At 62.7% G+C, this 57671-nt stretch carries 49 protein-coding genes and 5 pseudogenes (1 of these 54 cut by a window edge); 20 read left to right on the top strand and 34 right to left on the bottom strand.

Translation table 11 applies throughout. The features are described from left to right. Together AC10V3_RS37905 and AC10V3_RS37900 are read right to left on the bottom strand one after the other, a co-directional pair. Window positions 1–63, bottom strand: a pseudogene (locus AC10V3_RS37905) (CHAD domain-containing protein) (its annotated part extends 600 nt beyond the left edge of the window); the annotation flags it as partial. Further along, window positions 64–588, bottom strand: a pseudogene (locus AC10V3_RS37900) (lyase family protein); the annotation flags it as partial. 722 nt (window positions 589–1310) lie between these two features. Here AC10V3_RS37900 and cax point away from each other — a divergent pair. Continuing rightward, window positions 1311–2381, top strand: coding sequence for a calcium/proton exchanger (cax, locus tag AC10V3_RS37895; RefSeq protein WP_022540145.1), 1071 nt, complete (start codon window positions 1311–1313; stop codon window positions 2379–2381). A gap of 14 nt (window positions 2382–2395) precedes the next feature. On the opposite strand, the gene AC10V3_RS37890 is transcribed toward cax, so the two are convergent. The 5 genes from AC10V3_RS37890 to AC10V3_RS37870 all read right to left on the bottom strand — a co-directional run bounded on the left by AC10V3_RS37890 (window position 2396) and on the right by AC10V3_RS37870 (window position 6997). Next, window positions 2396–2770 carry a hypothetical protein gene (locus tag AC10V3_RS37890; RefSeq protein WP_349607522.1) on the bottom strand — a complete coding sequence of 125 codons (375 nt, stop codon included), beginning with the start codon at window positions 2768–2770 and terminating at the stop codon, window positions 2396–2398. 110 nt (window positions 2771–2880) lie between these two features. After that, window positions 2881–3282: a hypothetical protein gene (locus AC10V3_RS37885; protein WP_041682373.1), complete on the bottom strand. Its 402-nt coding sequence runs from the start codon at window positions 3280–3282 to the stop codon at window positions 2881–2883. Window positions 3283–3429: 147 nt separating this feature from the next. After that, on the bottom strand, window positions 3430–4674 hold the full coding sequence (locus AC10V3_RS37880; protein ID WP_022540142.1) for a complex I 51 kDa subunit family protein: 1245 nt from the start codon (window positions 4672–4674) through the stop codon (window positions 3430–3432). A gap of 20 nt (window positions 4675–4694) precedes the next feature. Beyond that, the gene (locus AC10V3_RS37875) at window positions 4695–6344 is read right to left on the bottom strand and encodes an FAD-binding protein (RefSeq protein WP_022540141.1); all 1650 of its coding nucleotides are present in this window, start codon (window positions 6342–6344) and stop codon (window positions 4695–4697) included. A gap of 14 nt (window positions 6345–6358) precedes the next feature. After that, a complete protein-coding gene (locus AC10V3_RS37870; protein WP_041682372.1) occupies window positions 6359–6997 on the bottom strand; it encodes a 2Fe-2S iron-sulfur cluster-binding protein in 639 nt (212 codons plus the stop codon). A 111-nt stretch (window positions 6998–7108) separates the two neighbouring features. Between AC10V3_RS37870 and AC10V3_RS37865 the strand changes: the two genes are divergently transcribed. From AC10V3_RS37865 to AC10V3_RS37840, 6 genes are all read left to right on the top strand, one after another. Further along, the gene (locus AC10V3_RS37865; protein WP_041682294.1) at window positions 7109–8551 is read left to right on the top strand and encodes an anion permease; all 1443 of its coding nucleotides are present in this window, start codon (window positions 7109–7111) and stop codon (window positions 8549–8551) included. Window positions 8552–8566: 15 nt separating this feature from the next. Continuing rightward, a complete protein-coding gene (locus AC10V3_RS37860; protein WP_022540138.1) occupies window positions 8567–9505 on the top strand; it encodes a DUF2950 domain-containing protein in 939 nt (312 codons plus the stop codon). Further along, window positions 9502–10647, top strand: coding sequence for a DUF3300 domain-containing protein (locus tag AC10V3_RS37855; protein WP_490924332.1), 1146 nt, complete (start codon window positions 9502–9504; stop codon window positions 10645–10647). The genes AC10V3_RS37860 and AC10V3_RS37855 overlap by 4 nt, the downstream gene beginning before the upstream one ends. A gap of 132 nt (window positions 10648–10779) precedes the next feature. Then, window positions 10780–11019 carry a hypothetical protein gene (locus AC10V3_RS37850; RefSeq protein ID WP_349607528.1) on the top strand — a complete coding sequence of 80 codons (240 nt, stop codon included), beginning with the start codon at window positions 10780–10782 and terminating at the stop codon, window positions 11017–11019. A 13-nt stretch (window positions 11020–11032) separates the two neighbouring features. Beyond that, window positions 11033–12538: a DASS family sodium-coupled anion symporter gene (locus AC10V3_RS37845; RefSeq protein WP_022540135.1), complete on the top strand. Its 1506-nt coding sequence runs from the start codon at window positions 11033–11035 to the stop codon at window positions 12536–12538. Between the two features lie 906 nt (window positions 12539–13444). Next, window positions 13445–13774 carry a hypothetical protein gene (locus AC10V3_RS37840; protein ID WP_022540134.1) on the top strand — a complete coding sequence of 110 codons (330 nt, stop codon included), beginning with the start codon at window positions 13445–13447 and terminating at the stop codon, window positions 13772–13774. A 1064-nt stretch (window positions 13775–14838) separates the two neighbouring features. Here the strand turns inward: AC10V3_RS37840 and AC10V3_RS37835 are convergent. Beyond that, window positions 14839–15966, bottom strand: coding sequence for an IS630 family transposase (locus AC10V3_RS37835; protein ID WP_022540133.1), 1128 nt, complete (start codon window positions 15964–15966; stop codon window positions 14839–14841). 48 nt (window positions 15967–16014) lie between these two features. On the opposite strand from AC10V3_RS37835, the pseudogene AC10V3_RS37830 reads away from it, so the two are divergent. Continuing rightward, window positions 16015–16260: pseudogene (locus tag AC10V3_RS37830) on the top strand (LexA family protein); the annotation flags it as partial. An 871-nt stretch (window positions 16261–17131) separates the two neighbouring features. Here AC10V3_RS37830 and AC10V3_RS37825 read toward each other — a convergent pair. The 11 genes and pseudogenes from AC10V3_RS37825 to AC10V3_RS37775 form a co-directional block, all read right to left on the bottom strand. Continuing rightward, window positions 17132–18160, bottom strand: a complete 1029-nt coding sequence (locus tag AC10V3_RS37825) for a YeiH family protein (protein ID WP_022540130.1) — start codon at window positions 18158–18160, stop codon at window positions 17132–17134. A 301-nt stretch (window positions 18161–18461) separates the two neighbouring features. Then, the gene (locus AC10V3_RS37820) at window positions 18462–18812 is read right to left on the bottom strand and encodes a hypothetical protein (RefSeq protein WP_022540129.1); all 351 of its coding nucleotides are present in this window, start codon (window positions 18810–18812) and stop codon (window positions 18462–18464) included. Window positions 18813–18897: 85 nt separating this feature from the next. Then, window positions 18898–19155 (bottom strand): annotated as a pseudogene (locus tag AC10V3_RS37815) (GNAT family N-acetyltransferase); the annotation flags it as partial. 192 nt (window positions 19156–19347) lie between these two features. Continuing rightward, window positions 19348–19812, bottom strand: coding sequence for a PaaI family thioesterase (locus AC10V3_RS37810; RefSeq protein ID WP_490924331.1), 465 nt, complete (start codon window positions 19810–19812; stop codon window positions 19348–19350). 101 nt (window positions 19813–19913) lie between these two features. Next, a complete protein-coding gene (locus AC10V3_RS37805; protein ID WP_022540127.1) occupies window positions 19914–20891 on the bottom strand; it encodes a Bug family tripartite tricarboxylate transporter substrate binding protein in 978 nt (325 codons plus the stop codon). A 103-nt stretch (window positions 20892–20994) separates the two neighbouring features. Continuing rightward, a complete protein-coding gene (locus AC10V3_RS37800) occupies window positions 20995–21759 on the bottom strand; it encodes an SDR family NAD(P)-dependent oxidoreductase (protein ID WP_022540126.1) in 765 nt (254 codons plus the stop codon). 152 nt (window positions 21760–21911) lie between these two features. Then, window positions 21912–23078, bottom strand: a complete 1167-nt coding sequence (locus tag AC10V3_RS37795) for an acyl-CoA dehydrogenase family protein (protein WP_022540125.1) — start codon at window positions 23076–23078, stop codon at window positions 21912–21914. 173 nt (window positions 23079–23251) lie between these two features. Beyond that, on the bottom strand, window positions 23252–24364 hold the full coding sequence (locus AC10V3_RS37790; RefSeq protein ID WP_022540124.1) for a CaiB/BaiF CoA transferase family protein: 1113 nt from the start codon (window positions 24362–24364) through the stop codon (window positions 23252–23254). A gap of 100 nt (window positions 24365–24464) precedes the next feature. Beyond that, entirely contained in the window at window positions 24465–25595 is a 1131-nt protein-coding gene (locus AC10V3_RS37785; protein WP_022540123.1) for an acyl-CoA dehydrogenase family protein, read from the bottom strand. 49 nt (window positions 25596–25644) lie between these two features. Further along, entirely contained in the window at window positions 25645–27222 is a 1578-nt protein-coding gene (locus tag AC10V3_RS37780; RefSeq protein ID WP_022540122.1) for an AMP-binding protein, read from the bottom strand. Between the two features lie 79 nt (window positions 27223–27301). Continuing rightward, window positions 27302–28132: an IclR family transcriptional regulator gene (locus AC10V3_RS37775; RefSeq protein WP_490924330.1), complete on the bottom strand. Its 831-nt coding sequence runs from the start codon at window positions 28130–28132 to the stop codon at window positions 27302–27304. Between the two features lie 89 nt (window positions 28133–28221). Here AC10V3_RS37775 and AC10V3_RS37770 point away from each other — a divergent pair, with 89 nt between their 5' ends. From AC10V3_RS37770 to AC10V3_RS37740, 7 genes are all read left to right on the top strand, one after another. Then, on the top strand, window positions 28222–29433 hold the full coding sequence (locus AC10V3_RS37770) for an acetyl-CoA C-acetyltransferase (RefSeq protein WP_490924681.1): 1212 nt from the start codon (window positions 28222–28224) through the stop codon (window positions 29431–29433). 65 nt (window positions 29434–29498) lie between these two features. Further along, a complete protein-coding gene (locus AC10V3_RS37765) occupies window positions 29499–31643 on the top strand; it encodes a 3-hydroxyacyl-CoA dehydrogenase NAD-binding domain-containing protein (RefSeq protein WP_349608291.1) in 2145 nt (714 codons plus the stop codon). Window positions 31644–31672: 29 nt separating this feature from the next. Continuing rightward, the gene (locus tag AC10V3_RS37760) at window positions 31673–32650 is read left to right on the top strand and encodes a Bug family tripartite tricarboxylate transporter substrate binding protein (RefSeq protein ID WP_022540118.1); all 978 of its coding nucleotides are present in this window, start codon (window positions 31673–31675) and stop codon (window positions 32648–32650) included. 253 nt (window positions 32651–32903) lie between these two features. Beyond that, complete coding sequence (locus AC10V3_RS37755) at window positions 32904–33695, top strand: enoyl-CoA hydratase/isomerase family protein (protein ID WP_022540117.1); 792 nt, start codon at window positions 32904–32906, stop codon at window positions 33693–33695. A gap of 67 nt (window positions 33696–33762) precedes the next feature. After that, a complete protein-coding gene (locus tag AC10V3_RS37750) occupies window positions 33763–34719 on the top strand; it encodes a hydroxymethylglutaryl-CoA lyase (protein ID WP_022540116.1) in 957 nt (318 codons plus the stop codon). Between the two features lie 142 nt (window positions 34720–34861). Then, window positions 34862–35509 (top strand): hypothetical protein, encoded by a 648-nt coding sequence (locus tag AC10V3_RS37745; protein ID WP_349608288.1) that lies wholly within the window; start codon window positions 34862–34864, stop codon window positions 35507–35509. Window positions 35510–35536: 27 nt separating this feature from the next. Further along, window positions 35537–36169, top strand: coding sequence for a UPF0149 family protein (locus AC10V3_RS37740; protein ID WP_349608286.1), 633 nt, complete (start codon window positions 35537–35539; stop codon window positions 36167–36169). On the opposite strand, the gene AC10V3_RS37735 is transcribed toward AC10V3_RS37740, so the two are convergent. Further along, a complete protein-coding gene (locus AC10V3_RS37735) occupies window positions 36125–36406 on the bottom strand; it encodes a hypothetical protein (protein WP_349608284.1) in 282 nt (93 codons plus the stop codon). The genes AC10V3_RS37740 and AC10V3_RS37735 overlap by 45 nt on opposite strands. Before the next feature lie 289 nt (window positions 36407–36695). On the opposite strand from AC10V3_RS37735, the gene AC10V3_RS37730 reads away from it, so the two are divergent. After that, complete coding sequence (locus AC10V3_RS37730) at window positions 36696–38021, top strand: TAXI family TRAP transporter solute-binding subunit (protein WP_041682290.1); 1326 nt, start codon at window positions 36696–36698, stop codon at window positions 38019–38021. 66 nt (window positions 38022–38087) lie between these two features. Here AC10V3_RS37730 and AC10V3_RS37725 read toward each other — a convergent pair whose 3' ends face one another. From AC10V3_RS37725 to AC10V3_RS37700, 6 genes are all read right to left on the bottom strand, one after another. Continuing rightward, window positions 38088–39485, bottom strand: a complete 1398-nt coding sequence (locus tag AC10V3_RS37725) for an efflux transporter outer membrane subunit (protein WP_022540112.1) — start codon at window positions 39483–39485, stop codon at window positions 38088–38090. A gap of 10 nt (window positions 39486–39495) precedes the next feature. Beyond that, window positions 39496–40674, bottom strand: a complete 1179-nt coding sequence (locus tag AC10V3_RS37720) for an HlyD family secretion protein (protein ID WP_022540111.1) — start codon at window positions 40672–40674, stop codon at window positions 39496–39498. Further along, the gene (locus AC10V3_RS37715) at window positions 40675–41130 is read right to left on the bottom strand and encodes a DUF3302 domain-containing protein (protein WP_022540110.1); all 456 of its coding nucleotides are present in this window, start codon (window positions 41128–41130) and stop codon (window positions 40675–40677) included. It abuts the gene before it with no gap. Window positions 41131–41199: 69 nt separating this feature from the next. Continuing rightward, on the bottom strand, window positions 41200–41625 hold the full coding sequence (locus tag AC10V3_RS37710; protein ID WP_022540109.1) for a hypothetical protein: 426 nt from the start codon (window positions 41623–41625) through the stop codon (window positions 41200–41202). Between the two features lie 814 nt (window positions 41626–42439). Then, on the bottom strand, window positions 42440–42931 hold the full coding sequence (locus AC10V3_RS37705; RefSeq protein WP_022540108.1) for a glycine zipper family protein: 492 nt from the start codon (window positions 42929–42931) through the stop codon (window positions 42440–42442). 255 nt (window positions 42932–43186) lie between these two features. Continuing rightward, window positions 43187–43927 (bottom strand): Hpt domain-containing response regulator, encoded by a 741-nt coding sequence (locus AC10V3_RS37700; protein WP_490924329.1) that lies wholly within the window; start codon window positions 43925–43927, stop codon window positions 43187–43189. Window positions 43928–44105: 178 nt separating this feature from the next. On the opposite strand from AC10V3_RS37700, the gene AC10V3_RS37695 reads away from it, so the two are divergent. Then, the gene (locus AC10V3_RS37695; protein WP_022540107.1) at window positions 44106–45371 is read left to right on the top strand and encodes an IS256 family transposase; all 1266 of its coding nucleotides are present in this window, start codon (window positions 44106–44108) and stop codon (window positions 45369–45371) included. Window positions 45372–45421: 50 nt separating this feature from the next. Here the strand turns inward: AC10V3_RS37695 and AC10V3_RS37690 are convergent. The 3 genes and pseudogenes from AC10V3_RS37690 to AC10V3_RS37680 form a co-directional block, all read right to left on the bottom strand. Further along, window positions 45422–47620 (bottom strand): annotated as a pseudogene (locus AC10V3_RS37690) (sensor histidine kinase); the annotation flags it as partial. Continuing rightward, on the bottom strand, window positions 47620–48270 hold the full coding sequence (locus AC10V3_RS37685) for a response regulator (RefSeq protein ID WP_349608278.1): 651 nt from the start codon (window positions 48268–48270) through the stop codon (window positions 47620–47622). The pseudogene AC10V3_RS37690 and the gene AC10V3_RS37685, both read right to left, overlap by 1 nt. A 1268-nt stretch (window positions 48271–49538) precedes the next feature. Further along, complete coding sequence (locus tag AC10V3_RS37680; protein WP_349608276.1) at window positions 49539–50702, bottom strand: porin; 1164 nt, start codon at window positions 50700–50702, stop codon at window positions 49539–49541. 728 nt (window positions 50703–51430) lie between these two features. On the opposite strand from AC10V3_RS37680, the gene AC10V3_RS37675 reads away from it, so the two are divergent. Beyond that, window positions 51431–51907 carry a hypothetical protein gene (locus AC10V3_RS37675; RefSeq protein WP_349608274.1) on the top strand — a complete coding sequence of 159 codons (477 nt, stop codon included), beginning with the start codon at window positions 51431–51433 and terminating at the stop codon, window positions 51905–51907. A gap of 4 nt (window positions 51908–51911) precedes the next feature. On the opposite strand, the gene AC10V3_RS37670 is transcribed toward AC10V3_RS37675, so the two are convergent. After that, window positions 51912–52352 (bottom strand): GNAT family N-acetyltransferase, encoded by a 441-nt coding sequence (locus tag AC10V3_RS37670; protein WP_349608273.1) that lies wholly within the window; start codon window positions 52350–52352, stop codon window positions 51912–51914. 923 nt (window positions 52353–53275) lie between these two features. On the opposite strand from AC10V3_RS37670, the gene AC10V3_RS37665 reads away from it, so the two are divergent. Beyond that, on the top strand, window positions 53276–53704 hold the full coding sequence (locus AC10V3_RS37665; protein WP_454753746.1) for a hypothetical protein: 429 nt from the start codon (window positions 53276–53278) through the stop codon (window positions 53702–53704). A 499-nt stretch (window positions 53705–54203) separates the two neighbouring features. On the opposite strand, the gene AC10V3_RS37660 is transcribed toward AC10V3_RS37665, so the two are convergent. The 3 genes from AC10V3_RS37660 to AC10V3_RS37650 form a co-directional block, all read right to left on the bottom strand. After that, window positions 54204–54335 (bottom strand): hypothetical protein, encoded by a 132-nt coding sequence (locus AC10V3_RS37660; RefSeq protein ID WP_349608270.1) that lies wholly within the window; start codon window positions 54333–54335, stop codon window positions 54204–54206. Next, on the bottom strand, window positions 54332–54529 hold the full coding sequence (locus tag AC10V3_RS37655) for a hypothetical protein (protein WP_349608268.1): 198 nt from the start codon (window positions 54527–54529) through the stop codon (window positions 54332–54334). Before AC10V3_RS37655 ends, AC10V3_RS37660 begins: the two co-directional genes overlap by 4 nt. 89 nt (window positions 54530–54618) lie before the next feature. Further along, window positions 54619–54966: an MTH938/NDUFAF3 family protein gene (locus tag AC10V3_RS37650; protein WP_349608266.1), complete on the bottom strand. Its 348-nt coding sequence runs from the start codon at window positions 54964–54966 to the stop codon at window positions 54619–54621. A 190-nt stretch (window positions 54967–55156) separates the two neighbouring features. Here AC10V3_RS37650 and AC10V3_RS37645 point away from each other — a divergent pair, with 190 nt between their 5' ends. After that, on the top strand, window positions 55157–56029 hold the full coding sequence (locus AC10V3_RS37645) for a M28 family peptidase (protein ID WP_349608264.1): 873 nt from the start codon (window positions 55157–55159) through the stop codon (window positions 56027–56029). 315 nt (window positions 56030–56344) lie between these two features. On the opposite strand, the gene mdh is transcribed toward AC10V3_RS37645, so the two are convergent. Further along, window positions 56345–57517, bottom strand: a complete 1173-nt coding sequence (gene mdh / locus AC10V3_RS37640; protein WP_349608262.1) for an iron-dependent methanol dehydrogenase — start codon at window positions 57515–57517, stop codon at window positions 56345–56347. Window positions 57518–57671 lie beyond the last annotated feature (154 nt).

The raw sequence follows: 57671 nt of genomic DNA, 5'->3' as shown, positions 1-57671 counted from the left end.
GCTGCCCAACCAATGGCTCAGTGTCAGGATCAGCCGTGTGTAGCGCTCGGAATTCACGGCTTGGGCGGCGCGCTGCCGGGCCTCGGCGGCAACCGCCTTCGCCGCGGCCAGTACCCCATCCGCGCGCCCTGCGGCGACGTGCATCGCGGTCGGAAACACGTCGTTGGATGACTGGCCGCGATTGACGTCGTCGTTAGGATGAGTTTTGCGCGCCTCGCCGCGCTCGCCGCCGATCAGTTCGCTTGCCCGGTTCGCGATCACCTCGTTCAGGTTCATGTTGGTCTGCGTGCCGGAACCGGTCTGCCAGACCGCGAGCGGAAACTCATCCGGATGTTGTCCGGCGACGATTTCGTCTGCGGCCGCCATGATGGCCCGCGCCTTCTGCTCGTCGAGCACGCCGAGTTCGAGGTTGACCTCGGCCGCCGCGCGCTTGATCCATGCAAGCGCCTTGATCAGCTCGGGCGCCTGCTTCTCTGAAGAGATGCGGAAATTCTGGAGCGAGCGCTGCGTCTGCGCGCCCCACAGCTGGCTGGCCGGCACGGCGATCTCGCCGAATGTGTCGCGCTCCATTCTCACGTGCTCGGTCATCGCTCACCCCATTAGATTGAATATTCATGGCTCGGCCCCATGGCGTCGAAGCCGGGTCTGTCCGCTCGCCGGCGGGCACCATCGACGGGATAACACAAGATTAGTCCAGCCAAGAGGTTCTCCCAGAACTTATCCGCCCCGGGGGCGGGAAGTCACGTAAGACGGGTAGTGGTCGCGGAATTAATCAAAAATACGAGAACCGCCACGAGGGGCGCTTCTCGAGCATCTCTGCTGGTGTGCCCATGCTCGGGCACACGCTTTCGAGAACCGTGAATTCTTGCCTATGGGCGGGGGCCGACGGCGAAATTAGGCGTAGCGCCGAATCAAATCATGAATGCGTGGGAAGACTTCGGTCTGCCAACGTGGCCCAGAAAACAAGTCGTAATGGCTGCATTGGCGGGCTGTCAACCCATGGCCGGTCCCATGGAGCGGCTGGCTAGCCGACTAGACTTCCCATCGAGATTTGGGTACACAGCAAAGCTAGCAGTGAAACATTGCGTCCCGCTTTCTGTGCCCTGCATCATGCGTGGCGTGGGGTGCAGCTAGGTCGGCAGTCCTTGATCTCACGATCGCAGACACGCTACTTCGTTGGCCGTTGGCCGGACGCGGTGTAAACTGGGCGCGGCTCTGCAAAGCTGTTTTGTCTCTTACCTGTAACCCCAGTAGGCGATAAGAAGACCTTTTGAGGACGAGCTGTCATCACTGGACGAAGGAGGCAAGCCATGTGGATGAATTTGCTTCTCATCTTTGTTCCGATCGCAATCGCCCTGGAATTCCTTGCTTCCGATCACCACCTCCTGATCTTTATCGCTTCCTCCCTGGCCATCCTGCCGCTCGCGGGACGGATGAGCCATGCCACCGAGCAACTCGCAGAGCGCATGGGCGAGGCGGTCGGGGGACTGCTCAATGCGACATTCGGCAATGCGGCTGAACTTATCATCGCACTTGTCGCCTTGCGTGCCGGCCTCCATCAGGTGGTGGAAGCCTCCATCGTCGGTTCCATTGTCGGAAATATGCTGCTGGTGTTTGGCGCCGCGATGCTCGCAGGCGGCATTCGCTATCCCGAGCAAAGCTTCAACCCGCGCGGCGCGCGTTCCCAGGCGACCATGCTCATATTGTCGGCGATCGCGCTGATCCTGCCGGCCAGCTTCGAAGCGGTAGAGGGCACGACAGCGGTGCTGTACCGGCTCAGCGCCTGGATTTCCGTCGCGCTTCTGGTCGTCTATGCGCTGTACCTGGTGTTCTCGCTGGTCACTCACCCTGCGCTGTTCCGCAGTGCATACGAAGCAGAGCCCGTTGCCCTGGAAGGCGTGGAGAACCAGCCCTCCTCATCCGTAGCGCGGGCGATAGCAATACTGGCAGCAGCCACCGTAGGGACGGCGTGGATGAGCGAGATCATGGTGGGTGCGCTCGGCCCCATGATGCGCGACTACGCCCTCAGCGACATATTCGTCGGTGCCTTTGTGGTGGCGATCCTCGGAAATGCAGCCGAGCATGCATCGGCCATTAGCGCAGCCATGAGAAATCGCATGGACCTGTCGTTTTCCATTGCGGTCGGCTCGAGCGTCCAGGTGGCACTTTTTGTCGCGCCAGTGCTGGTACTGACGAGCCATTTTCTCGGTCCGGCCCCGATGGACCTGGCCTTTCGTCCCGCCCTGGTCCTGATGGTGGTCCTGTCCGTGCTGGTCACGGCGCAAATGGCGAGCGACGGACACGCCGACTGGTTCAAGGGCACGCAGCTCCTGGTCGTCTATTTTGCCCTCGCCCTCACGTTCTTCTTCCTGCCGCGCTAGCTCGCGAAGCAACCTTACCTGCTTCGCGAGAGTCCTGCCGTGCCCTGCAAGCCTCGAGAGCTGCCGCGGCCTGCTTCAGCGCCCATTCGACGGTCATAGCTGCGCGAAATACGGTCAAGCAGACCGGGATCTCGCGGGCTGGCGGCATTGAATTCCACCCGCACGCTGCCGTCGGCCTGCTGGCGGACACTGGCCGTGACGGCATCGCCGTCTTTCGTGCCAACGACCGTGCCGGCGCCGGGTTCCTGGGTGGTGATCGCCAGGCCCTGGTCCCGCATGGCATCCGCAGCCGCGTAGAACGAGCGGTCGAAGGCCGGATATCCATAGTAGGTGCAGCCCGCCAGCGCAACCATGGCAGCGAAGCCAAGGGCATTGCGAACGCGCATCATGGTGACACCCTCCTCCGGTCAAAGCCGGCGGCAAAGGACGAGCCGGCCGTACGATCATCGCGATGCTTCAAAGGACTGCCGTCGGCGACATTGGCATTAGGGCACGCCCGTTACCGCCGCCGCGGCGCAGCATGCCGCGGCGGATAGAGTTTCTGGAACTGTGCCGTCGTGATCCCCATTGCGCCCCTGTCATCGATGATCGTCATCTCGCGCCACGCGCTCGGCGCGCCTTCGAGTCCGGGGAATTCCCTCAACTGCCAGATGCGACCCGTCTGCGTGTCGAGCAAGAAGGGGCCTGCGCGGACCTGGGGATGACTCACGATCTGATAGCGGCCAGGTCCAGCCTGCTGCGGCATGTCATCGGCTCGCTGGGGCGGCGGTATGGCAACCGCTTCACTGCCAGCGGCGACGGGTGCTTTACCGCTTGCCGGGGCTGGCGGCTGCTCGGGGTTGCCGCATGCCCCGACTAAAGCCATCGACAAGCACAACAAATAAGGTGCAATGTAGTGCATGGTTGGCTCCGTGATCTCGCCCATCGCATCCATTGGAAACCCGCTTGGCCGTCGTTCGGGGAACCCACAAGACGCTAAGACATCGCTGCGCACGGCAGCGCGCTCGCATGGCGCGACGCCTCGCAAACCGGACGTTCGATGCTGGACCTATGCCATCAGGAGCGCCTCGTATTCTTCCCGGAACTGATGGAGGGAACTGTCCACCACCGTCACGGCGCCATCGATCAGGCCGCAGCGACCGCTACCGGGAAGGATGCGGCACAGGTTTTCCAACGATTCCAGGTCCGCGCGCACGCCGCGGCCCGTATCGATCCGATTGAGCAGGCGCATCAGTTGGAAGGTTCCGCCCTTGCACGGCGGGCACTGACCGCACGAACCCTGGGCGAAGAAGCTCACGTACTCGGCGACCTTGCGGACGATGCTGGTCCCTTCCGAGACTACGATCATCGCACCGGTCCCGAGCCGCGAACGCCGTTGCCGTACGGAATCGAAATCCAGCGCCACGTCGAGATCGCGCTTGGTCAGTAAGGTATTGGAGGGCCCGCCGGTAAAGACGGCCTTGAATTCCTTGCCCTGGAGCATGCCGCCGCCATGCCCGAACACAAGCGTCTCCAGGCTCGTACCCATCGGCAGCTCATACAGGCCAGGCCGCAAGACATCGCCCGAGAGCGAATACAGCTTGGTTCCCGCGGCATGGCCGATGCCGAGGCCGCGATACCACTGGGCACCGTTGCGCAAGATGCCTGGTACGTGAGCCAGCGTCTCGGTATTGTTGACGACGGTCGGTGCACCATGCACGCCGTGTTCGGCGGGAAAAGGCGGCTTGCGGCGCGGAAACGGAAACCCGCCCTCGACGCTCGCGATGACCGCGGTTTCCTCGCCGCCGATATACAAGCCTGAGCTGGGTAGTACGCGAAGCGATACCGGTCCGCCGACCAGCCCGGCCAGCTCGGCGAATTGCGGGTGTGCCTGCCATTGCTGCACCGCCTCGCGCGTCCTCGCCAGCGACAGCGGCTGATGGGGATTGACGTACAGCACCACATGGTTGGCGCAGGTGGCGGCCGCGGCGATCAGCGCGCCCTCGATCACCTGGTGCGGCGTGTGCTCAAGCAGGAAGCGGTCCTTGAACGTCCCCGGCTCGTCTTCGTTGCCATTGCAGATGATGTACTTGTCGCCAGCCGCTGCGGCGGCCACCGGTGCCCATTTGCGATGCGTCGCGAAGCCGGCGCCACCCATCCCGCGCAGGTCCGCCTGCTCGATTTCGGCAATGACCGCGGTCGGCTCACGCAGCGCCCGTGCCAGCCCCTCGCCGCCGCCGCGGGCCAGCCAGGCATCCAGGTCGGCGCCGACCCGGATGTCCTCGTTGAGCAGAACCTGATTGAGCTGTTCCATCAGCGCGCTCCGTGCCCCGCTTACCGGGTGCCGCCGACCGCCCGGCCCCACGCGCCGGTGCGCAACCCTGCGTCGACGCGCAGATCGAAATTCGCGTAGCCAGGGAAGAGCTGCGGTGCCTTGACATGCAGGGGCAGCCCGGCAAGCGTCAATTCCCGCTGCCAGGCGTGCACGTGGCCGATTCCGGCGCGCGCGGCCATGACGCTGCGCCCGGCTTGCGCCGCGCTGGCGCCGGCGCGCCGGCCCATGCTCAGGATATCGAGCAGCGCGTTACCCATCAGCCGGTTGCGCCCATGAATGCCGCCCGTGACCTCGCCAACGCAGTACAGCCCTGGCACGCTGGTCGCACCCTCCTTGTCGATGGTCACGCCGCCGTTCTGGTAGTGCAAGGTCGGGTAGACAAGGAACGGCTCCTGGGACGGATCCTGGCCGCACTTGTGGGCGAGATGGCGCAGCGTCACGAGCCGCTTGGCCAGGATGCCGGGGTTCTCCATTTCCAGCGTCGGCGTGTCGAGGAAGACACCGACCTGGCCACCCCGCTCGATGCCGCGCCCCTGCGCACATTCGCGCAGGATTGCCGAGGCCACGATGTCCCGAGGCTTGAGTTCATCGACAAAACGCTCGCCCTCGCCGTTGATCAGCTTCGCGCCGGCCGAGCGGGCAGCTTCCGAGATCAGGCCGCCCGCCAGATGCGGCGGGTAGGCGATGCCGGTGGGATGGTACTGGAACGAGTCCAGCTCGCGCAGGCGCGCCCCGATCCGATAGGCCAGCACCAGGCCATCTGCAGTAGCCCCGTAATGGTTGGATGTCGGGAAGGCATTCAGGTGCAGGCGCCCCGCTCCGCCGGTGGCGAGAACCACGGCGCGCGCGCGTACCAGCACGAAGGTGCGCCATTCGAGGTTGTAGATCACCGCCCCAGCGCATTGGCCACGCTCGTCGGACAGCAGCTCGACTGCGGGGCAGCGGTTCCACACCGCGATGCCGGGTTCCAAGTCCACCGCCTCGCGCAACACGCGCATCATTTCCAGGCCAGTGTAGTCCCGATAGGAGAGAATGCGCGCGGCCGATGCTCCCCCTGGCTTCTTGCGCAGAAGATTGCCGCCGAGGGGCCGGTCTTCCTCCTGGTCGAACATCATGCCCAGCCGGATCAGCCAGCGGATCACGTCGGGTCCATCCATCACCATCTGCGCGACCAACTCGGGCTCGCCGCAGAAGTGCCCGGCGCGCAAGGTGTCCTCAAAGTGCAATTGGGGACTGTCGTCCTCGCCAATGGCCGCCTGGATCCCGCCTTCGGCCATCACGGTGTTGCTGTCACCGAGGCGCAGCTTGGTGGCGAGAATCACCTGCGCGCCTTGCCTGGCCGCGGTCAGCGCCGCCGCGCAGCCACCACCGCCCCCGCCGATGATCAGCACATCGGTGGAGACGAGTTGCGCCCCGGCAATGTCGACGTCGTCGATCAGCGCGTTGGCTTGCAGATAGCGGGCGAGATCCGGCTGACAAGGCTCGCCGCGGTTGACGCCGACGGTCAGCGCCACGCGCGCATTGGGCCCGTGGTCGGGGTGATAGGCCTTGAGCAGTTCTTCGGCGGAGATGTCATCGCCGCGCACCGCCGGCGCCACGCCGGGACGGTAGCGCTTTCGCGCGTCTTCGTAGGGGATACCAGCCGGCATGATTGTTCGTCCCGTCAGCGCGGCGGCCGCGCGCCGGGTGCGTCGAAGTCGATCTTCATCGCGCCGCTCTCGATCTGCTGCAGGCGCAGCATGAGATTGGCCGGCCGCAGCGTCTGCGCCGCGATCATCCGCCGCACGAACAGGCCGAGATGGTTGGGCCGGATATGCTCGGGGCAGGCCAGCGTGCAGAGGTTGCACATGACGCATTCGTCGAACACCTGGCCCGAGGCTGTCAGCTTGCCCTCCACCGCGAACTTCACGCCCTCCTGAACATCAAGTCCCTTCGGACAGGCCCGATCGCATCCGCTACAGTGACGGCAATGGGCGGCCTCCGGGAATACTTCAGCGATCGCCCCCAAGGCGTCCCAGCTGTCGCCGATCTCCTCGATGCGATAGACGTGCCGCTCCGACGCCGTGAAGTAATCCAGGAACGCCACCTGCATGCCTTCTTCGACCAGCGTTTCGCAGGCGAGCGCGGTCTTGACATCCTGCTCGCCGCTGCGCCGCACCATGACGCGGCATGAACCGCATACCCCCTGGCCCATGCAGCCAACGCCTTCGACAAGCGTTTCCCCCGCGTGCAGGAAGGCCTGCAGGATGGAGCAGTTTGCCGGTGCTTCGACCGTGCGTCCTTCGATACTCAAGCCTACCAGTCCCATCGCGTCGCCTCTTTCGCCCGGCGTCGTCAGCGCCACACTGGCGTTTCCACAGAAAAGGTCATATAAACCTTAGCACAGGGGAGGTCATTGCAAAGGGGGCGTCGCATGCAGGCTTACTGGAGACCTCTCGCGCCGCTGCTTGCGGTGATCGCGATCGCCCTCATTCCCGCCCCCGAGGGCCTGGCACAGCACACTTGGTATTACTTCGCGATCTTTGTCGGCGTGATTGTCGGGCTCATGCTTGAGCCCATTCCGGGCGCGGCGATCGGCCTGATCGCCGTGACGCTGGTGACCGTGTTCTGCGAATTGGTGTTCTACAGCCCCGAGCAGCTCGCGAAACCGGGCTTCAACCCGGCGAACGCGGCCCTCGCCTGGGCGCTTTCCGGGTTCGCCAACAGCACGGTGTGGCTGATCTTTGGCGCCTTCATGTTCGCCCTCGGATATGAGAAGACGGGCCTGGGCAGGCGCATCGCACTGTTGCTCGTCCGCGCGATCGGGCGCAGGACGCTCACGCTGGGCTATGCGGTGATGATGGCCGATGCATTGCTGGCGCCGTTCACCCCCTCCAATACGGCGCGCAGCGGCGGCACGATCTTTCCCGTCATCCGCAATCTGCCGCCGCTCTATGATTCGAAGCCAAACGATCCGTCGGCGCGGCGGATCGGCTCGTACATCATGTGGACCGCCATAGCCACCACCTGCGTGACGAGTTCGATGTTCCTCACCGCACTGGCGCCCAACCTCCTCGCCGCCGAGCTGATCAGGACGACGGTCCAGGTCGACTTGAGCTGGATGCAGTGGTTCATGGCCTTCGCGCCGGTAGGGATCCTGCTGTTGCTAGCCGTACCGCTCCTCGCTTACTTGCTGTATCCGCCGGAAGTGAAGCAAGGCAGCGAGGTGCCGGCCTGGGCGGCGCAGGAACTCCAGAAGATGGGCCCGCCAACCCGGCACGAACTGCTGCTCGCGGTCCTGGTGCTGATTGCGCTGGCGCTGTGGATATTCGGGGACAAGCACGTCAATGCGACTACTGCGGCTTTGATGGTCATTGCCCTCATGCTGGTGACCGGTGTCGTGACCTGGGACGACATGCTCGCCAACAAGCAGGCCTGGAACACCCTGGCCTGGTTTGCGACGCTGATCGCGCTGGCGGACGGCCTGAGCCGGACCGGCTTCGTCAAATGGTTTGCCGACACCATGGCAAGCCATATGAGCGGCCATTCGCCGATGACGGCGGCGGTGACGCTGGTGCTGGTCTTCTATTTCACGCACTACCTGTTCGCCAGCGTCACCGCCCATACGACGGCGATGCTTCCGGTCATGCTTAGCGTCGGCTCGACCATCCCCGGCATGCCGATGGAATCCTTTGCGCTGATGCTGGCCCTGACGCTGGGCCTCATGGGCATCCTGACACCCTACGGCACCGGTCCGAGCCCGGTCTATTTCGGCAGCGGCCATCTCCCTGCCAGCGACTACTGGAGGCTTGGCGCCATTTTTGGCGTGATCTACATCGCCGTGTTCCTGGCGATCGGCGTGCCGCTCCTGCTTTGAAACGGAGCTTCGACCATGTTGCACTACACGATCCCCTCTTCCCGGAACCGGGCGATTGCGCGACCTCGAGGTGTTTCCTCGGGCGCGGCCGCTGCGGTGGCCTGCCTTTGCCTGTTCGCGCTAACCCCGGCGCTTGCCTTGGCGCGGCAGGTCTTCGACTCGCCCGATGCGGCGATGGCGGCCTTTGGGCAGGCGGTGCGCAATGACGACGAAGCGGCCATGCGCCGCATGCTGGGCGCCAATTTCCGCGACATCATTCCGTCAGCCGGTGCCGAAGTGCGGAACCGGTTCAACGGTGCCTGGGCGCAGTCGCACCGCTTGCAGCAGACGGACAAGCACGCCTTCATCGCTGTCGGCGACGATGGCTGGACCCTGCCGGTGCCGCTGGTCAAATCGGCGAGCGGCTGGCAATTCGACACGCGGGCGGGCGTCGAGGAAATGCGCGTGCGCCGCATCGGCCGCAACGAGCTTGCCGTGATCCAGACCATGCAGGCCATCTGCGATGCGCAAACCGAGTATGCCCAGACGATGCACGATGGCGAGAAGCGACTGGTCTACGCAAACAGGCTGTCCAGTTCCCCGGGCAAGCACGACGGGCTCTATTGGCCGACCGCCTCGAATGACTCACCGAGCCCGCTGGGCCCGGCTTTCCGTGACGCCGGCACGCGCAATGCAAGCAAGGACGGTTACCACGGCTACCACTACAAGCTGCTGACCGCGCAAGGGCCGCATGGCGACGGCGGTGCGCTGAACTATGTCGTCGACGGCAAGCTGTTCGGCGGCTTTGCGGTCATGGCCTGGCCGGTGCGGTACGGCGAAACCGGCGTGATGAGCTTCATCGTCAGCCACAAAGGGCAAGTGTATGAACGCGACCTTGGACCCAACAGCGCGGCCAAGGCAGCGGCAACGAAGTCATTTGACCCGGCGCCCGGCTGGCGGAGGGTATCGCCATGAGGCATCGCATTCTGACCATGGCTTGCTGCAGCGTGCTGGCGCTGGGCGGATGCCAGAGCGCCAGCCCACCAGCTGTGAAGCCGGCATCCGAGCTGCCTGGCGGCGGCACGACACAGGCCCAGAGCGAACCCGCTCCCTACAAGGCGGAAGAAATCGAGGCGCTGGTCGCCCCGATCGCGCTCTATCCCGATCCGCTGCTGTCTCAGGTGCTGATGGCTTCCACCTATCCGCTGGAGGTCGCCCTCGCCGCGCGCTGGCTCAAGGGACACCCGGACCTGAAGGGCGACGCCGCAGTCAAGGCGGTGCAGAACGAGTCCTGGGACGTCAGCGTGAAATCGCTGGTGGCCTTTCCGCAGATACTTGGGCCAATGGGTGACAAGCTCGACTGGACCCAGAAGCTGGGAGACGCCTTCCTGGCGCAGCAGAAGGATGTGCTGGCTGCCGTGCAACGCCTGCGCGTGCGCGCCCAGCAAGCCGGTCACCTCAAGTCAGGCGCACAGCAGACCGTGATCGTGGAACCCGCGACGGCCACCGAAGCCACGCAGCAAACGATCGTGCGCATCGAACCGGCGAATCCCGAGGTGATCTACGTTCCGGTGTATGACCCCGCCATTGTCTACGGCGGCTGGGGCTATGCCGGATATCCATACTACTACTGGCCGCCCTACGGGCCTTACTATCCCGGCGACGCCTTCCTCGGCGGCATCGCATGGGGCATCGGCCTGGCTGCGGCGATCGCCGTCTTCGGCGACTGCGACTGGAACAACGGCGGCGTCCATGTGGAGCACCACAAGGCCCGCAATATCGACCGCAACTTTGACGCCAGCAAGCTGGAAAAAGGCCGATGGCAGCATGATGCGCGGCACCGGCAGGGTGTTGCCTATCGGGACAACGCCACGCGCGAGAAATTCGGCAGGAGCACGGCCGATGCGTCGGGCCGCGCCGGATTCCGCGGGCGCCATGCAACCGGCGGCCGGGACAATGGCTTCCAGGGCGTGGGCCGTGGCGGCAGCGCCGTGCAGCGCGACGTCAGTCGCGGCAACCAGAGCCTGCATTCAGGGTCCGGCCGGGCCGGCGGCTTTGGCGGTGGCGCACGCGCGGGCGGCTTTGGTGGCGGACGAGGTGGCGGTGGACGACGTTAGGGAACCAATGCCCGTTTGGAGTGGTGTAGGTCGCGTTCCAGTGGTCGGTGGGTGGGCGGTCCTGTTTGAATTCTGGGGACACTGCCCCTCTATGCCGGTGATTACGAGAACGCGCAGGACGCGGACATCATCGTGATCCCCGTCAGCGTCGGTGTGAAGTCTGGGCAGACTCTGCAAGGGTGCCATCCACTGTGGGATCGCCAGTGCATCGCGCGAAATTTCCAGGCCATCGTCCACAACACCGACCTCATTCTCACAGTCTGCATCGTGATGCTGAAGTCGAAGGCAGAGATATGTCTGTCGCTGCCGATGGTGGTCAATTGCGGCGGAGCGCAGCCACGGGTTTATCGAGAATTCCACCAACTCTTCTGAGAAGGATCGCAAAATGCTCACAAGACTGAAAGCGGCGTTCCTCTACTTCAACAGCGTGGTCCCGTTTCGACTCGGCCCCGCCCTGATCACGACGGCCGTGCTGGTCACCCTGCTGCTGCTGCCTGTGCCAGAGGGGCTCACGCCCAAGGCTTGGGGCCTGGTTGCCATCTTTCTGACAACAATCGTTGCGATCATCCTGAAGGTCATGCCGATCGGGGTGATGGCAATGATGGCGATCGTGGTCCTCTCGCTGTCGCAGGTGACCTCGACCTCGTCCAAGGGGGCGATCGCCGATGCGCTGACCGCCTTCGACAGTCCGCTAATCTGGTTGATCGTGGTGGCCATCCTGATCTCCCGCGGCGTGAAGAAGACCGGCTTGGGCACCCGTATCGGCCTGATGTTCATCTCCCTGATGGGGAAACGAACGATAGGCATCGGCTATGGTCTGGTCACCTGTGAACTGGTGCTGGCGCCCTTCACACCGAGCAATACCGCGCGCGGTGGCGGCATCGTGCATCCGATCATGAAGTCGATCGCCAACGCATTCGACTCGGACCCGGCCAAGGGCACTGAGGGCAAGGTCGGCACCTACCTGGCGTTGGTCAACTATCACGCCAACCCTCTCTCCTCGGCGATGTTCGTGACCGCCACCGCCCCGAACCCGCTGGTGGTGGACTACATCGCCAAGGCGACCAATCAGAATCTGCATCTGAGCTGGACGGACTGGGCGCTTTGCATGTTGGTGCCCGGCCTGCTATGCATGCTGCTGATGCCGCTCGTGATCTATGTGTTGTCGCCGCCGCAGCTCAAGGCCACACCCAATGCGGTGGAATATGCGCACGCCGAAATGGCGAAGATGGGTCCTGTGTCGCCAAAGGAAATGGTCATGATTTTCACCTTTGCGCTGCTGCTGCTACTGTGGGCCAACGTTCCGGCGATGGTGTTCGGTCCGTCGCTAACGCTGGACCCGACGGTGGTCGCCTTGGTCGGCCTGTTCGTGCTGATCATTACTGGCACCATCGACTGGGACGACGTGCTGTCCGAAAAAAGCGCCTGGGACACGCTGATATGGTTCGGTGCGCTGATCATGCTGGCTGAGCAACTGAACAAGCAAGGTGTGATCGGGTGGTTCTCGAAGGGCATGAGCGACGCGATCGTGGCCAGCGGCATTGGCTGGGGCGGCACGGCCGCGATCCTCGTGGCGGTCTTCGTTTTCTCGCACTACCTGTTCGCCAGCACGACGGCGCACATCAGTGCGATGATGCTCGCCTTCCTGACGGTCGGAGTCCATCTGATACCGCCAGCGTATGTGGTGCCGTTCATGCTGCTGATGGCGGCCGGCTCGGCGATCATGATGACGCTGACCCACTATGCGACGGGCACCTCGCCGATCATCTTCGGCAGCGGCTATGTCACGATGGGAACCTGGTGGCGCGTCGGTTTCGTGATGTGCGTGGTGGAGTTGCTGATTTTTGCCGTGGTCGGGAGCGTCTGGTGGAAGGTGCTTGGCTTCTGGTGAGCGCGCAGCTTTGACGGATCTGGTCCTCGAGAAGACCATCACGCAACTTGGCAAATTGCTCGTCGCAAATTCCACGTTTTATGTCTCACTCAATGTAAGCAGCGAGGACGATGGCACGGCCTCATTGGTCTCGGCCCCCCCTGAGAAGAAGGAACCCCTTCCTGCGCTACGCACCACATTTTCTGCAAGTGCGCCCGAGAGCTCCACCTCGGAGCACTCGGGGATGCGAAGACGTAGGTGAGGGTTGGCCGCTCGACGAAGCCAGACGGGCGATCTTGGCTGTCCTCCCAGCTAACCTCGGCGTTGCAATAGCAAACGGCCGACGGCTAAGGTGGTGGCGAAGGTGAGTCCTGGACAACCTAGCGCTACCCCGCCTGTCGGTGGAACTTGAATAGCTGGCTGGATCATGCGCGACGTCCGTTCAATGCGCCGATGACACGCGCAGTTGGCGCCGGAACGTATTCCACCACCGCGCCCGCGACCGCATTTGTGATTGCAGCCACCGCGCCGCCGAGTCCCGACTCTACTGCGTCTTTTATTCCGAGCGGGTGAAACGGTTGGGCGTGATCCTACGGCCACCCATCTGGTCGCGTTGATTGCCTGCCACCCTTGCCTATACGGGCAGTTGCCTTCTCATCACCCGCGCGCCTCCCGCGCAGTCAGCATGACCTGCGGGACGCAGGCGCAACGCGCGCCCGCCCCTTCGTGACTACACGGCACTCAGCCAATGCGGATACCAAGGCGCACTTATCGCCACATGGCATCAAATGCAAAGTCTGCGGCAGTCCATGCAAAGTTGGGGCTTGCCGCAACACCTACTCTGGTAATGAGTCGGATCTCCTCATCGGCCAGGTGGAGCGGCTTGTAGCCCTTGAGTTTGTAATTTACCTAAACGAAGTCTTAATCATGTTTGGATTGTTCAAGAAGCAGCCTGCGATCATCTACGATTTGCCCTTTGGCGAAAAGAACGAAGGGGAAATCCGAAAACTTGCAGAAAATTTGTCCAACCAAATCCGGGTCATTGTGCATGAAGATGTTTCTGGCTCAAATTGCAAGAATGATGGACGGGCATCTCTCCTGATCGAAGAAGCGGCATTCGATATTAGCAGCAACATGTTCGATCGCATCAAGATTTGGGAAGGTGTAGAGAACGTTGACATGGTCGCATACCGCAACCTTATCGCGGCATTCCAAAACCCGAGGCGGCGCAACGGCCTCATCGCATCGATGATCTAAGCAACTCCAGCTCTTTGCAAGCGGCAAAGTGTCCGACCTTGCCAACCTGGTTGTAATAGACCCGGTTGGGATATGCCCGCGCCAGCCAAGCCTTCGGTGGCCAGTAAACCTCGCCTGGAAAGACGGTCAATGCCGCCGGAACGGTAACGCGGCTGGTCTTTGCTGGTGCCACGCTGGTCTCCCTGTAGATCCGGGCGCTGGACTCGTCGGTGTTCGTCAGCCATTAGAGCGAGACGTTGTCGAGGATCGGGTCACGACCCAGTGTCCGGCGTGTAGAGACCCAGTCGGCCAACTTGCTGAGATGCGCGGCAAGGCCTCGTTATCGTGACTTATCGCTGCATCCCGCAATGCCAGCGCGTCACGTCCCATCCCTGCCCGGCGCGCTGCGGCAAACCGTGATTCGCCAGGGATGGCGGAGGCGCAACGGCCGTAGCCAGTTGCGGTCAAAGCCGCGACTGAATATGGGCGACCCAACTCACAACATAAGCGGCCATCCAGGCTTCGTGTGACAAAGCAACATGACTGGATTGCACCGCCCTGCTTATCAATTGCTTATCAGCTATTCAGGTCCTTGCCGGTCGAGTCTGAGAGCGGAACCAGTAGTTGGCTGGACTGCATCCCGGACACCGCGCGTGAGGATCGAGGCTCTAAACGCTTCCGGACTCAAAGGCCAGGGTCCTCTTCCTTAAAGGGTCGGGAAGATTGGTCCGACGCACCGATCTTGGTTGACCGAAGTCATACAAGAACCGGGCGTTCGCCTCGAAGCAATCGGATGTCGCATAGGGGTCGGCTAGAGACGACGAGCATGACCGTCCGCGGGGTCCCTCGTCACAGCCCAATAATTTCGTGATCATGAAATTATTGATTGGGCACTGCTTCGAACTGTCGCCGGCCAGGCGTGCAGCCTAGATCTCCGGGCCTCTGTGAAGCGCTCTGCGAGAGTCTTCTCAAGGGTTTATACTTACCCTCGTCTCCTCTCTTTCTCTGAAAGGGATTCATGCCCGCCCGAGCAGCGGGCATTCTTTTGCCTGTGCTCCCGATCGACTAGTACCACTGCACAGAGGTTATGACGGTTTGTCAGAGGTCGGTACTGGGTAGGCTTTGGCCAATTTCTCCCGTGCCGTTTCGGTAGAGAACATCCAGTTGATGCGAGCGCCGCTGACGTTTCGCAGTTGCTCCCAAGCCGCGACCTCGGTGATCAGCCGATCGCGGCAGTCGATGCGGCGATCCAGGCACTGGCTTCGCAGCACGCCGATTTCGATCTCGACCATGTTGAGCCAACTGGCGTGCTTGGGGGTGTAGTGGAATTCGATCCGCTGCAGGATGCGGCGTGCCTCTGCTGGTGGCAGGGCTTGGTAGAGCGCAGCCGGCGTGTGGGTCGACAGATTGTCCAGCACGACCCGGATGCGCGGTGCCTGGGGGTAGTGGATATCGACCAGGTCGCGCATGCACTGGGCGAAGTCATCTGCCGTTCTCCGTTCAGTGACTTTGACCTTGCGCCAGCTACGGTGCGCATCGAGGAAGACGAACAGATTAGCGGTGCCGTTGCGCTTGTATTCGCAGTCGTAGCGCAAAGGTTTACCCGGCTCGGCCGGAATCGGTTGGCGTACCTCGCCGATGAGCTGGGTCGGGCTTTCATCGAAGCACACCACCGGGTGTTGCGGGTCCGGGGTTTCGGCATACAGGTCGAGCACGTCTTCCATGCGTGCAACGTACTCCGCGTCGATCTTGGGAATGCACCACATGTCCTTGCGCCAGGGCTTCAGATCGTTCTCGGCCAGGCGCCGGCGTACCGTCTCGCGCGATAGCTCTTCGTGCTCGGTCAGTTTGACGAGCGTGTCGGCGAGCAATTCCAGCGTCCAGCGCGCACGTCCCGGTGGCGGGTTGGTGCAGGCGGTGGCAATCAGCAGGGCCTCTTCCTTGCCGCTGAGCTTGCGCTGCGCCCCGGGTCGAGGCTGTTCGTTCAGCGCCGCTTCCAGACCCATCTCCACGAAGCGGCGCTTGGTGCGGTACACCGTGGATTCGCCAACCGCCACGGTGGCTGCAATGCTCGCGTCATCCTGGCCTGCATGCGCTGCAAGGAGGATTTGCGCTCGCTTGAGCTTGCGTGCCGCATGCTTGCCGCCGCTTAGCATGGCAGCAAGCGCCTCACGCTCGGATTGGTCGAGCTCGACTCGATAGCGTAAATTCATTCGGATGGCCTCCTTCTGGGGGGCCTCCTTCGACTGCGGGGGTTCCGAATGAATCAGAAATCGCTTCCATTGTCTGGCGAGCGCTCAGCCTGTCCGAGCTTCACCGACAAGCAAGGTCAGTATCTCGCCTTCATATGGGCCTACAGCTTGATAAACGGCCGCTCTCCGGCCGAGCGCGACATGCAGCGCTTCTTCGCCGTCACGGCTCCTTCCGTCCATCAAATGGTGCTCAACCTCGAACGCAATGGATTGATCCGCCGCCAAGCAGGCATCGCTCGCGCAGCGGTACTAGTCAGACGTTCTCGGAAAGTCAGGACTCTCTACATCGAGCGCGTGGCCGCTCGTCAGCCTCCGCAGTCGACCTGTCCCTATTCTGTAGACGTTCGTGCATCGTCTCGCAGCGTATCAACATCATTGTCGCCGGCGCCTCGTCTGCGCCGGCGTCGGCAGCCTCCGCGGCGCTGCGCAGATATACTTGCCGGGAGACGATGGCGGCGATCACGATGAAGGCGCCGACGCCGAAGGCCCGGGCCAAAGTCGGAAGGTATCGTGCCATGGAAATCCTACCGGATAGCAGGGGGGGTAGCGAGACTACACGAAGCTGCCACGAGTCGGGGGGCTACGCCATTGCACGATTGACACCGCCTCCGTTTCGCCGTGGTGAGGCCGGGGCCTTCAGTAACACCGCACTGGGCCGGATGAGCATGCCAAAGACGATCGCGCCCCTACCGCGCGGCCAATACTGGGCCACACCCCACGCCCCCTCTCCGCTGGAGGGTCCGAACGGCCATGACGAAGTCTTTCCTGGCGCCCACTGCGTCAGCGACGGCAAATGGGTCACGTTCTATAAGGCAAGCGAAGAAGTTTGGGCGTGCAACGCCGTATATGCCGGCGCGCATTTCGATTGTGCTTCGCGTTCCAGCGCCTCTTGTCGAGGCCGTCCACCAGCGCCTGACAAGCCAGGGCTTCGAGCCGGTCGGCAGTACGCCAGAGGCATTCGCCAGCCTGATCGAGGCCGAACAGAAGAAATGGCCCGCTGTCGTCAGGCGCGCGGGACTCCGGCCCGAGTAGGAGCACTGGCTTGCATCGCAAGCCAGCGCGACTTATAGGGCCCGGTTCATTGCACCTTACGGCAGCCGCAGGCTCCCCTAAATTTTAGCGATCGTCAGAATCGCATCAGCACCAGCATGCCGTAGAACAACCCAGCGAGGAAAAGCGTCTCCAGAACCATCAGCGCCACCGGCTTCCAGCCTACGGACAGGATATCCTTGAGGTGAGTCTTCATGCCGATAGCCACCATCGCCATGACCAGACACCACTGCGAAGCGAACTGCCCCGCCTTGACCAGTTCCAAGGGCAACCAGCCGGTGCTGTTGATCGCCACCAGCACCGCAAACGCCACGGCAAACCACGGCAGCAGCGGCGGGCGCGGCCCCTGTCCAGCTTCCCCTTGTGCCCGCTGATGACGCTGCGACAACCATGCAGCCAGCGCGATCACCGGCAGCAGCATGGCCACCCGCATCAGCTTGATCAGCGTCGCCGCATCCCCCGCTTCGTGCGAAATGCTGTAGCCAGCCCCCACTACCTGGGCCACGTCATGGATGGTCCCGCCGATAAAGGCTCCGGCCTGTGATGAAGGCAGCGCCAGCAGCTGCGTGAGCATCGGGTATAGCACCATCGCCACCGTGGATAGCGTGCTGACGGAGATCACCGTGAACAGCGTCGCGCGCTCCTTTAGCGGATGCTGTGGCATGGCCGCGGACAGGGCCAGCGCCGCGGAAGCCCCGCAGATGGCCACGGCGCCCCCGGTGAGCAAGCCGAAGAACGTCTGGAACCCCATCATCCGAGCCAGCACGATGCCGCACAGGATGGTCAGCGCGACCGCCAGCACGACCATGGCAACGGAGTGCCAGCCCAGCGCCGCCACCTGCGAGGCCGTAATGCGTAATCCCAGCAAGGCGACACCCAGGCGAAGCACCTGCTTGGCGCTGAAGTCGATGCCGGCAGCACTGGAGGATTCCCGTGACAGAAAGTTCAGCGCCATTCCCAACAGCAAGGCGAACAGCATCACCGGTGCCTGGTAATGCGCGGCGAGCGACATCGCGGCAACTGTCACGATCGCGCTGATGACCAAACCGGGCAGATATGCCCGGAAGGTACTTAACAAGCTCGGGTTGAGGAAGCTTACCGACATCCATGTCTCTCCAATGCATCGATGAAGGTCGCCAGCCATCTCGATATCAGGCCCGCCATCCTGGCCAATCGGGAAACGCAGGCGGGCACACTATGCAATTTCCCATCCCGGAAGGATGCAACATGGAACACAGTGCCCGCCATGCAAAGGATGCCAACGACTTTGCATTACATGCCAAGTCGAATATGAACCCTCTCTGAAGCAAGTCGCTTTGCTGCATTGTGCGGAGCTACCACCACCCAGCACGCGGAAGTGGCGCCAACGCCGTAGCGCCACGGGGAGCCTGGCCAGTCCGGATTGGCTAACTACCTGGGCATGTCGCTGGCATCTTGAACGTCAGCGTCAGCTTGCTTCCCTTGGTGACGGATATGGTCTGTCCGTAGCTGACAGTGGGCATGAATTGAATGTCGGGTGCCACAGCTACCGGCGGATTCTTTGCGCCATCGATGGTCAGGTCGAGCTCCACATTGACCGAGTCAAAGGACCCCTGTCCTCTTGCCTCCGCGTCCTTCTTGAATGCGCACAGTCCGGCGGAGACTTGCTGCAAGGCGGTGGGGATATCAACTGGCTTGCCAGGCGGGATCGGTGCTGTATTACACCCGGCAAGCATTAGCGCAGCGAATGCAAAAAGGAAGGAGAATTGGGTGCGCATTAGAAGTCCCCAAGGGTCTAGTGGGTGAATCAGCCTGCATTAGCCTCAACGTCGCTTCTGTTCGCTTCCGAACTGACATCCGTCCTTACAGCGCAAGGGTTACCACGCGCAGCGTGGCATCGTCGGGACACGGTACGTCGGCAAATCCCAGCCGTCTGGCTAATCGCCGCATCGCGGTATTCGATGACAGAACATTACCTTCCATGCATCGATATCCGCGACGGCGAGCAATGTCGATCAATACGCTCAACAGTCGGCTGGCAAGACCAAGCCCATGCCAGTCATCCACCACCGTCACTGAGTTGTGCCACCAGCGTGATGTACTCAGGAATGAGCACACGTCGCCACACCGGTGGGCTCAAGCCGCGCCGAGCCATTCGGAGTTGCAGGACGGCAATCGCCGGCTGAGGATCGGATGCCATGGGCCCATTCTAGGTGGCTCATTGGCCTCTCAGAAGCGGTAAGGTCGATTGCCCCCGCTTTGGCGCGGACTCCGATCACGCGCTGCGGGTTTACCGCATTGCTGATTTTTGGGCTATACCCGCGGCGCCAGCGCCGCAAAGATCGCGGTGGCCCGCACCAGGCAGCGGTCGCCCGCAACCAGTCGGCACGTCCCGTAACGCAGGCGCGAGCCGAGCTTGTCGAACTCCACCCGTGCTTCCACCCAGTCGCCAAGGCGCGCCGAGTCCAGATAGTCCAGGCTCAGGTTCACTGTGACGGCGGTCGCTGACCGCCCCAATTCCAACAACATCATTGCGCCAATCGCTGTATCTGCGGGAGTCGCCAGCATTCCGCCATGGGGCATACCAAGGGGGTTCAAGTGGCTTTCGTCGATACGCACCGCAAGCGTTCGACGCTCCTCGTGAACGTAGAGCTCGCCAAAGTTTGCCATGTAACCGCCTCGCTTGCGAAAGGCGACAAAGCCTTCCGGCACGCCGGCATGAGTTTCCGGCGTATCAGCGCAAGAAGCTTCGGTCATAGAAATCTCGATTGCAGTCATGGTTTCATCCATAGAAGCGCGAACCGCGCCAGACTACTCGCGGCACCTTGCAACCAGCGAGTGACTTGCCCAGCGCTGCACGGCGCGCCGCTTCGATCAGCCTAGTCAAGACTCAGATTCGAATGGCGGACGATCTGGCCCCACAGTCGCTGCTCGCTGTCGACGAAGACAGCGAACTTTGCCTGCGGCTGCCCTCCCGGGAGGCTTCCCATCTCCCTGATCTTGGCCACGACTTCCGGATCGTGCATGGCCTTGATCAGGCTGTCCTGCAGCTTGGCGACAATGGCCGGCGAGGTCTTGGCCGAGACGAAGAATCCGGCCCAGCCCGTCACCACGAAGTCATTGACGCCTGCTTGCGCCATGGTTGGCACCTCCGGCAGGCTGGCAACGCGTTCGGCGCTGGTAACTGCCAGGGCACGCAGTTTCCCCGCGCGTATCTGCGGCAGCGCTTGCGTGAGGTTGTCGAACATGAAGGTGGTTTCACCGGAGACCAGCGAGGTGGTCGCCGGAACCGAGCCGCGGTAAGGCACATGAATGGCCTTGGTGCCGGTGCGCATCCCAAACATTTCACCGCTCAGGTGCGTGGTTTGCCCGATGCCGGCGGAGGGGAAGCTAAGCTGCCCCGGCCGACTCTTCAGTTCCGCGATCAGGTCCGCGACCGTCCTGATCGAGGACTGCGCGTTGACCACCAGTACATTCGGGAACACGATCAGATCGGTTAGCGGAACAAAATCTGCGGGGCGATAGGGCAGTTGCTTGTAGGCGCTGTAGTTGATAGCGTGGGAACCGGTATTGCCCGCCACCAGGGTGTAGCCGTCTGCCGGCGCCCGAAGCAGTGCCTGCACGCCGATGATGCCGCCGCTTCCGGGGCGGTTGTCGATGATGACAGGCTGGCCCAGCAGGCCAGCGAGCTTCTGTGCCATGAGGCGGGCTGGAATGTCGATAGTGCCCCCCGGCGCGCCCGGAACGATGATGGTGATCGCCCGCTCCGGCCAGGCCGCTGCCGCCGGCGTCGTGACGGCGGCAGTGGCCACCAGCGACAACCCAAGCGCCGCCTTGATCAATAGCTTGAAACGCATAGTTCTTCTCCTCCATGTAGTGGTGTTGTCGCCAGTGGGCCGGCCGGATCATTCCGGCTCTTGCAGCCCCACTGAGCGAATCTGTGTGCGTCCAGCGCGGTCTTTAGCGCGCGGCCATCCGGATGGCACCGTCAAGGCGAATGGTTTCGCCGTTGATCATCGGATTTTCAAGGATGTGCAGCGCCGTCGAAGCAAACTCGTCCGGCTTGCCCAGGCGTGCCGGATGCGGAACGGAAGCGCTGAGCGCGGCTCGTACAGTCTCCGGCAAGCGATCCAGGATGGGGGTATCGAACACGCCCGGCGCGATGGTGCTGACGCGGATCAGGCGCTGGGCCAGGTCGCGCGCGGCCACCAGCGTCATGCCGACCACGCCGGCCTTGGCCGAAGCGTAGGGGATCTGGCCAATCTGACCCTCGTAGGCAGCCACCGAGGCGGTGAGCACGCAGGCACCGCGCTCACCGTCGACGGGCTCGTTCTTTGCCATGCGTGCCGCCGCCAGCCGCAGCGAGTTGAAGGTGCCGATCAGGTTGATCCGTACGATCGATTCGTATTTCTCGATCGATCCCGGTGTGCCGTCCTTCTCGACCAGCCGCACGGTACCGCCCAGTCCCGCGCAGTGGACCAGCGCGCGCAGCGGGCCAAGCGATTCGGCCGTGTCGTAGACGCGGCCCATCTGCTCCGTATCGCAGACGTCCGCCTGCACGAATCGCGCCTTGTCGCCAAGTACCTGCATGGCGGCGGCACCCCGCTCTGCCGACAGGTCGGCGATGACCACGGCGACGCCTCGTTCGAGCAAGCGGCGGGCGGTGGCCAGTCCCAGACCAGAGGCGCCCCCGGTAACCACGGCAGACATGTTTTCAAGCTTCATCTTGGTTCTCCTATCCTTCTTGGTGTAATCCACCCTGGATCGACTTTCGCGATCCGGGTCAACGCCGCGTAACGATTGCGGCGTTGGTCATGCGCCCAGGCGCGTAGCGGACGCCAGCAGCGGCGGCCAGCGGGAAGCGTTTGCGCGTCGATTCAGTACGATTTCGGCAGGCCCAGCACGCGCTCAGCGATAAAGCACATGATCAGCTGCGGGCTGACCGGCGCGATACGCGGGATATACGACTCGCGCAACAATCGCTCGACCCGGTACTCGCGCGAGTAGCCCATGCCGCCCAGCGTCAGGATGGCGGTCTGGCAAGCGTTGTGCCCCGCTTCCGCGGCCAGGTATTTGGCGGTGTTGGCCTCGGCGCCGCAAGGCTCGCCGGCGTCGTACAGCGCGGCAGCCTTGAGCATCATGAGATTGGCCGCCTCGAGCTGCATCCATGCCTGCGCCAGCGGATGCTGCACCCCCTGGTTCATGCCGATCGGACGGCCGAACACGACGCGCTCCTTGGCATATTGCGTGGCGATGGCCAGCGCCGCGCGGCCCAGGCCGACGGCCTCGGATGCGATCAGGATGCGCTCCGGGTTAAGCCCATGCAGGATGTACTCAAAGCCGCGTCCTTCCTCCCCAATGCGGTCTTCCTCGGGAATGAACAGGTCGTCGATGAACAGCATGTTGGTGTCGACGGCGGCGCGGCCCATCTTGTCGATCTCGCGGATCTCAATCTTGCTGCGGTCAATCCTGGTGTAGAACAGCGACAGCCCGTCGGTGGGCTTCTTCACCGATTCCAGCGTCTGCGTGCGCGCCAGCAGCAGCATGCGGTCCGCCACCTGTGCGGTCGAGATCCAGATCTTGCGGCCGCTCACCGAATAGCCGCCCGGCACCTTCCGGGCGAAGGTCTTGAGCTTGGAGGTGTCGAGCCCCGCATCGGGCTCGGTCACGCCGAAACAAGCTTTTTCCTGGCCGGCGATCAGGGGCGGCAGGTAACGGCGCTTCTGTTCGTCGGTAGCGAATACCACCACCGGATTCAGGCCGAACACGTTCATGTGCACTGCCGAGGCGCCGGTCATGCCCGCGCCCGACTGCGAAATGGTCTGCGTCACCAGCGCGGCCTCCAGAATGCCAAGGCCGGCGCCGCCAAACGCTTCCGGCATCGCCACGCCCAGCCAGCCGCCTTCGCACAGCGCCTTGTAGAACTCATGCGGATAGGTGCCGGACTTGTCGAGCCGGTCCCAGTACTCCATGTCGAACTGCGAGCAGACCGCCTGGACTGCCTCCACGATGGACTTCTGCTCTTCGGAAAATTGGAAGTTCATTTCTGATCCTTGCTCAGATTGAGGTTTGAGATCGTGAACGACGCCGTGCCCGCCCCTGGGATTCGATCAGGATGGCTGCACCGCTGGTTCGGGATGTCGATCAAAGGTGTTCCGACCCGGAATCCGAGTCGTTTGCCACAGGCGCTCGTGCCGGAATGGAAAATGGGCCAGTTTCAGGAGCGCCAGAGCCGAGCTTGTGCCGGGTCATCGAGTGCACGCTCTATCTCCACGGTATGCTGCCCGCGCGTTGGAATCGGACCGGGTGCCACAGCTTTTCCATCGAACCGCGGTGCCGGCCTTGCCTGGAGCTCGCCATCCTCCTCAAAGTAAATGCCGCGTGCGACGTTGTGCGGATGTCTGGCTGCCTCATCCGGACTGAGCACGGGGGCGAAGCAGACATCGGTACTTTCCAGCAACGCACACCATTCGGCACGGGTCTTGCTGGCAAAGATCCCGGTCAGGTGGCTGTGCAATTCGGGCCAATGCTGGCGGTCCCACTGCGAGCTGTAGCGCGGATCGGCGGTGAGGCCGAGATGCTCCAGCAGCAATGCGTAGAACTGGGGCTCGAGCGCGCCAACCGTGATGTAGGCACCATCGGCGCAACGATAGGTCGAATAGAAGTGCGAGCTGTCATGCATGCTGGCGCCTCGCTCACCGCCAATGAAGCCCTTGCGACGCGTGCCCAGGAGCAACTGGAGCATATGAGCGGAGCCGTCGACGATGGCTGCGTCGACTACGGTGCCCTTGCCAGTGCTGCGTGCATTCAGCACGCCCGACAGAATTCCCACCGCGAGATAGAGCGCGCCACCGCCGACATCGCCAATGACGGTGATGGGTGACGACGGCGGCTCTGCTGCGCTGCCGGCGTAGTACAGCGCCCCGGACAGCGAGATGTAGTTGTTGTCATGCCCCGCAGCCTGGGCCAGGGGCCCGGTCTGGCCCCAGCCGGTCATGCGGCCGAAGACCAGGCGCGGATTGCGCGCCATGCACACATCCGGGCCAAGGCCCAGGCGCTCCATGACGCCGGGCCGCATTCCCTCGATCAGCGCATCGGCGTCCTCGATCAGGCGCAAGACTAGTTCGCGGCCCTCCGGGGTCTTCAGGTCTGCAACGATCGAGCGCTTGCCCCGGTTCAACACATGGCGATCAGCTGCCGATAGGCCCGGCGCCGTACTCGTCGGACGCTCCACCGCAATGACATCTGCGCCCAGATCGGCAAGGTGCATGGCACAGAACGGTCCTGGCCCGATCCCGCAGATTTCCACAATTCTCAATCCCGACAGCATTCCTTCTCCTCCCCAACAAGCTACGGCGCGGTCCGCCTTCTGCCATCCGCAGAGCCGGCCGCCGCCGATCCCAGCTGACCGGCGACTGGGTTGTGCCGGTTCACAGGCTGCGGCCGATGATCTCCTTCATGATCTCCGACGTGCCGCCATAGATCCGCTGCACGCGGCTGTCCACGAATGCCCGTGCGATGCCATACTCGCGCATGAAACCGTAGCCGCCATGCAGCTGCAGCAGTTCGTCGACTGCCTGCCCCTGCGCTTCCGTGGAATAGAGCTTGGCCATGGCCGCCATTTCGCTGGTGAGCTTCTTCTCGAAATGCAGCGCGATGCAGTGATCGATGAAGACGCGGCAGGCGACGGTCTTCGCCTTGATTTCTGCCAGCTTGAAGCGCGTGTTCTGCAGGTCGAACACCGGCTGGCCGAAGGCCTTGCGGCTCTTGGTGTAGGCAATGGTCTCGTCCAGCATGGTTTCCATTACCACCGGGCTGCGCACCGAGACCATCAACCGCTCCTGCGCGAGTTGATGCATCAGGTAGCCGAAGCCCTTGCCTTCCTCGCCCAGCAGGTTGGCGGCAGGTACGCGGACCTCGTCAAAGAACAACTCGGCCGTGTCCTGCGCCTTCAGGCCGATCTTCTCCAGCAGCGGGCCCTTGGTGAAGCCGGGCGTGCCGGCTTCCACCACGATAAGGCTGATGCCGCGCGTGCCGGCGGCGGGATCAGTCTTGCACGCCACGATCACCAGGTCCGAATTGGCGCCGTTGGTGATAAAGGTCTTCTGTCCGTTGATGACGTAGCTGTCGCCGTCGCGCCGCGCGGTGGTGCGCAGCGATTTCAGGTCGCTGCCGATGCCGGGCTCGGTCATGGCGATCGCGCCGATCTTCTCGCCGCGGGCCATCGGCGGCAGCCAGCTCTCCTTCTGCGCCTCAGTGCCGTAAGCGAGGATGTACGGCGCCACAATGTCGGAGTGCAGCGGAAAGCCCGGGCCGGTGGCCAGCACGCGCATCAGTTCTTCGATAACGACAATGGAATGCCCGAAGTCGCCGCCACCGCCACCGTACTGCTCCGGGATGGCGCACAGCAGCAGGCCTTCGCGGCCAGCCTTGAGCCAGGTCTCGCGGGGCACGCAGCCGACCTTTTCCCATTCGTGGTGGTGGGGTGCGATTTCGCGCTGGACGAATTTGCGAACCTGGTCGCGGAACTGTTCGTGATCTTCACGGAGGGCTGTTCGCATGGGGATGTCTCCTTTGGATGGTGCTTGTCGAGATAGGCAGGCGTGCGGCTCAGCTGGCTGCCGCTGCCGAGCTTGCGGCAGCAGCTGCGTACTGGTTGATGAGCAGCCGCTTGTAGAGCTTTCCGTTCTCAAGCCGCGGCAGCGCCGTGACGAAATCCACGCTGCGCGGGCATTTCACGTGCGAGATGTGCTGGCGGCAGAAGTCAAGGATCGCCGCGGCCAGCTCCGGCGTGGGCTGCTGTGCTGGCTGCAGTTCGACCACCGCCTTGACTGCTTCGCCGAACTCCGGATGCGGCACGCCGATGACCGCGACATCCGCCACGCCGGGATAGGTGGCAAGCAGGTTTTCGATTTCCTGCGGGTAGATGTTGACGCCGCCGGACAGGATCAGGTCAGTGCGGCGCCCGGAGAGATAGAGATAGCCGTCTTCATCGACGTGGCCGATATCGCCGAAGGTCGCGCAGCCCTGTGCATCGTAGGCGTCGGCGGTTTTCTGCGGATCGTTGTGGTAGGCAAAGCGCGGCGCGCCCGAGAACCAGATGCGGCCCTGCTGCCCCACCGGAACCTGCTGGCCCGCTTCGTCCTTGATGTGGATATTGCCCAGCAGCGCGGGCCCGACCGTGCCCGGCCTGCGCAGCCACTGCTCGCTGTCGACGCCGGTCAGGCCGATGCCCTCGGAGCCGCCGTAGTACTCGTACCAGACCTTGCCCCACCAGTCGATCATGCGCTGCTTGACGTCGGGCGGGCACGGCGCGGCGGCATGGATCGCCACCCGCATGCTCGACAGGTCGGCCTGCTCCCTCACTGCGTCGGGCAGCGCCAGCAGGCGGATCATCATGGTCGGCACCCACTGGCTGTGCGTGACGCGGTACTGCACGATCAGCCGCAACGCCTGTTCGGCGTCGAAGCGGCTTGACACGATATTCTCGCCACCCCAGTCGATATTGCGCATCACGCTGCGCATGGGCGCCGCGTGATAGAGCGGTGCCATGGTCAGGTAGACGGTGTCACGGCCAAACTGGAAGAATTCGCGCCAGACCACGGCGTCATAGGCGTCGCCGAAGCGGTCGGCGAACGGCACCAGCGGGCGCCGGATGCCCTTGGGCTTGCCGGTGGTGCCGGAGGAGTAAAGGAAGTCGCGTCCCACCGCACGCTCGGGCAGGGGCGTGCCGGTGTCATAGCCGGCAAGGGCTTGAGCAAAGGACAGGAAGCCGGGCGCTTCGCCGTCGAGCAGGTACTTGTCGCCGGTCCAGCCCTCGCCGGTGGCGGCAGCCAGATCCGCCGTCTTGCGCGTGGCGACCAGCAGCCTGGCACCGCAGTCGCGCAGGATGTATTCCACCTCCGAAGGGTTCAGGTGCACGCTCACTGGCGTGTAGTAGAGTCCCGCGCGCCGTGCGCCCCAGGCCAGGGCGAACATGGCCGGGTGGTTCTCCATCAGCAGCGCGATCCCCTCGCCCTCCTTCAAGCCAGCACCGATCAGCCATTGCGCGACCAGGTTGGCGCGCGCATCGAGTTCACCGTAGGTCAGGGTCAATGTCGCCTGCCCGTCGGTCAGCCGTACGGCGGCCTGGTCGGGTTGGACCTGCGCCCAATGGGCAAGCCGGTCCACGGTCTGTAGTGTCTCCATTGTCTCCTCTCTCCTCTGGTCCGGCCCTGCTCGTCTGCGCGGGCCCGGATCTCCGTTACGTCAACCCGCCACAGCCAGCTCAGCCATAGCTGGCGGCGGGAATGCCAAGCGCGGCCTCAATGCTGCGCACCATCGTGGCCAGGCGCGGACCTACCTCCTCCTCCAGCTGGCCCGGCCGCAATTCAAAGCTCGGCACGGTGCAGGCGAACACGTAGATCTCGTCCGGCACGTTGGACCGCACCGGCACGGCGACGGCATCGAGCTGGTGATGCAGGTCGCCGTGGCTGATGCAGAAGCCGCGTTCGGCCAGGTTCTGGCGCGCTTCCGACATGCGATCGGCCAGCCAAGCGCCGTGCTCGGGATCGCTGGCGCGCATCGCCTCGACATAGCGCTCCCGTTGCTCCGGCGGCAGTGCCGCAAGGTAAGCACGCCCCTTTGCCGTGCGCGACAGCGAGATATGGCTGCCCATCGCCGGCCGCACGGTCTCGCATTCCTTGGCCTGGGCCAGTTCGATAAAGACCAGGTCCAGGCCCGCGCCCAGCCCCAGCGAGACCTGGCCCCGCACACGGTCGGCCAGTGCCTGCATGGGGCCGAAAGCCAACTGGCGGATACGCACCCGCGCCAGCAGCGGCGATGCCAGGCGCGCCAGCCCCGGCGCCGGCTGAAAACGGCCGGTCAGTTCGTCGTAGCGCAGCAGTCCGGCCTCGCACAGCGTAGAGGCCAGGCGGAACAGCGTCGGCCTCGGCAGGCCGGTGGCAGCCATCAGGTCGCGGGCGTTCAGCTCCGGCGTTGCGGTGGTGAAGGCCTGGAGGATCTGAATGCCGCGCGCCAGCGCACTGCCTGCGGCAGTTGCGCCACTTTCGGCCTGCAACTCGGACTGGAGCTCTTTAAATTGAGATTCACGTTTCATTATTAACCTCCGTTACATAAATTATGGACAAACGATTTGACTTGCGCAACTATTTTCGAGACACTCATCTCACTTTTTTAGGAGACATGATGACCGACGCATTCATCTTTGACGCAGTGCGCACCGCGCGCGGGAAAGGTAAGCCCGGCGCTGGCGCGCTGTATGAGGTTAAGCCGATTGATCTTGTCGTCACATTGCTGGAGGCGCTGCGCCAGCGCCACGATCTGGATCCAGCGCGCGTGGATGATCTCATCATGGGCATCAGCTCGGCCGTCGGCGACCAGGGCTCCTGCCTGCCCCGCATCGCTGCCCTGAGCGCGCCGCGCGGCTGGACCCAGGTGCCCGGCATGGCACTGCAGCGCTTCTGCGGCGCCGGCCTGGAAGCCATCAATATCGCCGCGGAGAAGATTCGCTCTGGCTGGCATGACCTGATCGCCGCCGGCGGCGTGGAGTCGATGTCGCGCCTGGGCCTCGGCGCCTCCGGCGGGGCCTGGATCTACGACCCGGCCACCAGCCTGAGGATCGCCTATGTGCCGCAGGGGTTCAGCGCCGACATGGTCGCCGCGCTGCATGGCTTTTGCCGCAAACAGCTGGACGAGTACGCGCTGCGCTCGCAGGCGCTCGCCGCCGCGGCCCGGCGCGAGGGGCATTTTGCGCGCTCGCTGGTACCGATGCGCGATGCCAGCGGGCTGTTGGTGCTGGACCACGACGAATACATTCGCGAAGAAACCACCTCGGCCTCGCTGGCGTCGCTCAAGCCGGCCTTTGGCGGCCCAGCTGGCGCAGCCAACGCCCTGGTGGCCCGCCAGCGCTATCCGGAACTCGACCATATCGATGCCGTGCACACCGCCGGCAATTCCTCGGGGATCGTCGATGGTGCCGGCCTGGTGCTGATCGGCAGCGAGCGCATCGGGCAGGAGCTTGGCCTGCGCCCGCGCGCGCGCATCCTGGGCACGGGCCTGGCGTCGGTGGAAGCCACGCTGATGCTGACCGGCCCGGTGCCGGCCACGCAGAAGGCGCTGGCCAAGGCCGGCCTGCATGCCGACCAGATCGACCTGTTCGAGGTCAATGAAGCCTTTGCCGCGGTGCCGCTGCATTTTGTCAAGACACTCGGGGTGCCGCTGCAGAAGATCAACGTCAATGGCGGTTCCATCGCCATGGGCCATCCGATCGGCGCTACCGGCGCGATCATCGTCGGCACCCTGCTCGATGAACTGGAACGCCGGCAGCAGCGCTACGGCGTGGCCACGCTGTGCGTGGCCGGTGGCATGGGCGTGGCCACGGTCATTGAACGCCTCTGAGCCCCCCTGAGAGATCCAGAACCACACACGCGGCGCTATCAGCCCGCCCTGCCGGAGACCCCAAGATGCAAGCCCCAATCCAGTACCACAAGTCCGCCGACGGCATCGTCACCCTAACCTTCGACGCGCCGGAACAAAGCGTCAACACCATGTCCGACGCCATGCGGCAATGCTTTGCCGACATGGTGACCCGCCTGGAAGCGGAGAAAGACGATATCGCCGGCGTCATCCTGACGTCCGCCAAGGAAACCTTCTTCGCCGGCGGCGACCTGAACCGCCTCTACAAGATGCAGCCCGCCGACGCGCAGGGGCTGTTCGATGCGACTGAGCGCGGCAAGAACACCCTGCGCCGGCTCGAAACGCTAGGCAAGCCGGTGGTGGCCGCGCTCAACGGCACCGCGCTGGGCGGTGGCTTCGAGATCGCGCTGGCCTGCCACCATCGCATCGCGCTGAACAAGCCCAAGGTCCAGTTCGGCCTGCCCGAAGCCACGCTCGGCCTGATGCCGGGCGCCGGCGGCGTGGTGCGCCTCACCCGCCTGCTCGGCCTGGCCGCGAGCCAGCCGTACCTCCAGGACTGCAAGCTGATGTCGCCCGCCGAGGCCGTCAAGGCCGGCCTGGTCCACGCGCTGGCCGATTCGCGGCAAGCGCTGCTTGACGCAGCGAGCGCCTGGATCATCGGCCATCCTGCGAGCGCCCAGCCCTGGGACGCCAAGGGTTATGTGCCGCCGGGCGGCTGGACGGATGCGGACGGCACGAAGCGCTGGATCTCTACCGCCGCCGCCACCGTGCGAGCCAAGACCAAGGGCTGTTACCCCGCGCCTGAAGCCATCCTGTGCGCCTCGGTCGAAGGCATGCAAGTGGACTTCGATACCGCCAGCCGCATCGAGACGCGCTACTTCATCCAACTCGTTACCGGAAAGGTATCGAAGAACATCCTGCGCACCTTCTGGTTCCGCGCCAACGAGATCAAGTCGGGCGCGCAGCGCCCGCAGGGCGTCCCCAAGGGCAAGATTGGCACGCTGGCCGTGCTGGGCGCGGGCATGATGGGTAAGGGCATTGCCTACGTGGCCGCAACACGCGGCATCGACGTGTGGGTCAAGGACGCGACCCTGGCGCAGGCCGCCGGCGCGCGCGATGCCGCCGACAAGCTGCTCGCCAAGCGCGAAGAGAAGGGCGAGATCGATGCCGCCCGCCGCCGCGAGATCGTGGAGCGCATCCGCCCGGTGGAGCGCTTTGAAGACCTGTCCCACGTCGACCTGGTCATTGAAGCCGTGCCCGAGAACCCTGCGCTGAAGGCCGAGATCACGCGGTCTGCGGAGCCGCTGTTGGCCGACCAGGCGTTCTGGGCATCGAACACGTCCACGCTGCCGATCACGGGCCTGGCCGAGGCGTCCGGGCGCCCGGACCGCTTCATCGGCCTGCATTTCTTTTCGCCGGTGCACCGCATGCAGCTGGTGGAGGTGATCAAGGGCGAGCGCACGTCAAAGGAGACGCTGGCCCACGCGCTGGACTTCGTCATGCAGCTCGGCAAGACCCCGATCGTCGTCAACGACAGCCGGGGCTTCTTCACCAGCCGTGTGTTCAGCACCTTCACGCGCGAGGGCGTGGCAATGCTGGGTGAAGGCCAGGACCCGGCCGCAATCGAGGCAGCGGCCGCGTTTGCCGGTTTTCCCGTGGGACCGCTCGCGGTGCTGGACGAAGTCAGTCTGAGCCTCTCCTACAACAACAGGCTTGAGACGCTCGCAGCGCATGCAGCCGAAGGCCGGCCCCTTCCTGCGCACCCGGCAGACGCAGTGATGGAGCGCATGCTCGACGAATTCGGCCGCAAGGGTCGCGTGGCCGGCGGCGGCTTCTACGACTACCCGGTTGAGGGCGGCAAGGTGTTCTGGAGCGGACTGGCGCGCCATTTCCTGCACCCCGACGAGCAGTTCCCGCCGCATGACAAGCAGGACCGGCTTCTGTTCTCCATGGCGCTGGAATCGGTGCGCATCCTGGAGGAAGGCGTGCTCGACAGTGCGGGCGACGGCGACATCGGCTCGGTGCTTGGCATCGGCTTTCCGCGCTGGACGGGTGGCGTGTTCCAGTTCCTCAACCAGTACGGGCTGGACAAGGCCGTGGCACGCGCCACGTACCTGGCCGAACACTATGGCGAGCGCTTCGCGCCGCCACGACTGCTGAAGGACAAGGCAGCCCGCGGCGAACAGTTCTGACCTCACTAGAACATTGAAAGGAGACAACCATGCAACCCACTAAGACGCTCGCCACTGTCCTTGTTGCAGCATCTTTCGCCGGCGCCGCCGGCTCCGCCCTTGCCGCGGACTACCCGAGCCGGCCGATCCGGCTGGTAGTGCCCTACGCCGCCGGCGGCACCATCGACCTGATGGCGCGCATGCTGGGACCGAAGCTGCACGCCGCACTGGGCCAGCCGGTGGTGGTGGAAAACCGCCCCGGCGGCGGCACCACGATCGGCGCCACTGCCGTGGCGCGGGCCGAAGCCGACGGCTACACGCTGTTCCTCGGCTCTAATGCGGCCTTCACCATTAGCCCGCAGGTGATGTCGAACGTGCAGTACGACCCGCTGCGCAGCTTCGCGGCAATCGGCACGCTGGCGTCGTTTCCGAACCTGATCCTGGTCGCCCCGCAGTCGCCGTACAAGACGGTGGCCGATGTGGTGCAGGCCGCGCGCAAGTCGCCGGGCAAGATCAGCTACGCATCGTTCGGGGTGGGCAGCACCGCACAGCTGTCCGGCGAGGCGATCAAGGTCGCCGCCGGCACTGACATTGTCGAAGTGCCCTACAAGAGCGGCGCTCAGTGCGTACAGGCGTTGCTGTCCGGCGAAGTCACGTTTGCCTTCGACACGGCCATCGGCTCGGTGCAGCGCGTGAAGTCTGGCCAACTGCGCGCGCTGGCGGTCACGTCGTCGAGCCGCCTGCCCGACCTGCCACAGGTGCCCGGCATCACCGAAGCGGGCTATCCGTCGGCCGACGTGATGGCCTGGGTAGGCCTGTTCGCGCCGGCAGCCACGCCGCCCGCCGCGCGCACTGTGCTGAGCAACGCGGTGCGCAAGCTGATGGACGATCCGGAGGTGAAGCGCCAGTTCGCCAACCTGGGCGTGCAGGCCAGCTATCTGGATGGTGATGCCACCATGCAGAAGATGCGCAGCGAATACGTGCGCTTCGGCAAGCTGGTGGAGCAAGCCAAGATCCGGGTGAATTGAGTGGGCCTGCAAGTAAGCTGACCTCAAGTCTTGCCTGAAGCGTCTGCGCGCTGGGTTCTGTCTCGCACGGAGCTCAGCCTTGATCGTTCCAACCTGATGCAACGCCCGCCTGCCAAATGGCGCGCAAGACTTACCCCCTCTATCTCCGATCCTCATACACCTTCGGCGCAGCACCTCCCGCGACGCGATCCTCTTTAATTCGATCCATCGATGGATGGCGTAGCTGCATGGCGGCATTCGGCTTGAAAGAACGATGAGCTATACAACCCTTTCCCTGGCCCGCGATGAGCACATTGCACGGGTAACGTTAAATCGACCCGACGTTCGCAATGCTTTCAACGACATCCTGATTTCCGAACTGACCAGCGTGTTCAACGCCCTGTCGGAAGCCGAGGACATTCGTGCCGTTGTGCTTGCTGCCAGTGGCACTGCCTTTTGCGCAGGCGCCGACCTGAACTGGATGAAGAAGATGGCAGGCTACTCTCGCGAAGAGAACTTCGACGATGCCAAGAAACTTGCCAGCATGCTCCATACGATCTGGACTTTCCAGAAGCCAGTCATCGCGGCGGTCCAGGGTGACACCTATGCGGGCGGAATGGGGCTGGTCGCCGCCTGCGACATCGCGATTGCGGCGAATCATGCAAATTTCTGCCTTTCCGAAGCGCGAATCGGCCTGATACCCGCCACCATCGGGCCATATGTGGTCCGTGCAATGGGCGAGCAGGCGGCGCGCCGATACTTCGTCACTGCCGAGCGGTTCGATGCGTCGCAGGCGCTCCGACTCGGATTCGTGCACGAGATGGTCGCACCTGATGCGCTGGATGCGAAGGTTGCCGAGATCGCGAAGACGCTGGCCGCAAACAGCCCCGCCGCGGTGCGCGAAAGCAAGCGTCTGGTCCAGAATATCGCTGGCCGGCCCATGAGCCTCAATCTCATCAACGAAACCGCGGAATTGATCGCAGCGGTCCGTTCCAGCACAGAGGGTCGCGAAGGTGTGAGCGCCTTCCTCGAAAAACGCAAGCCGTCCTGGTTCGCGGCCGCTTAAATCAGCCCCTCGGCGGCGAGCACGAACTCCGCCGGGCAACTCTCTGCTTCCATAACGTAGCGTATCCATGCAACGCTCCACTTCCCCACGCATCCCTGCCGGCTTTCCAACACACGTCAAAGTCGTCGAGGTCGGGCCACGGGATGGCCTGCAGAATGAACGTCAGTATGTACCCGCCAGCATCAAGGTTGATCTCATCAACCGCCTTGGACGTAGCGGACTGACCGCCATCGAAAGCGCATCCTTCGTCTCTCCGAAATGGGTCCCTCAGATGGCAGACGGACATGAGGTCATGCATACCATCGACCGTGTTCCAGGCACGACGTACTCCGCTCTCACGCCAAATATGAAGGGCTTTGAAAGCGCGATGCTGGCCGGCGCCGAAGAGGTCGTCATCTTCGGCGCTGCCAGCGAGGCTTTCTCAAATCGGAACATCAACTGCTCGATCGAGGAATCCATCCGGCGCTTTGCGCCGGTAGCCATCGCGGCAAAAGCAGCCGGCGTGCGACTGCGAGCGAGTGTCTCTTGCGCCTTGGGTTGCCCATACCAGGGGGACGTTCGCATCGATGCCGTTCGGGACGTAGTGGCTCGCTTCGCAGACCTGGGCTGCGATGAAATCGACATTGCCGACACCATTGGCGTCGGTACGCCAGGGCGAGTCCAGGAAGTTATGGACGCGGCCGCCAGCGCGTTCCGGTTGGATGGCCTCGCGGGTCATTTCCATGACACGTATGGCCAGGCACTGGCAAACATTCTCGCCAGCCTTGAGGTCGGCGTCAGTACATTTCATTCCTCCGTCGCCGGGCTCGGCGGCTGCCCCTATGCCGCCGGTGCAACGGGTAATGTCGCCACCGAGGACTTGCTTTATCTCCTGCACGGGCTGGGAATCGAAACCGGCATCAGTCTCGACGCAATTGTGGAAGCAGGAGCGTTCATATCCGAAGCATTGGGACGACCAAACCTATCGCGTGTCGGAAGCGCTCTATTGGCCAAACGTGCCAACCTTTTCGGCACCTCCGGCTGAGCCCATGAACCGGCATTGTCGCACCGGCATGGGGCCACCAGGAACTTCTTGCAGTGGTTTCGACGATACAGAAAGCAGCAAGATCTCAAGTCTTCCTGATGGCTGCGTTGTCCTCTCTGCTTACCAATATAGGGACGTTGTCTTGCGCCAGCTTTCCTTTCCCTATACGGTCTCCGTCGACCTGGAGCGGCAAATAGCTTGGTGCAACGACCGATCGGTGTCAAGAACACTGCGGCCTGGCCGACAGACGATATTGCCATCGCTCACCCGGTTTGACTTGCATCTTTCGGCAAATGCCAGCGTACGTGTTCAAGTCCAAGTTGGGAATGACCTTGCGAACCCGGTGACTGGCAACAGCCAGGTATGTGCAAGTCCGACTTTCGAAATTGCCAGCATGGAAGGTTCAGCGCGACAGGACAGGAAAGCGCTGACTCACTTTCTCGCCCGATGCGTCTTCATCCAGCCAGGTCGAAACTGGACACGACATGAGTTTGCGTCGATGCTGCGCCTGTCTACAGGTGACGTGTCACGTCTGTTGTTCTCTGAAGGGGAATGCATGCGGGATACCGTCCGCTCAACCCGCCTCTGCAGGTTCCTGGTGGATCTTCCGAAGCTGCCAAAAGTCGACAATCGTCTCTCGGACGAATACGGCTTCAACTATCTGCATCTTCTTGAAGAGGCCGTATATGAGTCCTTCGGCGTCACGCTGGCAACGCTGACAGCGCTGGTCGGACAGAACAGGAATTTCAGCCCGTGGCACATCCGATCCAGCAGCGATCGCATTCAGTGATGGCATGCAATCATGGAGCCAGTTCTGATGAATCCGAGATCCAGCCAGCCTCTCTCATTTGACGAGCTCGCTCACCTTGCCGCATTGCTCGACACCATCGGCGCGATGAACATCGAAATGCTCGACGGCTACTTCACAGCATTGATTTGCGGGCCCGACATGGTGCTGCCGTGCGAGTACTTGCCTGAGGTGTGCGGTGCGGAGTCTTCTTTCAACACTGATGAGCAGGTCTCAGACATCCGTAGCCTGCTGATGCGTCACTGGAACGCGATCGCCGCGGAATTGCACAGTACTCTGAAGGAGCAGAACGTATATCTGCCGATCTTGATCGAACGGGATGATGGTGTCGCGCCCGGCAACGATTGGGCACACGGGTTCATGCGTGGCGTACAAATGCGCTCGGGAAGCTGGAATCACCTGATCCATGACGAGAATCACTGTGGCTCGATGCTAGCGATCATGATCCTGCACTACGAACATGATCCGGATCCCCAGATGCGACCACCACCTATCCCTCCCGAGAAGCGCGAAGCGTTGCTGGAATTGATAATCGCTGGGCTCACCCATGTCTACCGCTACTTCGAGCCGTATCGACAGGCACGAGCTCGTACAGGCTCATCTCGCAATGCTGTGCAGTGGTCCGCAAATCGCGTGGAATGAGACGAGCCCGCGTAACGCTCGTACGACCAACACGGGCTCGTTGTACACGATCGGCACACCGATAATGTATTCAGGAAGCGGATCCACATAGGCGAGGCCAGCCGGCGGCACCGCCAGGGCAGCCACTTCGATGGTCAACAGGGCCTGGACATTGTCGACGCTGTTGGCCCCCGTCACCGTATAGACCGCCGGTGCGGTCACTGCCGGCACAGTTGCCAGCCAGCGCAGTTTCGCCATTTCGAACTCCGGCCGGTTCTTCGATGTGATTAGCATAGATCACGGTACCGCGGGGCAGCGAGGGAAAATGAGTGAGCACCGGAACTCTGGTACGGTGGCGCCAGGTACCGTCGCGCATTGGCGTTACGGAACGCGGCGTTGCCCCGCCTGCTGGCGCAATCGCCAGCTTCGCTACAGGACAATCTGATATCGTATGGCGCCCAAGCCATACGGCATAGAAGAAACCTGACAAGGGAGCCAAGCAATGCCCAGGCCCAACCCAGCGCTCCGACGCAGCCAGAAGGCGCCCATGACACCGGGGCGCCGGCGGCTTGTGATCACTGGCGCCATCATGCTGGTCGCTGCCTTGGGCTGGGGAGTGGAGGTCGTCCTCGAACCCGCTATCCAGCGCACCATCGTAATCACAACCGGCGCGGACAAGGGCATCTACCGCGGCTTTGCAGATCGCTATGCCCCTCTCCTCAAACGCGACGGCATCACACTTGATATCCGCAACTCCGCCGGATCCGTCGAGAATTATGCGAGGCTGACGGATCCCGGCAGCGAATACGACGTCGGCTTCATCCAGTCAGGCACCACCACCCCGACGGAAGCCGACCACCTGCAGACCATTTCCGCAGTTGCCTACGAACCGATCTGGGTGTTCTATCGTGGCAAGGCCACGATCGACCGGCTGGCACAGCTAAGCGGCAAGCGGATCTCGATCGGCGTACCCGGCAGCGGCCTGCTGAATGTCTCGCGCGTATTGCTCAACCATAGTGGCGTCAACGCGAGCAACAGCATGCTGCTGGAAATGGACGCTACCCAGGCCTATCAACGCCTCCTCGGTGGCCAGCTCGACGCCGCCTTCTTCATCGGGAGGCCGGATGCCGACATGCAGCAGAAGCTGCTGAACAGCGACCTGAAGCTGATGAATTTCGCTCAGGCCGACGCCCTGGTGCAGAGGTTTCCCTCTCTTTCCAAGCTCACATTCCCGCGCGCATCGACCAGTATCTCCAAGGATCTTCCGCAAGCGGATGTCACGCTGCTGGCCGCCACGGGCCTGCTGGTCTCCAAGGACACCCTCCACCCTGCCCTGGTCTACCTGTTGTTGGAGGCAACCAAGTCCGTCCATGGCGGCGAGGACTACTTCACGCGGCTGGGCACGTTTCCCAACCTGAATACGAGCGAGTTTCCGATCTCGGACGAAAGCACGCGCTACTTCAAGTCCGGACGCCCCTTCCTGCAGCGCTACCTCCCTTTCTGGCTCGCCAGCTTCATCGAACGGCGCCTGCTGATCCTGCTGCCCTTCATGGCTTTGCTGCTCGGCTTGCTGCAGGCATTGCCGCGCATGATAGAGGCGCGGTACAAGAAGCGGCTTGTAGTCTGGTACCACGAGATCAAGGCGCTGGAAGATGAAATCTGGAGAAACGGCGAGCCGACCACAGAGCAGGTGGCGCAATGGCGCGACGAGATCGAGAACATCGACGCGCACGCGAGCCAGATACGGCTGCCGCAGCGCTACTTCCAGGATGTCTACGCCCTCAAGCAGGCGATTGGCGTCGTCCGAGACCGGATTTCCCAGGCAGCCGCGAAGGTCAAGACGTCCCTCGGCGACCGAATACCGGACCAATAGTGAGAAGTGCCGGTGCGATATCCGCGGAGCAAAAGGCTGAATTCGTATGCGAGGGCGCTGGCTCATTCAAGCGCTTTCCCTGGTTCTCCCGCTCCAATCTCCCCCCAGCGCCAACAGCAGCGCAATACGCTGATTGAGATGATCGCCCCGCACGTTGATCAGATCCATCTCGGCAGCCAGCAGTGTCTGCCGAGCCTTCAGGACGCCGCGCGGGTCGAAAGCACCAATGCTTAGGCGTGCTTCCTCGCGCTGTACCAATAGCTGGCTCTCGTTCACCCGATCCTGCAGTTGCCTGGTGCGATCTGCAAGATTCGATTCAGCACGCAACCCCGCATCGACCTCGCCCAGTGCCTGCAGGGCACTGTTGCCATAGGCGATCATGGCGGCCTTCTGCTCGGCGCTGTAGTAGTCCGCCCTGGCCTTGAGCTCTCCCCCCGTGAACAGCGGCGCGAAGATCGCGCCATTCAGTCCCTTGATCGGAGTGCCGGCCTGGTTGAGCAGCAGCACGTCGCTGCGGATGCCAGTAATGGCCGCGCTGATTGAAATGCTTGGCAGCCGCGCTGCCTCGGCGGACTGCCTCAGGTCGAAGGCCGCGGCGACGCGGTGTGCCGCGGCCGTTAAGTCCGGGCGGCGATCGAGCAGGTCTGCAGGCAGGCCTGCCTGCGGGGCTACGGGCATGGCGGGCAGCTCGAGCTTCGCCACACTATCCCCGATTTCCCCGGCAGGGTAGCGGCCCAGCAGCAGCTCCAGGGCTTGCGCGGCCTGGCTCCTGGCCAGTTCGGCCTTCCGGAGCGAATCCACCTGCGCGCGCAGCGCATTCTTCGCTTCCACCGGTTCAGTATCCGGTGCCGCACCAATGGCAACCCGCCGCTCGCTGATCTGCACCAGTTGCTCCTGTACGGCCACGGCTTGCCGCTGCCGGTCCTCCAGCTTTGCGGACCGGATCAGCGTGAACCATGCTTTAGCAGTGGTGGCTGCGACGACGCGCTGCGCCCAGAGATATTCGTCCGCGGTAGCGGCGTACTGGGATTTTGCCGCGCGCGACTGTGCACGGATGCGGCCCCAGAGATCGATCTCCCAGCTCGCACCAATCGAGAGGAACTGGGTTTCCGAATGGCCGGCCCTGCCCTTCACGCCCGCGCTCGGTAACAGGCCGCTGCTTTGCATGGTAACGAGTGCCTGCGCCTGCTCGACGCGCACCGCTGCCAGCCTGAGATCGCCGTTGTGCGCGATCGCTTCCCGGGCCAGCCGCTGCAACTCGGCATCGTCAAAGCTTGCAAGCCAGTCGCCCGCGGACTCGCCTGCTTCGGCCGCGTTTGCCCAGGTGCGCTGCCCTTCAAGCGCCGGGACGGCCTGGCCTCGAAGGCTGGCGCTATCCGGCGGCGCCTGCAGGGCGCAGCCAAAGAGCATGGCGAGCGGCAGCGCCAGCAGTACCGGAATGGTCTTGTTGAGAGATGACGACACAGGCTTGCCTTTAGTGGAGCTTGAATACCAGATAGTTCAGCTTGGAACTGACGCGCAGGAAGACCATCCGAACGATATGGAACATCTTCATGTGCGTGGTGTAGATGGCACCCGCGCCGACTGCCCCGACCGGAAGCATCTGGCCCTTCGATTCGTCGCGCAGGTCCAGCTTGACCGCGAATCGGTTCGGCACTGCTTCCGTGGCACCAGTGTTCGGGATCATTCCGCCCTGCGCGAACTGGCCTTGCGATTGTGCCCAGACGATCGAATCCACCTTTGCCTTGATGATTTCACCTGGATGCGTCGGCAGGTAGATCTCGGCAACGTCCCCCGCCTTGACGTTGTAAAGCTCGTTCTGCTTGTAGAAGGCGACCACCTCCTGCTCATCCTCCACGAAGCTGAATGCCGGTGAGAAGGGAAACGGGACCAGCATCGTGCCCACGCGCACCTGTAGGTTCACGACCTTGCCGTCTGCGGGCGCCCGGTACTCGGTTTGGCCAAGTTCCCATCGGGCGTTGTCGAGCATGACTTCAGTTTCCGCACGCTTGGCACGCGCCGTGGCGATGGCGGCGAATTCCCCCTGGCTCCTGGCCGACAGCTTCTGCCGCGCCTCGTCCTCGACAGCTTGCGCACTGACCAGTTCGCCTTCCAGCTCGTGCTGCCGGGCCAGGGCATCTTCCCGGTCGAACTTCGAACCGGCCCCTGCTGCAAGCAGGGCCTCATGTTCCTTGAGGCGCTGGCGGGCGAGCGACAGCTTGGCTTGCACCGTGGCAACCTTGCCGGCCGCACCGCGCACGGATTCGCTGAGTTGGCGCGCCGCTGCCTGCGCTTCAGCCAACCCGGCATCGTCCGCCATCAACCTGCCCTCGAGTTGTTTGACTGAGGCCTGATACGGCGTCGGGTCGATGCGCAGCAGGACATCGCCCTTGCTGTAGTGCCGGTTACCCTCGGCCGGAAGCTCGACAATACGCCCCCGCACTTGCGGCACCACCTGGAGGACCTTGCCAACCACCCTGACATCATGGGACGAAGGCGCCACCACGTTCAGCGTCAGGACCAGCAGCGTCAGGGCGACCACCGGAATCGTGACCACAACGACCATGGAAGTCGTGTTCCATGGTAGCCATTTGAACTTGAAGAAGACCAGCCAGACGGCCAGCGCGTAGATTGCAAGCAGCAGCGCATCCATTCAGCTCTGCTCCCCTGCGCCGGACGTGGCTCCGCGTGCCGGCGCCCGCAGGGACGCGACGTTCCCGGGACGGCCGATGGGGGCATGTCCCGCGCCTCGCGCCGCTTCATCTTCCGGCAGCTTGTCGGTGCCATAGGCCGCCCGGTAGAACACCGGCTTGGTGTGTGCCCAGAGCCAGGCCATCGGCCACAGCAGTCCGCCGAAGAAGAGCGAAAGCAGGCATAGCGCATGGATGGCTTCCCTTTGCGGATGCTGCTTCCGGTGGGCGACCTTATCCGGCCAGATATGCAGCATCCAGAACAGGTAGATGGCTGCAAGCGGCACGAATATCATCACCACCCAGGAGATGGCATTGGCGGCGCTCTCCAGGGCCTTTCCGCTGAGGAAGGAGGCGAACGCTGGTTCATGCATTACCAGCAGGCCAAGGCCCGCCAGCAGATATTGACGCAGTTTCATCGGGGAAATAGAGAGATCGGGCACCAGGGCCCGGTGTTTGACTTGCCAGGTACTCGGCTGCGTTGAGAACTACAGTGTGCTGGTCGCGGTAGTACCCGCCGATTCGCTGCGGCTGCTGCTGGCGGCGCTGTCCGGCATGCGCCCGGCTTGCCAGCCGGATTGTGCATCCGTCGGGCAGCTCCGGCACGGGCTGTCTGAAACCGGCCCGGAAGACGGTTCGCTTTTGCCGGCTGGCACATCGTCCGCGTACAGGAGGTTGTACTTGCTCTGGTCGGGATTGCTGGCGGCACGGCAGGCCGCAGATTGCAGGCCGGCGCCGGTACCTGAGCAGGCTTCCGGCTGCGCGACGGTGTCTCGCTGCCCGTGAGCGGGCAGGATCTGCGCGTACGATTGCGCGGCGCCGGCAATCAGCAGGGCCATGACAAGGTTGGGCACCCCACGACCGCGCGCGCCCGCGCCCGCTATCGAGACAGCCGAAAGGCAGTGCTTGATCATTCCTGTAGTTTCCTTCGAAGTGGATCAGATACCGTCGACGCAAACCGGCGCGGCCAGTCACATCTACGTGAATGTGCACACCTTATGCCGGTGGCGCAGGCGGGGCTATCAAAGAAATTAGAAAGTGAGGGCGCGTCGAATGGATGCGCCCCAAGCGTGGCCCGGTATTTCGAATTCCTTTGATAGCCGCCACGGCGAGGCCGGCTTACCCTGTGCGCCGTCATATGCCCTCCCAGGTGAATATCAGGTTCACCTGAATTGACTATCCAATGAATGCTGTTTCCTCGATTTCTGCATGTGTCATTGCCATTGCCACAGCAAGCGCCATCTCCGGATGCGCAATCCCTACCACTGAGACGTGGAGTCCGTTCCAGGAGCCCTGGCCGTGGACAAAGATCGTCACTGTCAATCAGACCGATCATGACGTGCTGGCATTACGCGCCGGCCCTTGCGAGACCGGACCCGCGTCGGGGCGCTCGCTGTCGGCGCCTTCTTTCTGCTTCCTTGGCACCAAGCCGGAGGGGCCCATCGCGATAACCTGGAGCGATGCCATAGCCGGCACGGAATCCCATGCCGCGTCCGAACGGGGCGAGCTACATGCTTCGACGGCACCCCTGCCACACCTGTGGCGGGAAGATCCTCACGCTGGCGAACCCATCGGCAACTTCCTCTGCGTAGTCTTGCGCAATGATGCGCGGGTAGATCTTGCCGTTACCGCCAGTGCAGAAGCCTGCGCCGTTCTCTAGGACGCCTCCGACGTGTTGCTTCCCGGGGTGGACCGGCTGACGCCAGCCCAGTCCACCTTCCGTGATCCTTACTGTACTGAATAACCGCGGCCCGCCATGCAGGCACGCCAGGCTTGCCAGTACGACGTCATGGCCCAGTCGTTGCTGGCCTGCGCCTGTGCGCTGATGGCTGCAGCCTGCCGGCGGTGCTGGCGATGGGCGACGCCACCAGCGACCGTGCCGACCGCCGCGCCCGCAGCAGCTCCCCTGCCCGCGTCACCGCCGATCGCACCCACCACTGCCCCGGCAGCCGCCCCACCCGCTGCGCCCCGTATCCTCTCGCCGCCAGGCAGGATGACCGGCGCTGGCGTGCTCGCTATTCGGGCCGGATCGACGCCGGTCTCCCGCCGGGCCCAGCCATAGCAGGCCCCATCGTCGTTGGCCTGCTGGTAGGCCGACTGTCCTCTCAGCGGATAGGCAATGGGCTTCAGCAAGGCCTGAGCCTGCGCCGTATTGGCCGCACCCGAGATCAGAACCAATGCCGTGCACGCGGCAAGAGCAAGACTTCTACGATTGCTCATGAACTCTCCTGAGGAGGTGCCATTCCGGGGCATTGCGCCATCTTTCCCCGGTGGCAGGGATTCGCGCCTCGGTGTGGCGGCAATCAGCGCTAGCCGAAGCGCCCGGCCGGGGCACAGAAAAAAATGCCCGCCGTACAGGCGGGCAAACCAAGGGCCTCGCAAGCGGGCAGTACCCAAGACGAGTGGTGCCTTAAGCAGGCATCCAGCCGTCCCCTCAATGCTGACCGCGCGCAGGAGCGTTCACAATCATAGAAGTTAGAAAGCCAGCGGACGGGAACCGCAGGCGGCCCGGTTCTCACCACGCCCGTGCTCGCATGCGCTCATCAGGCCTTGCATGATGAAGGCGGACTGCAGTTCGATCTCATCGTCCCAGCGTTTGGCTTCAGCCACATGGTTGTGCAGGTCAGCGCAGAGTTCGGACAGTCCTGAGCGCCCGACGACCCCGAGCGTCCCCGCGATACGATGCAGCAGCCGTTCCAGGTGGCGGATGTCTCGCGCTGCCCGGATCGCCTCGAATTCGTCCAGGTCCACCATGGTCTGCGCCAGGAACGCTTCGGCGTATTCTTCGGCGACCGACGGCAGTTCAGGGAGATCGTCATCGGTTAGCAGCACTGGCGCCGCCCCATCATCCGTGTGTAGCGGGTCGGCCCGCGCGGCAACAGCATCGAGCACCGAAGCCAGCGTCGCCAGCGACACCGGTTTCGTGAGATAGCCGGTAAACCCGCTTGCCAGCCCCTCGGTAACATCCTTCGGTCTCGCGCTCGCGCTTACGCCATAGACGGGTATCTCTAGCCCGCTCCGCCTGATTTCACGAAGCAGGTCGAATCCATTCATTACGGGCATGTCCACGTCCGTCAGCACTGCATGCACGCCCTGCTCCGACAACACTGCCAACGCCTCGTTGCCGTTGCCGGCTTCGATAACGCTCGCACCGAGCAGGTGAAGCTGGTCGCGCAGCAGTTTCCTGTTCAGCAGATTGTCTTCCGCGACCAACACGGAAAGGCCCGCGAACGGAGCTGCAGACTGATCGTGTATGGCAGCCCCGACATGGTCTTGAGCTAAAGTCGAAACTGGTGTACGGGCGGGGAATTTGAGGCGCGGAGTAGAGGGCGGTGGAGCTTTCCGCTGAGAATCTGATTGTCGAGATCGGAAACCAGCACAAGAAAGGTCCACCATGAGCAAGGATAAAGGGAAAGAAGCAGTCGGTCTATCGGAAATCGGGCTTGGGCTCGAGGAGCTGATCAGGCGCGGGGCTCGGCGGGTCATCCAGGAGGCGATTGAAGTGGAGCTGGCAGAGCTGCTTGAGCAGTTCAGTAATGTCAAGACGTTGAGCGGGCAGCGCGCCGTGGTTCGCAATGGCTACCTCCCGGAGCGCGAGGTGCTGACGGGGGCCGGCCCGATTGCCGTGAAGGTGCCCAAGGTGCGCGATCGGTCCGGGTCTGGCGTGAAGTTCAACTCGGCGATCGTGCCGCCGTATGTGAGGAAGTCGCCGCGGGTGAGTGCAGCGCTGCCCTGGCTGTATCTGAAGGGAGTATCGACAGGCGACATGAGCGAGGCGTTGTCGGTGCTGCTTGGTGAGGATGCCAAAGGGCTATCGGCCAACGTGGTGAGCCGATTGAAGGCGCAGTGGGCAGACGAGCATGCGAGCTGGAATCAGCGTGATCTGTCGGCGGCGCGCCATGTGTATTGGTGGGTGGACGGCATCCACACGGGTCTGCGTAGCGAGGGATCGGACGGGCAATGCCTGCTGGTCATCATCGGCGTTACGCCAGACGGCAGGAAGGAGCGCGTGGCGATCGGTGACGGCTATCGGGAATCGAAGGCATCGTGGGTGGAAGTACTGTTGGACCTGAAATCCCGCGGCCTGCAGGCTGGCCCGCTGGCGGCGGTCGGCGATGGCGCCATGGGATTCTGGGCTGCCCTGGAGGAGGTGTTCCCGGCCACGCGCGCCCAGCGTTGCTGGTTCCACAAGATGGGCAATGTCCTGAACGCCTTGCCCAAGTCCCAGCACGGCCGCGCCAAGGCAGATCTGCAGGCGATTTGGATGGCGGCCACCAGGGCAGATGCCTATGCTGCCTTCGATCGCTTTGCGACGATCTACGGCGCCAAGTACCCCAAGGCCACCGGCGTGCTCACCAAGGACCGAGACAGCCTGCTGACCTTCTACGACTTCCCGGCCGAGCACTGGCAGCACATCCGCACGACCAACGCGATTGAGTCGACCTTCGCGACCGTGCGTCACCGCACGACGCGCACGCGCAATTGCGTGTCACGAGCGACTTTCCTTGGCCTGGCCTTCAAGCTGATCGAGGAAGCCGAGAAAACATGGCGCCGCATCAAAGGTGCCGAACACATCGAACTGCTCTTGAAGGGCGTCCCCTTCAAGGACGGTGCCCCGGCGCAAGACAATCCGCCGGTTCAGCAGAAACTCGCCGCCTGACGACCGGCCACGATCAACCTTCATACACCAGATTTGACTTTATCTCCATGGTCTTCGTCGACATGCTTAGTCTCCGGAGCTATTTTGAGGACCGCCTGTGCAGCGGCATAGATACCGGCCAGGCTATAGGCAGACACCTCCCGGCTGCCATCCGGCCGTACGGTCGGGACGAGCGGGCCCAGTTGCTTGAGCCATATGATAGAGGCCGGCTTCCGCCACCACGCAATGACTTGGGCCGGATCCAGGGACTCGGTCACGAGCAGGCAGTCGAATCTGTCCCCGTCAATGGGCTCGTCGATGCTGGACCGGGAAGATGGCTGGCATGATCCCCAGTCGAAATGGTTCAGCATTCCTTCGAGGCACTCTGGCTCACGGGAGAGGACCAGCGCGCGGTGCGGCGCCAAGCGCCATTGCGCCGGGGTCTGGTGCCCACCCGGCGTGCTGAGCGGCAGGCGAAACGTGACGCGCGTGCCAACGCCTAGTACGCTGTCCAGCGTGATATGTCCGTTCATCCGCTCCACCAGTCGCAGGCAGATTGACAGTCCAAGCCCGGTCCCGCCGGCCTGCGCGAGACGATTGTTGCCGACCTGGGAGAATGGCTGGAAGAGCCGTTCCTTGTACGCCTCCGGTATGCCAACGCCGGTATCGGTGATGACGATCTCAAGGTTTGCATCCACCCACTGCGCGCGCAGGACAATCTTCCCCGCCTCGGTGAACTTGAACGCGTTGCCAAGCAGGTTGTTGATGATCTGGGTCAGGCGCACCGGGTCAAGATTGAGCCGCGCCGGAATCTCCTTGCCATATACCGCGAAGAAGCTCAGCCCACGCCGCGCCGCAAGCGGCGCGTGCGAGATCGCAATGCGACCGAGGAGTTCCGTGACGACGACGGGCTCCTCCGCCAGGCGCATCGCTCCCACGTCGAGCTTCGAAAAATCGAGCACGTCGTTAACGATCTGCAGCAACCCTTCGGCCGACACCTGCATGGCGCTTACCCGCGCCCGCTGCTCCGGCTCCAGCGTACCGAGGGCCACGAGTTCCATGTTTCCCAGCAGCGAGGAAAGCGGCGTCCGTATCTCGTGGCTCATCGACGCAAATAACGCCACCTTGGCCTTGGCCGCAGCCTCGCTGGCGAGTCTCGCTTCGTGCAATAGCTGCTGTGCGCGTGCCGCCTCGGCATAGGTGCCGGTCAGGAAGCGATAGTTCCAGTAGCGATACATCGCAAACAGCAAGGCGAGAAGCGCAGCGGTCATCAGGCCGGTAACAAGCAGTTCCTCCCGCATTTCCCGGAACTGCTGCCCTAGCGGCAGCGCGAAGACAAGGTGGCCGAAATCCGCAACGAGCGGCGGGCGCCGAAGGGCCCACCCATAGTCCTGGACCCAATGAAACAGCCCCTCCGGAAGTCTCTCCAGTCTGGCGTCCAGGCGCCGTGCGTTGGCCCCTTCAGCTGAAGCAACCAGGGGCGTGCCAAGGCGATCGACGACAATTGGCTCCGGGATCGACAAGTTCGGCCAAGCTGGCCGAAGCAAGTCTTGCAGCGGGATCCGCGTCAAGACGATGGCGTAGAGTGCGTCGCCTTTCGCGACCAGCGATGCGCCAATCATCTCCGGACTCCTTCCGGCCGCATTCGCCGGGATGCCCAGCCATACGACGCGCTTCTCCCGTGCTGCCTGCAAGAGATCCATGTCGCGGCTCTGGAACCGTTCAAGAATCATCGTGGTGATGCTTGACGACGACAGCGGCGGAAGGGTCGCACCCACGCCGGATCCCGATGCGTCAGGCGCTTCATACCGATACGTCGCCCCGTTCGCAATCGAGATCATCTCGATCGAAGGCTTCTGGCTTGCGGCAGTCAGCGTCCGGACAGCCTGGTCGCAACTCTGCTCCAACACGGGATCGGGAGGCGCGGACGGAGACACCTGCGTGCATAGACTGCCGGCATGCCCGCGCTGCGCCACGGGGACTTTGCCATTGCTGCGCATCTCAAGGATCAAGTTCGTCGCCGTCAGGGTGCTGCGGCGTTCGAGCACTGCATCGACTACGCCTTGCTCGTACAGGCGCACGACCTGCTCCTGGGCACGCAGGGATCCATTCAGGCGGGCAAGCATGGCTGCCGAAGCGATCGCGATGGCGACCAGCCCCAGCAGCAGGACCACCATCGAGAACACACGGCGCTCCCGCTGCAGATTCCGCTCAACCGAGTGGTCGGCGTGTAGTGGCGGTTGCTGCGAGCGCTCGCGTTCGTCCTGCATCAGGTAAGACCGTTGTCGCGTGCGTACGTGACAAGGTCCGCATTACTGGTGATATTCAGCTTGCGCATTGCCGAGCGCTTCTGCGTCGCGACGGTAGCGAGCGATCGATGGAGATATCCCGCGATTTCCGTGAGAGTGCTGCCAGTCGCGAACATCCGCACAACTTCGATCTCCCGCGGGGACAGCGGGCTTGCCGTGCCGTTGACCAACGCCCCCGTGCTTGACATCCTGGCCGCTATGCCCGGTGACAGGCGCTGACCAGTACCAGTCATTGCATCGACACAGATTTGCCTCAGGATGCCCGGCTCCTCGTTTTTCCCGACGATTCCCTCTACGCCCGTCTCCTTGATGCGCGTGAGCAGTCCGCCATTGGTCAACATTGTGAAGACCACGATCGGCGTATTTGGGGAAGACTGCCTGAGCCGGTGGATCAGTCGAAGGCCGTCTTCATTGCCCTCGGAACGCTCCATCGTGAAATCCGTGACGATGAGGTCAGGTTGTTGCGTTTGTAGTGCCGAAAAGAGCTCTTTTCCTGACGAGCACGTTGCGGAAATCCGGACATTCGGAATCTCGCTCAAGGTGGCCTTGACTGCGAGCTGAATTACCGGGTGATCGTCTGCGATAACGACGGAGATGATAGGTGGCGGCATGCGCGTTAACTCAGACCGGCGGCACGCTTAGATGGATCTGGGCGGCGTGACCTGCCGGCGGAACTGGCTGCATAGGGCACCGGATTCTACCAAGGGGCACTCGCCTTCATTTGACAAAGCGAGACATATACTTGGCTGATCGTCCCACGCAGGCCGGGGCGCCGCCGTTAGCGCAGCAGGAGGGTTGGCTCCAGCCAATCTTCGCCGGCCTGACCGCGATAGCAGCTAGCGACCCACTCCTCCCCTTCACGCCACCTTTCCCCCCAGTCCATCGCCAACGCCCGACGAGGGACACTCGAATCTACGCTTCAGACTTTGGCGCGGACCTCCCTGGACCACCGTCTTCGTCACGAAAAGCTGGCGACAAATGAGTGGACGGATGTCGAACCTGGTCCGTACGGCGCGGCTGATGTCACTGGCACTGACATCAGCCCGCGCAAAGCGAACGCGCCCAGCGTCAGCGCCGTTGCTGCCGTTTCGACAGGTTGGCCTAGGTGGTCGTCACACTCCTGCAGCCGTATTTACAGCCCGATAATTATTAAACCCACTTACGGGATGTTGTATTAGCGCTGCGGGCTGCTCGTGTCCTCTCGCGCTAGCTATTGATGGCTTCGCATCTACCACCTTGATCGTGACCGGCCGCGGTCGAAGCAACGTCGTGCAGTATCCCCAGTCGCTCCAGAGGCCGCGTGGCGTAGCGAGACTTCACCAGTCAGAATGCAGTCGGCGACAGGTCCAAGCCGCCGCTCGAATCGATCGAAATGCGATAACGGACCGTCGAGGCTGGAGTGAGTTTTACCTCCCTCTCCTTCAACCCGCCAGGACACATTGTCGACGTCTGAGCGCCAAGAATGATCGCCCCCGGCTTGGCGTAGAATCGAGCTACCTCACCCGATCTGAGTCGGCCCACTTCTTTCCCGTCAACGGATACGACTGTATCGCAAGCGCTGCCGTAGAGGCCTTCATCCCGGGTCACGACTAACGTCGCAAACTCGCCGGACGGCGGCGTTTGCAATCCGCTAAGTCTCTCTGAAGGTGCTGGTGCCGCCTTGCTCGCCGCTATGGGCGTAGTCGAGCATGCCGACGAAAGCATTATCACCACGCAGACAGAAAGGACTGTTCTTCGGATTATCATGTGGCTCTCCTGAATGCTCCAACGCATTGAGTGTGCGGTCAAAGCCGATGGTGGATCGGTTTTCCCTCTTTCAACCTAAACCCGGCTATCCCGCCGGGCCCGTACGTACTTATCGCCGGTCTTCCCGGCCCACTTAGAACTTGTGCCGGACGCCTATGGCGACGCCGAACATGTTGCTCTGCCCGTTGCCGAGGACATAGCTGTTACCTAGCGACAGGCTGTTGGCAAAAACGGTCGCCAGCGATTCGAGCATCAACCCGGCGTTCTTGGCATAGGCCGTGGTCAGGTAGACGTCGGTGCGCTTGGAGAATGCATAGTTGGCCACGAAGGCGACCTGCCACGGATTGGCGACGTTGGTATTGCCGAACAGGCTCTTGACGTCATCGTAGTTGTATTCCAGCGTCAGCCCGATGGCCGGTGTGACCTGGTAGTTGGCCCCGATCCAGTAGAAGTCATCGCGCTGGATCAGGACATCGGCCGCGTTCTTGTTCTGGCCCCAGCGGTAGCCGCCCATGATCTTGGCAGGGCCGAACGCATAGCTGGCGCCTACCACGGCCTTCTTGATGGTGCCGGTGCCGGTGCCGATGGTGGGATTCCACTGGTCATAGCCGGCCGTCGCAGCGAACGGGCCGAACGTGTAAGCCAGTGCCCCGCCGTAGGCGGTGTCGCGTCGGAACTGCCCCGGGACTTCGCCATTGCCGCCGATCGGGATGGGGAACCCTACCGAGGCGGGCAGGGCCACTCCGGCGCCGAAGGACCAGTGCGCGAGGGCCGTCAGCCCCCCGAACTTCCCGGTGTACTTGATAGTGTTGTCCTCGCGGTAGTTGGGGCCGGACTGCATGACGACCGGCTCATACTGCGTGGCATAGCCGGTTGGAGAGAAGTTCGCCAAGGCCTCGAACATCGAGGTGTACTGCCGGCCCAGGCTGACTTGGCCGAAGCGGTCGCTCTGGACGCCCACGAACGCCTGGCGGCCGAACAGGCGACCGCTTTGCTGCGACAGGCCGGTATCGAGGCCGAAGCCGCTTTCCAGCACGAAGATAGCCTTAATGCCGCCGCCCAGGTCCTCGTTGCCGCGCAGGCCCCAGCGCGAGCCGGAAAGTCCGCCGGAGGTCAGTCGGTAGGCATCGTTGCCCGGTCCCGGGTTGAATCCGTTGGCGGCCGTCGGCACGACGCCCGCGTGGTTGACGTATTCGACGTTGGCATCGATCACGCCGTACAGCGTGACGCTTGACTGCGCAAGGGTTGCCAGCGGCCATCCCAGCAGAGTCGCCAGGGCCATGCGTTTCAGTGACATGCTGTTCTCCTCTCGTTCTCTTTTTTGCTTTGGGTGGTCCCAGCCACAACTTCATTCTTTGTATGCCTGACTTTGCAATGCTGCCGGGCAGCCTGTTCGAGCTTAGGAGCGCAATCCGTTCAGCGCCAGCAACCGACGACCGGAATCGCTCAGCAGTGTCGGCCAATTGCGACAGTCGCCGGCCAAGCGCCCTCAAAAGCCGGCTCCAACTGTTCTCGAACTTCACCTATGCTCTGAACTAGGGGTAATCAATATGAACGCGTCCTGTTTGCACCGGGTTTCGCTTGTTCAGACAGTGACAGGATGGGCCGCAGCTCTATATATTCGGCCCTCTTGCGGCCGGTATCGCCGTTCGACGTTTCACCCTGTAAGAACGCAAATCCTCACCGCTCAAATGGGCTTCACGCTGGTGTAATCGGCCTGCAACAAGATAAGGCTATCTCTGCAGAGCCCCTATCGGCGCGCGGAAGCCAGTCCAGCACCAAAGCCGTCTACGTGCCGCCGTCGTTCCCACTCGAGATTGCCTGACCATGAGCTTATTAGAAGTGAGTCCGATGCCGGCGTGCCAAGCCCGGAAAGCGCCATGGCGCATGGACCTTGCCGGCGTCGGAGGACAATTGACGCGAAGGGCAAGTGGCATGTGGCTGCTCAGCAACGAGTCGATGACCCGACGTTGTTCGACTAGACTGGCAGTTAGCCGCCATCAAAGTCCGCGGTGGGGAGGAGACATGGAAAGAACAGCTATTCTTGCTGGCGTCTTGACAGGAGTACTCGCCTATGTCGTTCTGCATCTCCGACGTAGATACCAGCTGTTTTTCCAGTCTCACCTTCTGCTCCACGGCCTCGTACTGACCCCGGTGGCTGGCAATCAGGTCAAGCTAGTCGGGTATCGAGAAGGGCGCGACATCAGCGGCGTCGTTCCAGCCGCAGACATCTTCTATAAGATTGAGTCGCATCCGAAGAAGAAGGTCAACCACTGGAATCCCGACCACATTTTTTCTGCTTGGGTGAACGACTGGGATGCGCCGCGATTCTCCGTTCAGTTGTATCGCAGTGGCGAAGTCATCTGGGCACGTGAGGTTCCCCGCTCCGAAGCGCTTCGTGTTCGCGAGGCTGTCGAGAGCCTGCGAAAGCGCGCCAGCGTCGCCCGTACCGGTGACAAGGAGTCGCATGTCCTTGACTTGCTTTGGATGGACCGGGGCTAGATTGTCATAACCGCCGGCACATATAGTGCGTGCGTGCGCCGAACCTGCGAAGGAAGTCCCTGGGCAACTGCATCTCCCTCACGATGCTGTCGACCGGGGCGAGCGTGAAGCCGTACCGAGCGAAGAATCCTGGATGGTCATTGGTCAAGACGGTCGCCTTGGTGCAGCCGTTCGCGCGCGCTCTCATCAGAAGCACGCTGACAATGTGAGTAGCAAGACGGTGTCCACGATAGGCAGGTAACACTGCGACCGTGTGAAGGACGAACGTTTGACCGTGCTGTTCGCCATAGGCGCATCCAACAACGCTATCCCCTACGACTGCAACATGGTGAAGCGGTGTTGCTTCACTGGACAAGGTCAGCGGCAGACCGCATGCCGCCAACACTTGTTCTACTGCCTCCAGGTCCTGTGTCTTTGCAGCACGAAGGCGGGTCCTTCCTATCATTATTGATTCTCACATCATGGTACCTCGCCACAACTGTGTCGCTCGCCAGGCGACGCGCCGTGAGCAGGCACATCGGAAGACGAGACTATGCACCTACATGATGGAAAAAGTCATCACCCAAGCGGTGGGCCAACCCCATCTCAGGCGTGCTGTTCCCTCCACACTGCAGTGATTTGATACAAAGAGCACGGGCGCTGCGGCGTTGGGCTCGGTTCGGCCATGGTCTCCGACGGAGTGTTGACTCGCATTTTGCGTCACCCCAGACCACTCCGGATTGCGCAAGCTCCCGGGCGAGGAACTCAGGTGTCGGCAAGGGGGTGTAGCGCCTGGGAGCAAGGCTGACATCGTTGCGCTGCCTCGACGATGCATAGAAAGTGTGCTGCCATGGATGCGAGAGTTCGAAGCGCAAGAAGCATGCGGTAAGCACAACGTTATCGCGCCTTGATGACGCGTCCGAGGTTGTCGTCGGTCAGGACGGCACGGCCGACTCACACTCTTCGAGACGCCCGCACGGCGGCTGACCGCCGCCGTCAGGGTCGGCGGCCAAATGGCCGGACTAGATGGCGTCAAGCAGGACGGCCTGTCCAGCGACAACCATCTTGGCCGGTTGGCCGCTGGAACGCCTCCTCCACTTCGGACCGAAAGGGGGCGACATGAGTCGGCCGCGTAAGCTAGCCCCAGGTCAGAACCAACCGCTGAACAAGGCGCGTCCTTGGCGGACGCGGTGACCATGGGTCGCGCCATAGACTGTGAAGCGCGCTGCGGTACTATCAAGCGTTGACCCTTGGCGAAGTCTAAGGGCCGAAATGTTCGCAGCTGGATCGCGTCACATTAAGTCATCCGTCCTTGAAGCGTTTTTCGGGGGTCACCGAATATCCCCGTGCCAGTCCAACTCGCACGCTACAACCTATGGGAGAAGAGCCATGGTCGCAGTCAAACACGACGATCTTTCTATGGCCTTCGACTTCGTCAGCTACGCGGCGCCGATGGAGCACAACGCCTATGTCTCGCTCGATACGGGCAAAGTCTATTGGACCTCTGATTCCAATGACACGTTCGACGAAGATATTCCTGACGACCTTGAAACTTCGGACCGATACCTTGCGATACCACATAAGAACGATCTTGGTCTTGGAAGAGCTCTCGCCTTGCGCTTTGTCGCACAAGAGCTGCCTGCATGTTACGACCAGGTCGAAGGAATTTTCCAAAGGCAAGGGGCTTACTCGCACTTCAAGGATTTGCTGCGGCGCGAAGGCGTTCTCGAAGTCTGGTATACGTTTGAAGCCGATTCTGTCGAAGGAGCGCTGAGACAATGGTGTGCCGAAAACGGGCTCGAGATTCTTGAGGCGTGACGGGCCGGTTAGTCAGGCCAAAATGTTTGGCCGCACAGGGGTTATCCTTCGGAAGTTCAGGCGCCGCCGTGACAAAGCAATCACCTAGCTCCGAGTCGGATCGGAACACGCCGGTCGCAATCGTCCACCGGAAAACTAAAGTCGTTCGATGACAAAGTTCCGACAGGATCGCCGCCCTTTCTCTTCCCTGAACACAAGAAGCATTGATGTCGTCGGTCGATCGACCAATGGCAGACCAATGACCGTATCGGGCGAGAGATGGACCGCTGTGGCCGGCAGCTAGAATGTGACTCATGCCGGAATACGCCGACGCATTGCCGTGTTTGAAACATGGTCCTGGCCATTGACTATGGACTGCAAGTGGGCATCCGGCGCAAGGCGGCGCAGCGAATCGTGCAGTCGGGTCGCACGCGCCTCTTCTGCGAGGCGCACCGGGCGCACACCGGCGCCCTCCTGCCCACCCTTTGCCCTGCGCTGATCAGCGCGCGCCCGCGGCGGATCAGGAAGTCTGCCAAGGAAACGCATCCTGCGCGTCATAGGCTGCCAGCGCATCCAGGTAGCGCTCGGCCCCCTGCCAGCGGTGCGCCGATAGCGAGACATCGATTGGCCACTGGCGGCGCCAGCGTCTCATGACGCGTTCTTGTGTGGCTTGCTGGGGCTGCTTGTTACCGACAACACATCCAGGTCGAAAAACGGGCTGTCCTTGGGCGGCGGCGGTAGTCCACCGCCCCAGCCGACGATGGCAAGCTTGATGTACTCCGCCATCTGCTCCTCGGAGACGTCCCTGGGTTGGTCGATCATGACGATATAGCGATGAGTGCTCATGGTTCGCACGCAGTTTTATGTAGCAAGGCCGGTCAAGGCGCCTGGTACCGCGATCAAGGAAGAGCCCACCCCGCTAAGGGCGACCCATACTAACAAGTGAGGTGTAGGACCGCATTGGCGTCGCGGGGTTGTTCCTCCAGCTTCGCGATGGCTTCGGCGGTCGGCAGGATGACAAGCTCGACGTGGCGATGCCGCGCTTCTTGCTTCACTTCGTCCATCACTGGCAAGGCTCCGGTACCGGTACCGATCACCAGCCGGCTGCAGTTCCAGGGGATGTCCTCCTTGATCGACAGCGGTGTGTGGCCGAAGGCCTCGCGGAACGCCTTCGACGGCTTCTTCCTGCGCTTGCGGACTATTCCGTGGTCGATTACTACGTCATGCTCATAAGTCACGCCATCAATGCAGATGGATCCAAAAGAAAAGGCTTCGTAGCGCATATGTACCTCCGCAGGAACATTGGCAGCGGACTCCGAAAATGTTGATGCTTGATTCATTAGAGTCAATGGACGGCCATCGGTAAAGCCCCTCGGATGTACTCGCGCAGCCACTGATGGGGCGGGTCGCGAACGGATCGGTCGGTCCAAAGCATCGCCATCTCGCATTTTGATAAGAAGGACTATCGAACTCATGCTGACTGCGCACGACCCCGACCTGGCTGCGGCGTTGGAGCGTCATGTAAAGGTCCTTGCCGGAGACATTGGCGAACGCAACGTGTTTCGGCCGGACGCGCTGCATGCCGCAGCGAACTATATCGCACAGGAATGGGCCAAGCGTGGCTGTGCGGTGACGCGTCAGGATTATCAGGTACGAGGCGTCCCCTGCGCCAACATCGAGGTTGCGCTCGCAGGCTGCGTTCAGGCTGACGAAATCATTGTGCTGGGCGCGCATTACGACACTGTGCGGAACAGCCCAGGGGCTGATGACAACGCCAGTGGGGTCGCCGCGCTGCTCGAGATCGTGGGTCTGCTTCAGGCCCTCTCGCACCGACACACTGTGCGCTGCGTTGCGTTCGTGAACGAGGAAGCACCATTCTTCTTCCGCGAGGACATGGGCAGCCTGAGGTATGCAAGAGCCGCGCGGCTGCGCGGGGACCGCATTCAGGTGATGCTTTCGCTCGAGATGCTGGGTTACTACCGCGACGAACCTGGCACCCAAAGCTATCCGCCTCTGCTACGTTACTTCTATCCAGTGCGTGGCAACTTTATCGCCTTCGTTTCCAATCTTCGCTCGTGGCGTCGACTGCGAGGGGTGGTCAAGGCGTTCCAGACCTCATCCAGTTTTCCGCTCGAAGCAGCGGCGCTGCCGTGGTGGGTACCCGGGGTTGCCTTGAGCGATCACTCCTCCTTCTGGCGCCACGGCTATCCGGCCATCATGGTGACGGACACCGCCTATCTGCGCAATCCGAACTACCATACCGCGCACGATGTCCCCACCACACTCGACTATGGTCGCATGGCCGCGGTGACGCACGGGTTGGCCGCGAGCGTCGCGTCGCTGTGACCAAGGGGAACGAGTCCTAAGAAGGCGTAGGGGCCGAAGGTCTGCATCAGTAGCCACAGGCTCCTTTCGCGGGCAGATGCGAGAAGCATGTTAGAAGAACAGGCCAATCGCGCGCCTGCGAGCGCCGCGCCAGGCAGAGATCAAGGAGCCAGTACGCCTTCCGGGCCTTTTTGTAGCACCAGAAATTTTCGCAAAGCATGAGCCGGAACGCGAATCATCAGTCGCCTTCCGGCCACAAAGGGACCTTCGCTGATGCTCTCTAAATGTCCGCAGTCTGCCCGCCCCTCCTGCCTTCGCAGCAGGGGGGCATACGCATTACATCGCCGCAGCAAAGATTGCCATGACTTGCGCCAGCGTGGCCTTGCGCGGATTCGTCAGCATGCAAGCATCCTTTTGCGCATTGCTTGCCATCACTTCATGGTCGTCCGTCTTGACGCCCAGGCCCGCCAGACCCGCCGGAATGCCAATCGACGCGGAAAGGGTCCGGATCGCCGAGACGGCAGCGTTGGCGGCGTCATGCGTGCTCAAGCCCCCAATTTTCTCGCCTAGCAGTTCGGCGATTCTCGCGTAACGCTCCGGCGCGGCAATGAGGTTGAATTCCGACACGTGCGGCAGCAGGATCGCGTTGCACACGCCGTGGGGCAAATTGTAGAAGCCGCCGAGTTGATGGGCCATCGCGTGCACGTAACCGAGTGATGCGTTGTTGAAGGCCATGCCGGCAAGGTATTGGGCGTAGCACATGGCCGCGCGTGCCTCCATCGAGTCCCCGTTCGCGACAGCTTTGGGCAGCCATTCGGCGATCAGAGCGATCGCCTTTTCCGCACAGGCATCGGTAATTGGCGTGGCGGCGGTGGAAACGTATGCCTCGATGGCGTGAGTCAACGCGTCCATGCCGGTCGCCGCCGTCAAGGCGGGCGGCATCGCGACCATCAGGCTCGGATCGTCGATGGCGATCAACGGCGTGCAACGCCAGTCGACGATTGCCATCTTCACGTGATTGCTCGAATTGGTGATGATGCAAAAGCGTGTCATTTCCGCAGCAGTGCCAGCGGTCGTGTTGATCGAAATCAGCGGCGTCATTGGCACCGTTGATTTGTCGATGCCTTCGTAGTCGCGGATATGTCCGCCTCCGGCGGTAACGAGGCCGATGCCTTTCGCGCAGTCGTGCGATGAGCCGCCGCCGAGCGAAACGATGAAGTCGCATTCTTCCCGCTCGAACAACCTTACGCCGTCGTGAACATTAACGTCGGTGGGATTGGGCTCGGCACCCGGAAAGATGACGGCCTGGAGCCCGGCTTCGCGAATGTGCCCCGCGACGACCTCGGAGAGCCCCATCTTGTACAAGCCGGCATCCGTGACGATGAGAGCCTTCCTGGCCCCGAGTGATTTGGCGCGAGCGCCCGTTTCGCGCGCGCAGCCCGGACCGAAGAGGCTCACGCAGGGAATGAAGAAGCTGTCGACGCGATTAGCGATGTTCAGGTGGGTCATGTCGTCTCCAAGGTTGTAATGAATATGAGGTCTCCTGTCCTCGCAAGCCTTGACGCATGAACCGTACCCGTGTCTGGCGACGTCTTTTTCAGACGCTGTCCATCAGATGCACCTCGTGGAGTGTTGTAATTTGAATCGATGTGTTCAGTTTTGG

Source organism: Cupriavidus sp. PB-02 (genome assembly GCF_058252315.1).
The sequence above is the reverse complement of the archived record's forward strand: the minus strand, read 5'-3'. Positions and strand labels throughout refer to the sequence as shown.

Bases quoted from the DNA above. Each gene is read 5' to 3' on its own strand.
- AC10V3_RS37720 (WP_022540111.1), bottom strand. From the start codon at position 40,674: ATGGATGCGCTGCTGCTTGCAATCTACGCGCTGGCCGTCTGGCTGGTC.
- AC10V3_RS37800 (WP_022540126.1), bottom strand. From the start codon at position 21,759: ATGAAGCTTGAAAACATGTCTGCCGTGGTTACCGGGGGCGCCTCTGGT.
- AC10V3_RS37685 (WP_349608278.1), bottom strand. From the start codon at position 48,270: ATGCCGCCACCTATCATCTCCGTCGTTATCGCAGACGATCACCCGGTA.
- AC10V3_RS37805 (WP_022540127.1), bottom strand. From the start codon at position 20,891: ATGCGTTTCAAGCTATTGATCAAGGCGGCGCTTGGGTTGTCGCTGGTG.
- AC10V3_RS37670 (WP_349608273.1), bottom strand. From the start codon at position 52,352: ATGATAGGAAGGACCCGCCTTCGTGCTGCAAAGACACAGGACCTGGAG.
- AC10V3_RS37880 (WP_022540142.1), bottom strand. From the start codon at position 4,674: ATGGAACAGCTCAATCAGGTTCTGCTCAACGAGGACATCCGGGTCGGC.
- AC10V3_RS37810 (WP_490924331.1), bottom strand. From the start codon at position 19,812: ATGACTGCAATCGAGATTTCTATGACCGAAGCTTCTTGCGCTGATACG.
- AC10V3_RS37855 (WP_490924332.1), top strand. From the start codon at position 9,502: ATGAGGCATCGCATTCTGACCATGGCTTGCTGCAGCGTGCTGGCGCTG.
- AC10V3_RS37715 (WP_022540110.1), bottom strand. From the start codon at position 41,130: ATGAAACTGCGTCAATATCTGCTGGCGGGCCTTGGCCTGCTGGTAATG.
- AC10V3_RS37770 (WP_490924681.1), top strand. From the start codon at position 28,222: ATGACCGACGCATTCATCTTTGACGCAGTGCGCACCGCGCGCGGGAAA.
- AC10V3_RS37875 (WP_022540141.1), bottom strand. From the start codon at position 6,344: ATGCCGGCTGGTATCCCCTACGAAGACGCGCGAAAGCGCTACCGTCCC.
- AC10V3_RS37740 (WP_349608286.1), top strand. From the start codon at position 35,537: ATGAATCCGAGATCCAGCCAGCCTCTCTCATTTGACGAGCTCGCTCAC.
- AC10V3_RS37885 (WP_041682373.1), bottom strand. From the start codon at position 3,282: ATGCACTACATTGCACCTTATTTGTTGTGCTTGTCGATGGCTTTAGTC.
- AC10V3_RS37655 (WP_349608268.1), bottom strand. From the start codon at position 54,529: ATGAGCACTCATCGCTATATCGTCATGATCGACCAACCCAGGGACGTC.
- AC10V3_RS37750 (WP_022540116.1), top strand. From the start codon at position 33,763: ATGCAACGCTCCACTTCCCCACGCATCCCTGCCGGCTTTCCAACACAC.
- AC10V3_RS37845 (WP_022540135.1), top strand. From the start codon at position 11,033: ATGCTCACAAGACTGAAAGCGGCGTTCCTCTACTTCAACAGCGTGGTC.
- AC10V3_RS37865 (WP_041682294.1), top strand. From the start codon at position 7,109: ATGCAGGCTTACTGGAGACCTCTCGCGCCGCTGCTTGCGGTGATCGCG.
- AC10V3_RS37675 (WP_349608274.1), top strand. From the start codon at position 51,431: ATGGAAAGAACAGCTATTCTTGCTGGCGTCTTGACAGGAGTACTCGCC.
- AC10V3_RS37795 (WP_022540125.1), bottom strand. From the start codon at position 23,078: ATGAACTTCCAATTTTCCGAAGAGCAGAAGTCCATCGTGGAGGCAGTC.
- AC10V3_RS37645 (WP_349608264.1), top strand. From the start codon at position 55,157: ATGCTGACTGCGCACGACCCCGACCTGGCTGCGGCGTTGGAGCGTCAT.
- AC10V3_RS37835 (WP_022540133.1), bottom strand. From the start codon at position 15,966: ATGAATTTACGCTATCGAGTCGAGCTCGACCAATCCGAGCGTGAGGCG.
- AC10V3_RS37710 (WP_022540109.1), bottom strand. From the start codon at position 41,625: ATGATCAAGCACTGCCTTTCGGCTGTCTCGATAGCGGGCGCGGGCGCG.
- AC10V3_RS37665 (WP_454753746.1), top strand. From the start codon at position 53,276: ATGGTCGCAGTCAAACACGACGATCTTTCTATGGCCTTCGACTTCGTC.
- AC10V3_RS37705 (WP_022540108.1), bottom strand. From the start codon at position 42,931: ATGAGCAATCGTAGAAGTCTTGCTCTTGCCGCGTGCACGGCATTGGTT.
- AC10V3_RS37775 (WP_490924330.1), bottom strand. From the start codon at position 28,132: ATGAAACGTGAATCTCAATTTAAAGAGCTCCAGTCCGAGTTGCAGGCC.
- AC10V3_RS37825 (WP_022540130.1), bottom strand. From the start codon at position 18,160: ATGTCGGTAAGCTTCCTCAACCCGAGCTTGTTAAGTACCTTCCGGGCA.
- AC10V3_RS37765 (WP_349608291.1), top strand. From the start codon at position 29,499: ATGCAAGCCCCAATCCAGTACCACAAGTCCGCCGACGGCATCGTCACC.
- AC10V3_RS37785 (WP_022540123.1), bottom strand. From the start codon at position 25,595: ATGCGAACAGCCCTCCGTGAAGATCACGAACAGTTCCGCGACCAGGTT.
- cax (WP_022540145.1), top strand. From the start codon at position 1,311: ATGTGGATGAATTTGCTTCTCATCTTTGTTCCGATCGCAATCGCCCTG.
- AC10V3_RS37695 (WP_022540107.1), top strand. From the start codon at position 44,106: ATGAGCAAGGATAAAGGGAAAGAAGCAGTCGGTCTATCGGAAATCGGG.
- AC10V3_RS37735 (WP_349608284.1), bottom strand. From the start codon at position 36,406: ATGGCGAAACTGCGCTGGCTGGCAACTGTGCCGGCAGTGACCGCACCG.
- AC10V3_RS37820 (WP_022540129.1), bottom strand. From the start codon at position 18,812: ATGCGCACCCAATTCTCCTTCCTTTTTGCATTCGCTGCGCTAATGCTT.
- AC10V3_RS37660 (WP_349608270.1), bottom strand. From the start codon at position 54,335: ATGAGACGCTGGCGCCGCCAGTGGCCAATCGATGTCTCGCTATCGGCG.
- mdh (WP_349608262.1), bottom strand. From the start codon at position 57,517: ATGACCCACCTGAACATCGCTAATCGCGTCGACAGCTTCTTCATTCCC.
- AC10V3_RS37760 (WP_022540118.1), top strand. From the start codon at position 31,673: ATGCAACCCACTAAGACGCTCGCCACTGTCCTTGTTGCAGCATCTTTC.
- AC10V3_RS37650 (WP_349608266.1), bottom strand. From the start codon at position 54,966: ATGCGCTACGAAGCCTTTTCTTTTGGATCCATCTGCATTGATGGCGTG.
- AC10V3_RS37860 (WP_022540138.1), top strand. From the start codon at position 8,567: ATGTTGCACTACACGATCCCCTCTTCCCGGAACCGGGCGATTGCGCGA.
- AC10V3_RS37840 (WP_022540134.1), top strand. From the start codon at position 13,445: ATGTTTGGATTGTTCAAGAAGCAGCCTGCGATCATCTACGATTTGCCC.
- AC10V3_RS37780 (WP_022540122.1), bottom strand. From the start codon at position 27,222: ATGGAGACACTACAGACCGTGGACCGGCTTGCCCATTGGGCGCAGGTC.
- AC10V3_RS37790 (WP_022540124.1), bottom strand. From the start codon at position 24,364: ATGCTGTCGGGATTGAGAATTGTGGAAATCTGCGGGATCGGGCCAGGA.
- AC10V3_RS37890 (WP_349607522.1), bottom strand. From the start codon at position 2,770: ATGATGCGCGTTCGCAATGCCCTTGGCTTCGCTGCCATGGTTGCGCTG.
- AC10V3_RS37755 (WP_022540117.1), top strand. From the start codon at position 32,904: ATGAGCTATACAACCCTTTCCCTGGCCCGCGATGAGCACATTGCACGG.
- AC10V3_RS37730 (WP_041682290.1), top strand. From the start codon at position 36,696: ATGACACCGGGGCGCCGGCGGCTTGTGATCACTGGCGCCATCATGCTG.
- AC10V3_RS37680 (WP_349608276.1), bottom strand. From the start codon at position 50,702: ATGTCACTGAAACGCATGGCCCTGGCGACTCTGCTGGGATGGCCGCTG.